At 66.9% G+C, this 57,671-nt stretch carries 51 protein-coding genes and 1 pseudogene (1 of these 52 running past the window's edge); 32 read left to right on the forward strand and 20 right to left on the reverse strand.

Features of this window, described 5'->3' with window-relative positions:
- The 9 genes from VF168_13410 to VF168_13450 all read left to right on the forward strand — a co-directional run.
- A partial coding sequence (locus tag VF168_13410; protein HEX7005176.1) for a family 1 glycosylhydrolase occupies positions 1 to 957 on the forward strand: 957 nt, incomplete at its 5' end.
- 127 nt (positions 958 to 1,084) lie between these two features.
- Entirely contained in the window at positions 1,085 to 3,118 is a 2,034-nt protein-coding gene (locus VF168_13415) for a PAS domain S-box protein (GenBank protein ID HEX7005177.1), read from the forward strand.
- Positions 3,119 to 3,192: 74 nt separating this feature from the next.
- A complete protein-coding gene (locus VF168_13420; protein HEX7005178.1) occupies positions 3,193 to 3,513 on the forward strand; it encodes a hypothetical protein in 321 nt (106 codons plus the stop codon).
- Positions 3,514 to 3,773: 260 nt separating this feature from the next.
- Positions 3,774 to 4,763, forward strand: a complete 990-nt coding sequence (locus VF168_13425) for an ABC transporter substrate-binding protein (protein ID HEX7005179.1) — start codon at positions 3,774 to 3,776, stop codon at positions 4,761 to 4,763.
- Positions 4,756 to 5,535 carry an ABC transporter ATP-binding protein gene (locus tag VF168_13430; GenBank protein HEX7005180.1) on the forward strand — a complete coding sequence of 260 codons (780 nt, stop codon included), beginning with the start codon at positions 4,756 to 4,758 and terminating at the stop codon, positions 5,533 to 5,535. The genes VF168_13425 and VF168_13430 overlap by 8 nt, the downstream gene beginning before the upstream one ends.
- Positions 5,532 to 6,311 (forward strand): ABC transporter permease, encoded by a 780-nt coding sequence (locus VF168_13435; protein HEX7005181.1) that lies wholly within the window; start codon positions 5,532 to 5,534, stop codon positions 6,309 to 6,311. The genes VF168_13430 and VF168_13435 overlap by 4 nt, the downstream gene beginning before the upstream one ends.
- The gene (locus tag VF168_13440) at positions 6,308 to 6,676 is read left to right on the forward strand and encodes a SaoD/DsrE family protein (GenBank protein ID HEX7005182.1); all 369 of its coding nucleotides are present in this window, start codon (positions 6,308 to 6,310) and stop codon (positions 6,674 to 6,676) included. Before VF168_13435 ends, VF168_13440 begins: the two co-directional genes overlap by 4 nt.
- Positions 6,677 to 6,759: 83 nt before the next feature.
- Positions 6,760 to 7,212, forward strand: coding sequence for a SprT-like domain-containing protein (locus tag VF168_13445; protein HEX7005183.1), 453 nt, complete (start codon positions 6,760 to 6,762; stop codon positions 7,210 to 7,212).
- A gap of 96 nt (positions 7,213 to 7,308) precedes the next feature.
- On the forward strand, positions 7,309 to 8,289 hold the full coding sequence (locus VF168_13450; protein HEX7005184.1) for a hypothetical protein: 981 nt from the start codon (positions 7,309 to 7,311) through the stop codon (positions 8,287 to 8,289).
- 55 nt (positions 8,290 to 8,344) lie between these two features.
- Here VF168_13450 and VF168_13455 read toward each other — a convergent pair whose 3' ends face one another.
- The gene (locus VF168_13455) at positions 8,345 to 8,791 is read right to left on the reverse strand and encodes a hypothetical protein (protein HEX7005185.1); all 447 of its coding nucleotides are present in this window, start codon (positions 8,789 to 8,791) and stop codon (positions 8,345 to 8,347) included.
- A gap of 205 nt (positions 8,792 to 8,996) precedes the next feature.
- Here VF168_13455 and rbsK point away from each other — a divergent pair, with 205 nt between their 5' ends.
- The gene (gene rbsK / locus VF168_13460; protein ID HEX7005186.1) at positions 8,997 to 9,938 is read left to right on the forward strand and encodes a ribokinase; all 942 of its coding nucleotides are present in this window, start codon (positions 8,997 to 8,999) and stop codon (positions 9,936 to 9,938) included.
- On the opposite strand, the gene VF168_13465 is transcribed toward rbsK, so the two are convergent.
- Positions 9,935 to 11,716 (reverse strand): S8 family serine peptidase, encoded by a 1,782-nt coding sequence (locus VF168_13465; protein HEX7005187.1) that lies wholly within the window; start codon positions 11,714 to 11,716, stop codon positions 9,935 to 9,937. The two genes, rbsK and VF168_13465, sit on opposite strands and share 4 nt — an antisense overlap.
- 216 nt (positions 11,717 to 11,932) lie before the next feature.
- On the opposite strand from VF168_13465, the gene VF168_13470 reads away from it, so the two are divergent.
- Positions 11,933 to 13,396 carry a hypothetical protein gene (locus tag VF168_13470; protein HEX7005188.1) on the forward strand — a complete coding sequence of 488 codons (1,464 nt, stop codon included), beginning with the start codon at positions 11,933 to 11,935 and terminating at the stop codon, positions 13,394 to 13,396.
- Positions 13,397 to 13,747 carry a cytochrome c gene (locus VF168_13475; protein HEX7005189.1) on the forward strand — a complete coding sequence of 117 codons (351 nt, stop codon included), beginning with the start codon at positions 13,397 to 13,399 and terminating at the stop codon, positions 13,745 to 13,747. It abuts the gene before it with no gap.
- 3 nt (positions 13,748 to 13,750) lie between these two features.
- On the opposite strand, the gene VF168_13480 is transcribed toward VF168_13475, so the two are convergent.
- Both VF168_13480 and VF168_13485 read right to left on the reverse strand, forming a co-directional pair.
- The gene (locus VF168_13480; GenBank protein HEX7005190.1) at positions 13,751 to 14,230 is read right to left on the reverse strand and encodes a hypothetical protein; all 480 of its coding nucleotides are present in this window, start codon (positions 14,228 to 14,230) and stop codon (positions 13,751 to 13,753) included.
- A gap of 20 nt (positions 14,231 to 14,250) precedes the next feature.
- Positions 14,251 to 15,171 (reverse strand): leishmanolysin-related zinc metalloendopeptidase, encoded by a 921-nt coding sequence (locus VF168_13485; GenBank protein HEX7005191.1) that lies wholly within the window; start codon positions 15,169 to 15,171, stop codon positions 14,251 to 14,253.
- 178 nt (positions 15,172 to 15,349) lie between these two features.
- On the opposite strand from VF168_13485, the gene VF168_13490 reads away from it, so the two are divergent.
- Positions 15,350 to 16,702 (forward strand): AI-2E family transporter, encoded by a 1,353-nt coding sequence (locus VF168_13490; GenBank protein ID HEX7005192.1) that lies wholly within the window; start codon positions 15,350 to 15,352, stop codon positions 16,700 to 16,702.
- A 58-nt stretch (positions 16,703 to 16,760) separates the two neighbouring features.
- Here VF168_13490 and VF168_13495 read toward each other — a convergent pair whose 3' ends face one another.
- Genes VF168_13495 through VF168_13505 form a run of 3 tightly spaced genes read right to left on the reverse strand, consistent with a single transcriptional unit; the run spans position 16,761 to position 19,032 of the window.
- Positions 16,761 to 17,342, reverse strand: coding sequence for a DUF4126 domain-containing protein (locus VF168_13495; GenBank protein ID HEX7005193.1), 582 nt, complete (start codon positions 17,340 to 17,342; stop codon positions 16,761 to 16,763).
- A gap of 2 nt (positions 17,343 to 17,344) precedes the next feature.
- Positions 17,345 to 18,133 (reverse strand): SDR family oxidoreductase, encoded by a 789-nt coding sequence (locus VF168_13500; GenBank protein HEX7005194.1) that lies wholly within the window; start codon positions 18,131 to 18,133, stop codon positions 17,345 to 17,347.
- Positions 18,130 to 19,032, reverse strand: a complete 903-nt coding sequence (locus VF168_13505; GenBank protein ID HEX7005195.1) for a dihydrodipicolinate synthase family protein — start codon at positions 19,030 to 19,032, stop codon at positions 18,130 to 18,132. The genes VF168_13500 and VF168_13505 overlap by 4 nt, the downstream gene beginning before the upstream one ends.
- Before the next feature lie 272 nt (positions 19,033 to 19,304).
- Between VF168_13505 and rpoD the strand changes: the two genes are divergently transcribed.
- The gene (gene rpoD, locus VF168_13510) at positions 19,305 to 20,588 is read left to right on the forward strand and encodes an RNA polymerase sigma factor RpoD (protein ID HEX7005196.1); all 1,284 of its coding nucleotides are present in this window, start codon (positions 19,305 to 19,307) and stop codon (positions 20,586 to 20,588) included.
- Between the two features lie 10 nt (positions 20,589 to 20,598).
- Complete coding sequence (locus tag VF168_13515; GenBank protein ID HEX7005197.1) at positions 20,599 to 21,519, forward strand: glycerophosphodiester phosphodiesterase; 921 nt, start codon at positions 20,599 to 20,601, stop codon at positions 21,517 to 21,519.
- Between the two features lie 10 nt (positions 21,520 to 21,529).
- Here VF168_13515 and VF168_13520 read toward each other — a convergent pair whose 3' ends face one another.
- The 3 genes from VF168_13520 to VF168_13530 are packed head-to-tail and all read right to left on the reverse strand — an operon-like array spanning position 21,530 to position 25,056.
- Positions 21,530 to 23,605, reverse strand: coding sequence for a TRAP transporter permease (locus VF168_13520; protein HEX7005198.1), 2,076 nt, complete (start codon positions 23,603 to 23,605; stop codon positions 21,530 to 21,532).
- Positions 23,602 to 24,054, reverse strand: coding sequence for a DUF1850 domain-containing protein (locus VF168_13525; protein HEX7005199.1), 453 nt, complete (start codon positions 24,052 to 24,054; stop codon positions 23,602 to 23,604). Before VF168_13525 ends, VF168_13520 begins: the two co-directional genes overlap by 4 nt.
- A 33-nt stretch (positions 24,055 to 24,087) precedes the next feature.
- On the reverse strand, positions 24,088 to 25,056 hold the full coding sequence (locus VF168_13530; GenBank protein ID HEX7005200.1) for a TAXI family TRAP transporter solute-binding subunit: 969 nt from the start codon (positions 25,054 to 25,056) through the stop codon (positions 24,088 to 24,090).
- 155 nt (positions 25,057 to 25,211) lie between these two features.
- Between VF168_13530 and VF168_13535 the strand changes: the two genes are divergently transcribed.
- Positions 25,212 to 26,402, forward strand: a complete 1,191-nt coding sequence (locus VF168_13535; GenBank protein ID HEX7005201.1) for a CoA transferase — start codon at positions 25,212 to 25,214, stop codon at positions 26,400 to 26,402.
- A 6-nt stretch (positions 26,403 to 26,408) separates the two neighbouring features.
- On the opposite strand, the gene VF168_13540 is transcribed toward VF168_13535, so the two are convergent.
- From VF168_13540 to VF168_13555, 4 genes are all read right to left on the reverse strand, one after another.
- Entirely contained in the window at positions 26,409 to 26,867 is a 459-nt protein-coding gene (locus tag VF168_13540; GenBank protein HEX7005202.1) for a hypothetical protein, read from the reverse strand.
- Between the two features lie 261 nt (positions 26,868 to 27,128).
- The gene (gene galK / locus VF168_13545) at positions 27,129 to 28,268 is read right to left on the reverse strand and encodes a galactokinase (protein HEX7005203.1); all 1,140 of its coding nucleotides are present in this window, start codon (positions 28,266 to 28,268) and stop codon (positions 27,129 to 27,131) included.
- Positions 28,265 to 29,296: a UDP-glucose--hexose-1-phosphate uridylyltransferase gene (locus tag VF168_13550; GenBank protein ID HEX7005204.1), complete on the reverse strand. Its 1,032-nt coding sequence runs from the start codon at positions 29,294 to 29,296 to the stop codon at positions 28,265 to 28,267. The genes galK and VF168_13550 overlap by 4 nt, the downstream gene beginning before the upstream one ends.
- 74 nt (positions 29,297 to 29,370) lie before the next feature.
- Positions 29,371 to 30,036 (reverse strand): S24 family peptidase, encoded by a 666-nt coding sequence (locus VF168_13555; GenBank protein ID HEX7005205.1) that lies wholly within the window; start codon positions 30,034 to 30,036, stop codon positions 29,371 to 29,373.
- Positions 30,037 to 30,357: 321 nt separating this feature from the next.
- On the opposite strand from VF168_13555, the gene VF168_13560 reads away from it, so the two are divergent.
- Positions 30,358 to 30,993 carry a Crp/Fnr family transcriptional regulator gene (locus tag VF168_13560; protein HEX7005206.1) on the forward strand — a complete coding sequence of 212 codons (636 nt, stop codon included), beginning with the start codon at positions 30,358 to 30,360 and terminating at the stop codon, positions 30,991 to 30,993.
- 126 nt (positions 30,994 to 31,119) lie between these two features.
- Positions 31,120 to 31,704, forward strand: a complete 585-nt coding sequence (locus VF168_13565) for a NifU family protein (GenBank protein HEX7005207.1) — start codon at positions 31,120 to 31,122, stop codon at positions 31,702 to 31,704.
- Here the strand turns inward: VF168_13565 and VF168_13570 are convergent.
- Complete coding sequence (locus VF168_13570) at positions 31,662 to 32,114, reverse strand: response regulator (GenBank protein ID HEX7005208.1); 453 nt, start codon at positions 32,112 to 32,114, stop codon at positions 31,662 to 31,664. The two genes, VF168_13565 and VF168_13570, sit on opposite strands and share 43 nt — an antisense overlap.
- A gap of 146 nt (positions 32,115 to 32,260) precedes the next feature.
- Here VF168_13570 and VF168_13575 point away from each other — a divergent pair, with 146 nt between their 5' ends.
- The 4 genes from VF168_13575 (at position 32,261) to VF168_13590 (ending at position 37,167) form a co-directional block, all read left to right on the forward strand.
- Positions 32,261 to 33,817: an ABC transporter ATP-binding protein gene (locus tag VF168_13575; GenBank protein ID HEX7005209.1), complete on the forward strand. Its 1,557-nt coding sequence runs from the start codon at positions 32,261 to 32,263 to the stop codon at positions 33,815 to 33,817.
- 19 nt (positions 33,818 to 33,836) lie between these two features.
- Positions 33,837 to 34,934, forward strand: coding sequence for an ABC transporter permease (locus VF168_13580; GenBank protein HEX7005210.1), 1,098 nt, complete (start codon positions 33,837 to 33,839; stop codon positions 34,932 to 34,934).
- Positions 34,934 to 35,860, forward strand: coding sequence for an ABC transporter permease (locus tag VF168_13585; protein HEX7005211.1), 927 nt, complete (start codon positions 34,934 to 34,936; stop codon positions 35,858 to 35,860). Before VF168_13580 ends, VF168_13585 begins: the two co-directional genes overlap by 1 nt.
- A 167-nt stretch (positions 35,861 to 36,027) precedes the next feature.
- A complete protein-coding gene (locus tag VF168_13590) occupies positions 36,028 to 37,167 on the forward strand; it encodes a BMP family ABC transporter substrate-binding protein (GenBank protein HEX7005212.1) in 1,140 nt (379 codons plus the stop codon).
- A gap of 141 nt (positions 37,168 to 37,308) precedes the next feature.
- Here VF168_13590 and VF168_13595 read toward each other — a convergent pair whose 3' ends face one another.
- Positions 37,309 to 38,460, reverse strand: a complete 1,152-nt coding sequence (locus tag VF168_13595) for an SDR family oxidoreductase (protein ID HEX7005213.1) — start codon at positions 38,458 to 38,460, stop codon at positions 37,309 to 37,311.
- A 167-nt stretch (positions 38,461 to 38,627) separates the two neighbouring features.
- On the opposite strand from VF168_13595, the gene guaD reads away from it, so the two are divergent.
- Both guaD and VF168_13605 read left to right on the forward strand, forming a co-directional pair.
- Entirely contained in the window at positions 38,628 to 39,920 is a 1,293-nt protein-coding gene (gene guaD, locus VF168_13600; protein ID HEX7005214.1) for a guanine deaminase, read from the forward strand.
- Between the two features lie 49 nt (positions 39,921 to 39,969).
- Positions 39,970 to 40,761: a hypothetical protein gene (locus VF168_13605; protein ID HEX7005215.1), complete on the forward strand. Its 792-nt coding sequence runs from the start codon at positions 39,970 to 39,972 to the stop codon at positions 40,759 to 40,761.
- Between the two features lie 3 nt (positions 40,762 to 40,764).
- Here the strand turns inward: VF168_13605 and VF168_13610 are convergent, their stop codons facing one another.
- Positions 40,765 to 42,279 (reverse strand): PAS domain S-box protein, encoded by a 1,515-nt coding sequence (locus VF168_13610; protein ID HEX7005216.1) that lies wholly within the window; start codon positions 42,277 to 42,279, stop codon positions 40,765 to 40,767.
- A 590-nt stretch (positions 42,280 to 42,869) separates the two neighbouring features.
- Here VF168_13610 and dnaK point away from each other — a divergent pair.
- The 4 genes and pseudogenes from dnaK (at position 42,870) to VF168_13630 (ending at position 47,731) form a co-directional block, all read left to right on the forward strand.
- Positions 42,870 to 44,756: pseudogene (dnaK, locus tag VF168_13615) on the forward strand (molecular chaperone DnaK).
- Positions 44,757 to 44,861: 105 nt separating this feature from the next.
- Complete coding sequence (locus VF168_13620) at positions 44,862 to 45,491, forward strand: nucleotide exchange factor GrpE (GenBank protein HEX7005217.1); 630 nt, start codon at positions 44,862 to 44,864, stop codon at positions 45,489 to 45,491.
- 9 nt (positions 45,492 to 45,500) lie between these two features.
- Entirely contained in the window at positions 45,501 to 46,463 is a 963-nt protein-coding gene (locus tag VF168_13625; protein HEX7005218.1) for a DnaJ C-terminal domain-containing protein, read from the forward strand.
- 80 nt (positions 46,464 to 46,543) lie between these two features.
- Positions 46,544 to 47,731 (forward strand): peptidylprolyl isomerase, encoded by a 1,188-nt coding sequence (locus VF168_13630; GenBank protein ID HEX7005219.1) that lies wholly within the window; start codon positions 46,544 to 46,546, stop codon positions 47,729 to 47,731.
- A 37-nt stretch (positions 47,732 to 47,768) separates the two neighbouring features.
- Here VF168_13630 and VF168_13635 read toward each other — a convergent pair whose 3' ends face one another.
- Together VF168_13635 and pdxH are read right to left on the reverse strand one after the other, a co-directional pair.
- Positions 47,769 to 48,326, reverse strand: coding sequence for a DinB family protein (locus tag VF168_13635; GenBank protein HEX7005220.1), 558 nt, complete (start codon positions 48,324 to 48,326; stop codon positions 47,769 to 47,771).
- 15 nt (positions 48,327 to 48,341) lie between these two features.
- Positions 48,342 to 48,977 carry a pyridoxamine 5'-phosphate oxidase gene (gene pdxH / locus VF168_13640; protein ID HEX7005221.1) on the reverse strand — a complete coding sequence of 212 codons (636 nt, stop codon included), beginning with the start codon at positions 48,975 to 48,977 and terminating at the stop codon, positions 48,342 to 48,344.
- A gap of 109 nt (positions 48,978 to 49,086) precedes the next feature.
- Here pdxH and VF168_13645 point away from each other — a divergent pair, with 109 nt between their 5' ends.
- The 4 genes from VF168_13645 (at position 49,087) to VF168_13660 (ending at position 57,097) form a co-directional block, all read left to right on the forward strand.
- On the forward strand, positions 49,087 to 51,126 hold the full coding sequence (locus tag VF168_13645) for a thioredoxin domain-containing protein (GenBank protein ID HEX7005222.1): 2,040 nt from the start codon (positions 49,087 to 49,089) through the stop codon (positions 51,124 to 51,126).
- Between the two features lie 47 nt (positions 51,127 to 51,173).
- Positions 51,174 to 53,615: a hypothetical protein gene (locus VF168_13650; protein HEX7005223.1), complete on the forward strand. Its 2,442-nt coding sequence runs from the start codon at positions 51,174 to 51,176 to the stop codon at positions 53,613 to 53,615.
- A gap of 64 nt (positions 53,616 to 53,679) precedes the next feature.
- A complete protein-coding gene (locus VF168_13655) occupies positions 53,680 to 56,607 on the forward strand; it encodes a UvrD-helicase domain-containing protein (GenBank protein HEX7005224.1) in 2,928 nt (975 codons plus the stop codon).
- A gap of 103 nt (positions 56,608 to 56,710) precedes the next feature.
- A complete protein-coding gene (locus VF168_13660) occupies positions 56,711 to 57,097 on the forward strand; it encodes an acyl-CoA thioesterase (GenBank protein ID HEX7005225.1) in 387 nt (128 codons plus the stop codon).
- Positions 57,098 to 57,142: 45 nt separating this feature from the next.
- Here the strand turns inward: VF168_13660 and VF168_13665 are convergent, their stop codons facing one another.
- On the reverse strand, positions 57,143 to 57,671 hold the 3' portion of the coding sequence (locus tag VF168_13665; GenBank protein HEX7005226.1) for a GNAT family N-acetyltransferase. Its footprint extends 35 nt past the window's final position; only the last 529 of its 564 coding nucleotides appear in the window; its start codon lies off the right edge, out of view; its stop codon occupies positions 57,143 to 57,145.

The following is a 57,671-nucleotide window of genomic DNA, read 5'->3' on the forward strand; positions in this document are numbered from 1 at the left end:
GAGGATGAGGGCGGCTGGGTCGAGCGCGAAACCGCGCTAGCCTTCGCCAACTACGCCGACCTCGTCACCGCCCGGCTTGGCGACCGGGTCCAGGCCTGGGCCACGCTGAACGAACCGTGGTGCAGCGCTTACCTCGGCTACACCAGTGGCGAGCATGCTCCGGGCAGACGCGACCGCAGGGCCGGTCTCCAGGCCTCCCACAATCTGCTGCTCGCTCACGGCCTTGCTCTGCCCCTGATGCGCCGCAATGCCCCTTCTGCCCAGCACGGCATCGTCCTCAACCTCAATCCGGCCTACCCGGCAAGCGACAGCGAGGCCGACAGAGCGGCGGCGAAGCGTTACGACGGTTTCTTCAACCGCTGGTACCTGGACCCGCTTCTGCGGGGCCGCTATCCGGCGGACGTCTGGGAGGGCTACGGCAGCGACGTACCGAAGGTCGAGGAGGACGATCTGAAGACGGTCTCGGCGCCGCTCGACTTCCTCGGGGTGAACTTCTACAGCCGCTCGCTACTCGCGAAGGGGAGCGGTGACTGGCCAGCGGTCGAGTTCCGCCCACCCGGCAATCCGGTTACCGCGATGGGCTGGGAGGTCTACCCGGCGGCGCTGACCGAACTGCTCCTCCGCCTCCAACGCGACTACAGCGTGCCGGAACTCTACATAACCGAGAATGGGGCCGCCTACCCGGACCGGCTCGTAGGCGGGAAGGTCGATGACCGGGAGCGGATCGCCTACCTCGACGGGCACATCCGTGCCGTCGAGCAGGCGCTTGCAGCCGGAGTCCCGGTGAAGGGGTACTTCGCCTGGAGCCTGCTCGACAACTTCGAGTGGGCCCACGGCTTCGAGAAGCGCTTCGGCCTCGTGCATGTCGATTACGTATCGCAGGAGCGAACCCTGAAGGAGAGCGCGAAGTGGTACGGGCGGAGGGTCAGCAGCGGGGCCCCGGAACCTGTCGGCTAGCTGGAGCGGGAGCGGCCGTCCGAAACCGGTCACGGTCAGGCACCTCGAGCCGGTCCCGCCCCCGGTCCGGCCCCGACCGTAGTCGCCGGCCTTGCCCCGGCTCCAACCCGCCGCGTTACCATCGGGCATGCTGACAGGCGGGGGCGAGGGCGAGACAGGTGTGACAGAACGCCAGGAACGACTTGAAGCGCTACTGGCGGCGGTCTGTCACAACACCAGTTCAGCACTGTTCGTCCAGGACGAGAACAAGGTCTGCATCTACATGAACCCGGCCGCTGAAAGGCTTACCGGGTACTCGCTGGAGGAGGTCCGCGACCGGCCCCTCCACTACCTGCTGCACCACAGTAGACCGGACGGCACTCCATATCCGATCGAGGAGTGTCCCATCGACCGCGCCCTGACGGAGAACAGGCGAACCGAGGGCGAGGAGGTGTTCGTCCGCAAGGACGGCAGCTTCTACCACGTCGAGTTCGCCACCAGTCCGCTGCGTGGCGACGGAGGCGTCGGCGGGAACCTCGTGGAGGTGCACGACATCTCGCGGCGGAAGCAGAACGAGGTGCGTGAGCGGTTCCTGGTCGAACTCAATTCGGCTCTGCAGACGATCGACGATCCCGACAGCACGGTGGCCACCGCGGCGCGGATGCTCGGTAAATTCCTCAGAGCCGACCGCTGCACCTATGTCGAGGTCGAGGAGGACGAGGACCAGTTCAGGGTGCTGGGTGACTACGTGCGGGGCGACACGCCTCACATGGTGGGACGCTACGCCATCAGCGACTTCGGGGAGGCGGCGCTGAAGCTGCTGCGGAGCAACATGCCGTTCGTAGTAGAGGACGTGCGAGCCGACGAGCGCGTGACCAGGGACGACCAGGAGGTGTACGAGAAGATCGGGGCCAGGTCGCTCATCTTCGTCCCCATGCACAAGGAGGGCCGGTTGGTGGCGGGCTTGTCGGTCCAGCAGAGGTCGGCCCGTCAGTGGCGAGACCGCGACGCCGAACTCGTCCTTACCGTTGCCAACCGGTGCTGGGAGGCGCTCGAGCGAAGCCGGGTGGCGCGGGACCTGCGCGAGAGCGAGGAGCGGCTTCGCGGAGCGCTGAGCATCGACACGGTGGGCGTCATCTTCTGGGGCGAGGATGGCGAGATCCGCGATACCAACGAGGCGTTCCAGAGGATGAGCGGACGCAGCCGGGACGAAGTGCTGGGGCTCACCTGGCGCGAACTCACCCCGCCGGAGTTCGCAGAGGTTTCGCTCAGGGCCTGGCGCCAGGTGAACGAGGTCGGCGAGATGACCCCGTACGAGAAGCGCTACTACCGGAAGGACGGTTCCACCTGGTGGGGCCTGTTCGCCGCCCGGAAACTGAACGAGTCCGAGGTGGTCGAGTACGTCCTCGACGTGTCCGAACGCAAGGAGGCCGAAGAGGAGGTGAAGCAGCTCAACGCTCAGCTCGAGCAGCGCGTGGCCGAGCGTACCGCCAAGCTGGAGGAGGCGAACCGGGAGCTGGAGGCGTTCAGCTACTCGGTCTCGCACGACCTGCGGGCGCCGCTGCGTGGCATCAGCGGCTTCAGCAAGGCGCTGCTCGAGGATTACGGCGAACAGCTCGACGATGGGGCGCGCGCCTTCGCCAGGCGGATAAAGTCTGGCGCCGAGCGCATGAACATGCTGATAGACGACATGCTCGCCTTCTCGCGGACCTCGAGGATGGACGTGCGGAGGAGCCGTGTCGACATGAGCGGTCTCGCCATCCAGGTAGCCGACGAGCTGCGCAGGGCCAGGCCGGAGCAGCAAGTGGAGCTCGACATCGAGCCCGGTCTGGTCGCTCAGGGCGACAGGAGGCAGCTGAGGATCGTCCTCGACAACCTGCTGGGCAACGCCTGGAAGTTCACTCGGGGCCGGCAACCGTCCCACATCGAGTTCGGCGCCCTAGAAGCGGAGGATGGCGCCGCGACCTTCTTCGTACGGGACAACGGCACCGGCTTCTCGATGAATTACGCGGAGAAGCTCTTCGTACCGTTCCAGCGACTACACGGTAGCGAGTTCGAAGGCAGCGGAGTTGGCCTGGCGACCGTCCAGCATGTCGTGCAGAAGCATGGCGGACGCGTCTGGGCTCAGTCGGAACCGGGCCAGGGAGCCACCTTCTACTTCACCCTTCCCCACAGCGCCTGAACAGGCGAACCTCGTCCGTCGCCCCACCCGGGTAAGAATCCCGTGAGGGAGAGGAAGATAACCTCCTCGCCGGCATGATCAAGGCACGAGAGAAGTTGTTCGAAGAGTGGGCGGCACTGGAACCGGCAAGGTGCTCGTGTGACCGGCAGGGCGGGTTCCTCGTAGGCAGCACCTACTTCCGCGCCTTCGAGGGGATCGCCAGCGACGCCATGCTCCGCCGCGAGGTCCAGCGCGCGCTGCACGAACGGGGTTGGCAGTGGCAGATCGATCTGGGCGACCCGGTCCTCGCCACCGTTCAGCCGGTCGAGACGATCGCGCCTTTCCGCGGGGCCGCTCCCGAGTACCCGGGAGAGGCTCTGCTCACCGCCTACCTGGGCGCGCTGAAGCGTAACTAGCCCGACGTCTCCGGAGGGGCGGTCGGCGCCGCAGAGGTAGCCACGTCGCCTTTCCCCTTCCCTGCGGTCCAGAAAACTGATAAGTTCTATCCACTAAAGGCGCGCCCGGTCTGGCTGGAAAGGCTCGGTGCGTCTATCCAGTGAGCAGGAGTGCGGCTGAGGCCGCGGAAGGGGACGGAATGGGCTGCTGCGACCCGAGCGAAGGCGTCAGAGCGCACAGAACCGAAACGTCGAGCGCGGGCTCGATAGACAGGCGAACGGTGCTCAAGGGGATGGCCGCGACCTTCGCAGGCATCATCCTGGGCGGAACGAACGTCGGCTTCGCGCAGAACAGGCGGATAAGGCTGGCCTTCTGCAGCCAACTCCTCTGCGTGGTTCCATACGAATTCACTCAGGCCAAGGGGTTCTTCGCCGACGAGGGCCTCGACGTCGAGCTCGTATACACCCGCGGTGGAAGCGCAGCGCTCCAGGCCCTCGTGGGCGGAGCCGTCGAATACGCCGCCACATCGTTCGACGCGGCGCTGCAGGCGTACAGCAACGGGGCCGAGATCCGCAGGTTCGCGACGACCGGCAGGCTGCCCCTGTTCGCACTGGCCACGGCACCCGACCAGGCGCAAGCGATAAACGAGATCGAAGACCTGGCCGGTAAGACCGTGGGCGTCTCGGCCCTCGGCAACGGCGACCATGTGCTGATGCTCTACCTGCTGGAGCGGGCTGGCGTCGACCCCTCCTCGATCCGCTTCGCCACCCTGGGCGTCAACCTCTACGACGCCCTCCGGCTCGGTCAGGTGGACGCCGGCTGGGTGCAGGAACCCTCGCTCACGCTCATCCGCGAAGCCGGCGGGGAAGTCCTCTTCAACGCCATGAACATCGAGCAGGCTCAGGAGTTCCTGGGCGGCGCCTACGCCTTCATGGGAGTGTCGGTCAGGGCAGAAGATATGGAGGAGCGGCTGGCAGAGATGCAGGCCCTGGGACGCGCCCTCGGCAACGGGCTGCGTGCCCTCAAGGAGGCGCGGCCGGAGGAGATCGTCGCTTCCCTGCCCACCGAGCTCATCGCCGGTGGTGACACCGCGCAGCTCGAACAGATCCTCGCCGAGCATGTCGACTCCCTCTACCCCGACAACGTCGCCATCGACGTGGAGGCGGCGGCCCGGGTGGTCGAGTCGCAGCGGACGGCGGGAGTGCTGGAGCAGGAGATAGACCTCGATCGCCTGCTGGCGACGGAAGTGTTGAGTGGCACCGGTGGCTGAAGCGATGTTGGAAGTTCGTGATCTCGAACTGGGCTACGGCGGGGAGCCCGTCCTCGAGGGCGTCGACCTGACGATCGGCACCGGCGAGTTCGCAAGCCTCGTGGGCCCGTCGGGCTCGGGCAAGAGCTCCGTGCTCCGCGCCATCACCGGACTGCAGCGGCCCGAGGCCGGGGAGATCGACCTGGGCGTCGACCGTGAACACCTGGGCATCCTGTTCCAGGACGATGCGCTGCTGCCTTGGCGCACCGTTCGCCAGAACGTGGCTCTGGGACTGAAGATGAGGGGCGCCTCGAGAACCGCCGCCGCCGAGCGGGCCGATACCTGGCTCGAGCGCCTCGGCCTGGCCGGTCTGGGCGACAGGTTCCCGCGTCAGCTCTCGGGCGGTCAGCGCAAGCGCGTCGCGCTTGCTCAGGTGCTGGCTCTCCAGCCCCGGCTGCTGTTGATGGACGAGCCGTTCGCTTCGCTCGACGCGATCGTCAGGCGCCGCATCACCCAGGACCTGCTCGAGTGGGTCGAACGCGAGCGACTCACGGTGCTGCTCGTCACCCACGACCTCGAAGAGGCCGTGAGCCTCTCCGACACCGTGCACCTGCTCTCGCGCGGCCCTCGCGCTCAGATCCGCGACAGCATCGACGTACCGATCCCGCGGCCGAGGGACCTGGTCGAAGTGCGCACCCACCCCGCCTACGCTCCCCTCCTGCGCAGACTCTGGAACGGTTTGGCGGACGAGGTCGAACCGGGGACCCAGAAGACCGGACTGGTGGAAGCATGAGGGCCGGCACCATCACGGGAACCAGCAAGCGAACCAAGCTGGCCCGGCGCCTCGGCGCCACCCTCCTGCTGCTCGCCATCTGGGAAGTGCTCTCACGCACCGGCGTATTCGATCCGTTCTACATGCCGGCGCCCACGCGTGTCTTCGCCACACTCGGCGAACTCTTCGCCGACGGCAGCATCTGGTCACACCTGCAGGCGACCTTCACGGCCGCGCTGGGCGGACTCCTCGTGGGACTGATAGTGGGGGCGTTGTTGGGATTCCTGGCGGCGCTGGTGCCGATCCTCTCCGAACTGCTCGAGCCGGTGATGATCCTGCTCAACGCGATCCCCAGGGTGATCCTCGCCCCGCTCTTCATCATCTGGCTGGGCATCGGGATCGGGTCGAAGATCGCTCTTGCCTTCGTGCTGGTCGCCGTGCTCACCTTCTTCGCCGTCTACAACGGAATCCGCGAGGTGGATGTGCGGCTCGTCGAGCGGGTACGGACGCTGGGCGGCAACTGGTGGGACCTGGTGCGGGAGGTCTATCTTCCCTCGGTCACCTCCTGGGTGCTGGGCAACCTGCGGGTAGCGGTCGGTCTCGCCTTCACAGGCGCCGTGGTGGGTGAGTTCGTGGCCTCGTTCCGAGGCCTCGGCTACCTGCTCTCCTTCGCCCAGAGCCAGTTCAACGCGCCCCTCACGATCGCCCTGATCGTGCTCATCATGACGTTCGTCCTGATACTGTTCGCTCTTGCCGGTCTCATCGAACGACGACTGCTCGCCTGGAGGTATAGATGAAGGTCGCCTACGTATTCAGCACGTCCGGACATACCGCCAGCTACAAACTGGGCAAGATGATCCTGCCTCAACTCGAGGAGGATCGTCATGGCGCCGAGGTGGTGGGGATGTTCTTCTTCGACGACAACACATTCGTGCTTCGTGAGGGCGACCCGTTGGGCGAGCGGCTCGCGGAAGTCGCTCGCGACAAGGGAATCATGCTGATGATGTGCGACCAGTGTGCCGAGGAACGCGGCTTCGCCAAGCGCAACTCCGACGGCAGCTGGCAGGTCACCGGGGCGGTTGACGGCGTGAGAGTCGGCTGCTTCCCGGATCTCTACGGCGCGCTCGCCGGCAACCCCCCGGACCAGGTGATAACCCTCTAGGGCCGGCAACCCCCCGGACCAGGTGATAACCCTCTAGCGAAGATCGGCGCAGAAGCCTGCGCTAGCTCCGGTTAGAGTGGCCCGTGCACCTCGCCGCCGCCAGCGATCTGGCCCGGGAGCTGATGGACGTGAACGGTCTCTCGGCCTGGGATTTCGCCTTCGATAGAGCCAGGAGGCGCCTTGGCGCCTGTTGGCCCACCCGTCAACGGATCACCCTTTCCCGGCAATTCGTCGAGCTCAACGACGAAGCGCTGGTGCGGGACGTGATCCTCCACGAGATAGCCCACGCCCTCACTCCCGGGGACGGTCACGGGCCCCGCTTCAAGCGGAAGGCCCGGGAGCTGGGTTGCAATCCCGCCGCCTGCGTCTCGGAAGCGGCGTTCAACGCCGCTCCGCCCCGCTTCATCCTCGAGTGCCCCCACTGCGGCCGGACCTGGCCTCGCTACAGGCGGCCCTCGGCCCGCCTCGTTTGCCGTTCCTGCCAGCTGGAGTTGCGGGACCGGGTCGGTGAACTCAGGGTCGGAAGAGCGGCCTGAAGCGGGTGACGTCTACCCACGACCAACGCCGTAGCTTCTGCATCATGAAGTAGGCGCCCGGGCCTCGTGCCGGTCGCGGGTTCGAGCGGGGGGACCATGAAGAAGCTACTTGCGATCGCCGGCATAGTCGTGCTCGGCGGCTTGATCGCACTGCAGATCGTCACGTTACGGGAGCGCAGAGTCGCAGCGCCGGTCGATGAGCACTCCACCTGGCAGGAGCAGGTGCTGGCATCGGCGGAAGAGATGGGGATAGAACCCACTTTCCCCGACGGCTCGGTCATCTCGGACCAGGGGGCCACCGGCTATCAGGTCGCCTACCTCATCGACAAGATGCTCACCGCGGCCGACGAGCGCACCAGCTGCAGCGACCCCGACCTGGGCTACGCCGATCCCAGCTACGCCTTCATCGACGTGCCCGAGGACCACTGGGCGCAGTCGGCGGCGCAGCGGGCCGCGAAGCTGGGCGTCCGTGAGGCGTTCCCCGAGGGGCGGTTCGAAGGCGGAGAGTACCTGACCGGCTTCCAGGCGCTGCTGCTGGTCACCAGAGCGATGGAGACGGTGGAGGCGAGGATCGACTGCGTCGCGATCGCCGGCGGAGGCTTCGCCCGGGTCGACCAGGAGAGCGCTCCTGCCGGCCTGAACGAGCTGGCAGCGCGCCTCGAGGAGAGCCTGTTGGCGGGCCTCGAGCAGAGGCTCGCGCGACTGAGGCCCGAGCTGGTAGCTCAGATTACGGCCGTTCTGGCGGAGGAGCTTGAAGGGATGGTAGCGAGCGCCGTCGGCGACAGTGCCGTCGTCGGGCCGCCCGGTCCGCCCGGTCCGCCGGGTCCGCCGGGACCCCAGGGGCCGCCCGGACCGGCGGGACCGCCGGGGCCGGCAGGTGAGGAGGGCGAGCGTGGACCGCCCGGCCCACAGGGGCCTCAGGGTCCACAGGGCCCTCCTGGTCCGCAGGGACCGCAGGGCCCGCCGGGCGAAGATGGCCGTGATGGAGGAGGTGGCGGCGCTGGCGGAGGTGGCGGCGGTGGCGATCGCGACGACGGGGGTCGCGGTCGCGGCAGAGGTCGGGGAGAGCACGACTAGTTCGCTGAGACCCGGATCGGGTCGACCGGCGTTCTGCTGTCGGTTCTGGTCCCGATCAGGCTGCTTCGAGCACTGCCCGCAGCCGGCTGCCCTTGCGGGGCGGGAACTTCAGGTGCTCGAGGATCGCCTTCAGGTCGGTCCGGTCGAAGCTCAGGATCCGCTCCTCGTCGACCAGGCGGTTGTGGATCAGGTCTTGCAGCAGGTGCTTGATCCCGCGCAGCAGTTCGTAGACGCTAACGGAAGCGTGCTGGTACATGTCCGCGAGCGCCTGCTGCAGGTAGGAGCGGGCCTGCGAAACCACCTGACGGAAACGCTCCTGCTCGCTGCGCGACTGAACCTTCACCGCGTTCACGAGGCGCTTCACGCACCCCAGGGTGCTCTCGATCGCGGGCCGGAGGGCGCTGAAGTAGCTGGCAGCGTCAGGACCGACCGACGGAAGCAGCTTCGTGGCAGACTCGTAACCATCTATCAGTTGCAGTAGTTCGCGCTTCGGATCGTTCATAGGGGCAAGGCCGGCTCCTCGCCAGCGACTGACAGTCTACCCAACCTGCTGATCGACGCTGTGAAGGATTTCGACTTCGGGCCCGGACGCGGGATCCCGGCGGGCGAGCGCCTTGCGGTCCCTCTGCCGGCCCCCGGAGCGCGTTCCGTGAGGCGCGCGCCTCCGCTTCTTCGCCGCGATCCCCGTGCGGATATCATGGCCACTCATGGAGGAACCGGATACCAGCCGGCGAACGCCGAGGGTTTGCGTGGTCGGGTCGGCCAATACCGACCTCATCGCGCGGATCGAGCGTGTGCCCGAGCCGGGTGAGACGATCATGGGCACGGAGTTCCGGATCGGATTCGGCGGCAAGGGCGCGAATCAGGCGGTGATGGCGGCGAGGCTGGGGGCACACGTCGTCGCCGTCGTGAAACTCGGCCGCGACCAGTTCGGCGATAGCACGGTTCGCAACTTCGAGGAGCAGGGGATCGACATCTCCCACGTCAGCCTCGTGGATGGAGTGTCGTCGGGCGTGGCGCCGATCATGGTCGAGGAGGAGAGCGGCCAGAACCGGATCGTCGTCATACCCGGAGCCAACGCCACGCTCTCGCCGGCCGATGTTCGAGCCGCGGCTGAAGACGTCAGGAACTGTGACGTCCTCATCTGCCAGCTGGAGACGCCGCTGGCCGCCACCGTCGAGGCGTTCAGGATCGCGCGCGAGGGCGGTGCGATGACAGTCCTGAATCCCGCACCGGCCGCTCCGCTGGGCGAAGAGGTCCTTGCTCTGACCGACGTGCTCGTGCCGAACGAGTCGGAAGCCGAGGCCCTCACCGGCATGCCCGTAGGTAGCGTCGCGGAGGCGCTATCAGCAGCGCGCTCTCTGCGGGAGAAGGGACCGATCAACGTGGTCGTGACCCTGGGCGAACGGGGAGCGGTAGGGATCGACCGTGACGGCGAGGAGCTCCGCGTCGAGGCCGAGCCTGTCCGGGCCGTGGACAGCACCGGTGCGGGAGACGCCTTCGTCGGGTCGCTCGCCTACTTCCTCGCCACCGGGTTCGGCTTGCGCGCGGCCACCGAGCGTGCCTGCCGCATCGCTACTCGGACCGTCCTGGCGCATGGGACGCAGAGTTCATTCCCGAGCCGGGAGGAGCTGGACGACTTCTCCTAAGGCTGCTGCTCGACGTAGAACTCTGCGACGTAATACTCGCTTCCGAACGGGTCTTGGACCATCAAGCTGTCGTAATACTCACCGGAGTCCCGGAGATCGCCGTTACCGTTGTCGTCAGACCCCACTTCGAGCAGCATCCCCGGTGCGACGTAGCCGGCTACGAACTGTTCCTCGGCAGGAACCGGGAAATCGCCTGACGGGGACCTGAGCTTGAACCAGCGGGGATAGGCGGAGGGGTCGGCCGCAGCTCGGACGGCGGCAGCAGCGTCGATGCGTCCATAGCCGAACTCGTCATCGCGCCCGGGAGAGCCGAGGTCGACGCTGGTTTCGGCGAGGATCGCGCTCACCTGGAACGGCGACAGTGTGCGGTCGACGGAGAGTACCAGCGCGGCGGCCGCCGCGACCGCCGGACTGGCCATGCTCGTCCCGCTCATCTGCTGGTAGCCGTAGGAGGTGCCGTCGTGAGCTGTGCTCCAGATCTGAGCGTAACCGTCGCCCCCTGGGGCGCTGACGAATATCTCAGGACCGTAGGCGCTGTACGACGCGCGGTCGTCGTAGACGTTGGTCGCCGAGACAGCGATCACCTCGGGGTGAGCGGCCGGGTAGAGCACCGGCCCGGCCGGATCGTTGCCTGCCGAAGCCACCATGGTGATGCCCGCGGCGTAGGCCCTTTCGATGGCGTCCTCGAGAGTCGTGCTGGTGTAGGGACCGCCGAAACTCATGTTGATCACTTCGGCCTCGGAGCTGGCCACGATCAGGTCGATCGCCTCCGCCGCCGTGAAGGTGCTCACCACGCACGCCCCGTTGCTCTCGAACCCGACGTTGTAGAGCACCAGACCTGCTGCTGGGGCGATCCCGGCGACGCCGGTACCGTTGTCGGTCTCCGCTGCTGCGATGCCTGCGACGTGGGTTCCGTGAGTGCCGCAGTTGCTGGTCGGGTCGTCGACGAGGTTCCGGAAGCTGACGACCTTGCCGTCGAGGTCCGGATGCCCAGGGTAGAGCCCGTTGTCGAGGATGGCGATGCGGATATCTGTACCGTCGGCGGTCGTCCAGGCCTCCTCTGCGTTCAACTTCTGCGGGGCCCATTGACTATCCCAGAGCGGATCGCTGGTGAGGAGCTCGAGTTCCTGGTCCGGCTCCACATAGCTGACGCGCGGGTCTCTCGCCAGCCTCTCCGCAGCTCCTCGCATGTTCGAGGCTTCGACGAGAGCCACGTTGCCCAGAGGCAAGATCGATCGCAACCGAGCGCCTCCCTGGGCGGCGATGTCTGCGGCCATGGCGCGGCGTTCACTGGCGCTGGCGGTACCGGCTCCGTTCTGTGTGGGCTGCAGGCCCACCAGGAGCCGGCCCGCTCCTGTAGGGATCGCAGCGGTCGAGAGGGTAGAGAGGTTCCGGCTGGCGGGCGCCGGACCCGGCACGATCGATCCCCGGAGCCTTGGAAACGAGAAGATGACTCGCAGGTACTCCCTGGAACCACCGTACGGGGTTACGGAAAGCATGGCAGAGTACGACCCCGGCTCGAGGGCCGAGGGGTCTACCGAAAGATGAACGGTCGCATCGCCGAATCCACTGGTGGGCGTGGCCCGCAGCCAGGGCGCGTCGCTCTCGAGCTGCCAGTAACCGGTGGCTCGCAGCTGCACCTGCTCGTCCAGTTCGCCTGGCATGTCGACCGTCCCGACGATCAGCCCGGGCCTGTCGGTGTCGGGGATGAGTAACTGGCAGCCCGTCAGGGCCACAGAGATGACGACGAGGGCAAGCAGGGGCTTCATCAGTTTCATTCGAGACTCCGGAACCGCCGTGCAAGCGCTGTCGCAGAGCGGACGGCACAAGGGTAGCTAGGCGCGGGGGCGTGCCGTGGTCGAAGAATCCACACCGGGGGCCAGGGGTGAAGGTTCGATTAAGGGAACGGCGGCGAGTGTAGCCTTCCATCCGGTTCCATCAGCCGGTCGCTTCTACCTTTGCGCTGAATAGCGTGATCCGGATCGGAGGATCCGTTGCCTCGAGTTGTAGGCCACTGGCCGTTCCTGACGGCGCTCGTGCTGCCCCTCCTGCTCGCCTCGTGCTTCCCCTTGCTGCCCTCGCAAGGCGGCGGACAAACCGAGTTCGAGGCGCCCAGGCGACTCCAGCCGGCCGATGTGCGGTTGCCGGACGGCTACGAGATCGAGGTGGTGGCGACCGGCCTCGACCTGCCAACCGGCGTGGCGTTCGACGATCAGGGACGAATCTATGTGCTCGAAGCCGGTTACTCGTACGGCGAGCTCTTCAGCGAGCCGCGACTGCTGCGCCTCGAACCGGAGGGCCCGCCCACCGTGGTCGCTACCGGTGACAACCCTCCCTGGAACGGGGTCGTCTTCGCCGATGGCGCCTTCTACGTCGCCGGCGGTCATGTGGACGGTGGCGAGATCCTCCGGATCGGGCTCGACGGAACGGTCGAAACGGTTGTCGGCGGTCTGCCCAGCTACGGCGATCATCACACCAACGGTCCGCTGGTGAGCGAGGATGGCTGGATCTACTTCGGTCAGGGGACCGCCACCAACTCAGGTGTAGTGGGCCCTGACAATTTCGATTTCGGCTGGCTGCCGCGGAACCCCGACTTCCACGACGTGCCCTGTGAGGAGATCACCCTTGCGGGGCGCAACTTCCGGAGCGGCGATCCGCTCACCGAGGCGGAGGAGCAGGTCTTCACCGGCGCCTACCTGCCGTTCGGCGAAGCCAGCAGCGAAGGCCAGGTGATCCCCGGCGAGGTGCCGTGCAACGGTGCGATCATGCGGGTCCGGACCGATGGGAGCGGACTCGAAGTCATCGCCTGGGGCCTGCGCAATCCGTTCGGACTGGCTTGGGACGGGAGCGGCGACCTCCTCGTGACCGAGAACAGCTTCGACGAACGGGGCAGCCGCCCTGTATTCGGGACCGGTGACCTGCTGTGGCGGATCGAACCCGGTAGCTGGTACGGGTGGCCCGATTTCTGGGCGGGTCGTCCGCTTACGGACGAGGAGTGGTTCTCTTCTCCCGGCGATGAAGCGCCCGGCTTCCTCCTCGCGGAACACCCTCAGGACCCGCCCGAACCGCTCGCCTTCCTGGGCGTGCACTCCTCCTCCAACGGGTTGGACGTCTCCCGCTCCAGGGAGTTCGGCTACCTGGGCGACGCCTTCATTGCCCAGTTCGGCGACATGTCACCCAACGTAGGGAAGGTGCTCGAGCCGGTTGGCTTCAAGGTCATCCGCGTCGACGAGCAGGGCCGAGTGTTCGACTTCGCCATGAACCGGGGCGCGCAGAACGGGCCGGCGTCGAGGCTCGGCACCGGGGGGCTGGAGCGGCCGGTTGCGGCCCGCTTCGACCCGCGCGGCCGATCGCTCTACATAGTCGACTTCGGGGTCATGACCATAGCCAACGGAGAGGCGCAACCGCGCCCTGGCACGGGAGTCGTGTGGCAGGTCACGCGAGAGGGTGCCGACTAGGTGAAGCGCCTCGTCCTCGTCTCGAGTCTGACCGCACTACTGGTCTCGTGCGGGCCGGCGTTCGAGCGTCCGATGGTCACCGGTCCGCTGGCGGCCAGCGACTCGCGCGTGGCCCAGGGCGAAAGAGTCTTCTACGAGAACTGCCACGCCTGTCACCCTCACGGTGGCCGCGGCATCGGTAAGGGCGTGGCCGACAGGCCGCTCCCGGCGTTCGCCGTACGCCTGCAGGTCCGTCACGGCCTGGGCGAGATGCCGGCCTTCAGCGAGGAGGAGATCGACGCGGAAGAGATGGACGCCCTGCTCGCCTACCTGAGCGAACTGCGCATGGTCTGGGCCGCCGAAACGCCCTGAGGCTCAACGATTCGCGCCCACTCCCACCTCGCCGCAAGCCAGCGGTTCGCCCTCGCCCCCTTCCGGGTAGATGTAGAGGAAGAAGTCGCCCTCGGCCACCTGCTCGAACGACATCGAAACCTCGCTGATGCTCACGAACGGATCTTCCGGCACGTTACCCACCGGAGCGAGTTCGGCCACCCGTTCACGGTCGGGTCCGCAGTCACCGGCGAAGAGTACGGGCTGGTAGAAGACGCCCGGGTTTATGCCCACCGCCGTCACCACGAAGGTCGTACCTCCACCCACCTCTTCGGTGACGTTGAGCGTTCCGCTGATGCCACTTGCCTCGACCGGGAAGAGCTGGTAGCTAACGCTCCTGAGTCCCCTCTGCGCTTCCGGAGGAGGCGCCTCCTCCTGGGCCGAAGCGACGGCTGCAAGGAGCAGGACCGCTCCCACCACTGTCCGAAGGGTACGGTCGAGTCTCGTTTGGGACTTCGCCATCATCTCTCCACCTCCATCTACGGCTAGGGCTCGCCGAGTTCGTCCAGGGTCACCGGAGGCGGGAGCAGCCGTTCGTTCACGGGCCGACCGACGCTCAGCGGCCGCACGGCATCTGGATCCAGCGAGTAGGAGTCGGCAGCGCTCATGTCGACCTGGTATCCCATGTCGGCGAGGGCCCCGACAGTGAGCCGACTCAGTCTCGCGTCGCTGGTGAGGTAGCCGGTCATCAGTTCGTTGTGGAAGGTCTCGAAGTCCCAGTGGCTGCAGGCGGTGCCCGGCACCGCGTTGTTCTCGACCGGGACCGGGCCACTGCCTCCCAGTCTCGAATACTGCTCGTTGGCTGAGTCACCGGTGAACTCGACGGTGAAGCTCTCCATGCACTCGGCTCGGTCGTAGTCGAGCAGATCGCGTCGCTGCCAGCCTGCCTGGCTCAGGTCGAGAACGTGCCCCAGTTCGTGGAGTACGACGGTGTACATGTCGCCGGTGCTCGAGAGGTTGTCGACGTCGCTGGAGTCGATGAGTACCATGCCCACGAGCGGGAAGCCGTCGGCACGGAGTATGCAGGCTCCCGCCATGCCCACGACTCCGCCCGGTCCGTCGAGGTCCTCGATGCCGGCGAAGAGCAGCAGGTCGTCGATCACGCCCCCGTAGCTGTAGCCGTTGCAGTACCGCTCGACGTGGTTCGCCTCCACGAACGTATCGTGGAGGTCGCCCACCACCACCTGTGACCAACGTTGGGCGGCCCGCTCGAACTCCGCCTGCTGCTCAGGGCTCATCTCCCCGGTATAGCGCACCCGCATCTCGAAGCCCACACCGCTCGAAGGCATCGGCAACACCGGCTGGCTACCGCAGCCGACGAGCAGCAACAGCAGCGTGAGCAGGGATAGATGGCGAAGCCGAGCGGCACTCGGCGATATCGGTCGTTGCGGCGACAGGATGTTCAACGTTTTGCCCCCCGGCTTGACGCCTCCTTCAGTCTGGGACACGACCGGGAGCGAGGACCCGGCATCGGTCACGCCGCGGTTGCTGCTCCTGCGCGGAAGTAGCGGCTGGAATCGTGGCTGTACCAGCGGAATCCGGCCGTGAGCCCCGTACCATGCGGGTCAGTACGGGGGAGGCCTAGTGGACCAGGAAACGCGACAGCAACGACGATTCGACCTGAGGTTCGCGCTCAGCTGGCTCGGCCTGATCCTCCTCGGCCTGGCGATCGTGGCACTCCTCTGGTACGGAGGCAAGGTGTTCCTGCTCGTGTTCGCGGGAATCCTGGTCGCGGTCGTGATCAGGGCGCCGACCGGCTTCCTCGTCAGGGTTACGGGGATGCCCGACAAACTCGCCTACGCGCTGGTCCTGCTTCTGCTTCTGGCGGTCCTTGTGGGCTTCGGCATGCTCGTGGGTCCGAAGGTGCTCAACCAGGCCGGCCAGTTCAGTGAAAGGGTCCCCACGATCGTCGATAACGCTCGCGACTACCTCGAGTCACGCTCCTGGGGTCGCTGGATAGTCGATCAGCTGGGGCTCGCCGGGGGCGGAGGAGACGCCGGTGGGCAAGCTGCCGGGGGCGGCCAGGAACTCGGTGCGGCCGCCGGTGCGCCGGATCGTGGTGCTGCAGATGCGGGTGCGGCGGACGCGGGTGCGGCGGATGGGGGCGCGGCGGACGCGGGCGCGGCGGCCGAGCGGGCCCTGCCCCCGAGCCAACCGGGCGCCAACGGTGGACCCGGCGCCGGTGCCGGTGCCGGGCAAGGCGGCCAGGAGCAGGCTGCCGCTGCTCAGCCGCAAGCTGGCGGGCCGGCGGGTGGCGACAACGGCGGGGGCATGGCGGTGGCCAGCGTGGCCTCCAGGGTCACCGGGATAACCAGTGCGATCATGACCACCCTCGCCCACCTCGCACTGGTCGTGGTCCTCGGCCTTTTCCTCGCGGTGAATCCGGGCCTCTACCGACGCGGCCTGGTGAGGCTCTTCCCTGCGGAAGCGCAGCAACGGGCCGGTGAAGTGGTGGACGAGCTGGGCCGTACCCTCACGTACTGGTTGATGGGTCAGCTCGCGCTCATGTTCATCACCGGCCTGTTGACCGGAATCGGCCTGCTGATCCTCGGCATCCCGCTGGCCCTCGCGCTGGCCTTCTTCGTATTCCTGATGGAGTTCATCCCGTTCGTGGGACCGATAATCGGTTTCATCCCGATCCTCATCATGGCGGCTACGAAGGGCGGCTCGACGGTCCTGTGGGCGCTCGTGCTCTACCTGGCCGTTCAGCAGATCGAAGGCAATATCCTCACGCCGCTCATCCAGCAGAGGGCGGTCGCGCTACCGCCGGCGCTCACGGTCTCGGCGGTATTCCTGGGCGGCGCCCTGTTCGGACCGATCGGCGTCATCCTGGCGACACCGCTGATCGCGGTGGTCTACGTGCTCGTCAAGATGCTCTACGTCCACGACTCCCTCGGCCAACGAGTCGATGTGCCGGGCAAGACCGAAGCGGTCTAGGCAAAGGCCTTAGGCCCTTCGGCGGCAACGAGACCGTCATCGGCGGCCGTGGGTCGGGTCAGCGGCCCTGTACGCCGCCGACACCGCGGCCTTTTCGCCTGCGGCTCAGGAGGCGTACGCCGAACACGATGAGCGCGAGCACGGCCACTCCAGCGAGCACCGGGGCGATGAACGACAGGACCGTCAGCAGAACCGCGCTCACCCACTCGCCCGTGGCGACTATCGGGTTCCCCAGGCCGGCCGTCGTTCCTGTCGAGGTGGCTCGGGTAAGGGAGGTGAACATCTGGACGGTGCCGGCTGCGCCCCCGCCCACGATCGCCGCGGCGGTCCAGTCGAGCCAGGGAGCCACGTCGGGGAAAACGGTTCCGGCAACCAGGGTGCCTGCCACCAGGGCAGCGGGAGTAGCGACGGCGTCGAGCAGGTTATCGACGAACGGCACGTAGAAGGCGATCAGCTCGGCGAAGGTTGCCACCCCGAGGAGGGCCAGCGCAGTAGGATTCTCCAGCCAGCCGGCCTCACCCGGCAGGTCGATCCAGCCGAGCTGGTGGCCAAGCGCCATCATGAGCGGCGGAACGAACACCCGGAAACCGGTGGCGGCCGCCAGGCCGATGCCCAGCAGGATGAGCGCGATCGGCTCCATCGCTACAGGCAGCTCACCATTCCACCGTCCACGATCACCGAACTCCCGGTCATGTAGGAAGCGGCATCTGACAGTAGGAAGGCGGCGACTCTGCCGAACTCCTCGGGCCGACCCAGCCTGCCCAGCGGAATCGCAGCCAGCGACGCTTTCTTGACCTCGTCCAACGGCTTCCCTTCGTTCTCGGCGCGAGCCCTATCGAGCTGCATTATCCGCTCCGTCTCGACCCGGCCGGGTGAGAGGAGGTTGACGCGGATGCCTTCGCCAGCGAGTTCGACCGACAGCGACTTGCAGAGTCCGTGCACCGCGGGCCTGAACACGTTCGACAGCAGCAGGTTGGGTATCGGGCTCTTGACGCTGGATGACCCCAGCGCCAGGATCGAACCGCCGCCCGCCTGACGCATGTGGGGCACGGCCAGGCGGACACTGCGGACGACGCTCTGGAGGGTCAGCTGGTAGGCCCTGTCCCACTCCTCCTCGCCCAGCCTGGCGAAGCCGCCGGGTGGCGGACCGCCGGCGTTGCACACCATGATGTCGAGCCCGCCGAGGGCCGAAACGGCGCTCCCGAACAGTTCCTCGAGGGAGCCCGCGTCGCTCACGTCGGCAGCGTACGAGTGGACCTCGGCCCCGGTGTCGTCGCCGATCTTCCCGGCTGCTGCGGCCGCCCGACCTTCGTCTCGAGAGCAGATCGCCAGTTTGGCGCCCTCTTGGGCGAGGGCTCGGGCAGTTGCGAAACCGAGCCCGCCACTGGCTGCGGTGACGAGCGCCCGCTTCCCTTCCAATCCCAGGTTCACGCGGCCACCGACAGCGACCCGCTCAGGCCGCAATAGTCGATCACGTTGTCGAGTTCGGCCCTGAGCGAGTCGTCGATCTGGGTTCCTGGATGACGGACGAACGCCGAGGCGATCGCTCCGCGCCTCCGGTAGATCTCCTTGCGAAGCGCCAGGCCGATACCCGGCTGGAACTCCCAGCGGAGCAGGGGGCAGGCATCGTAGAAGAGGCGCCTGCACTCCACCCTGTTCCCCTGCACGTAAGCGCGGAAGATCGAGGCAAGCAGCTCGGGGAACGAGAAGCCGGTCATCATGCCGTCGCTGCCGCGCTCGAGCTCCTCGAGGAAGAACATCCCGCCCAACCCGCCCACTATCGAGATGGGGGAGCCAAGCTTCCTGATGGCAGACACCTTCGGCCCCGACGGAAGCTCTTCCAGTTTGATCACCTCGACCTCGGCTACCTCCTGATGCAGGCGGGCCACCAGTTCGGGGGACATCGTTATTCCGGTCGCCGCCGGGTAATCGTGAAGGATCAAGGGTCGCTCGGCGGCGGCGCCAACACGTCGGTAGTACTCGAGTATGACGGCGTCGTTCTGCACCGGAGGTGGGGCGACCAGCAGGCCGGCGGCGCCAAGTTCGATAGCGCGGCGGCTCTTGCGTATCGCCAGCTCGGTGCCGGCGGCCCCGCTGCCGGCGAAGACCGGGATGCGCCCGGCCGCTGCCGCCACCGTCGTTCGGATCACTTGCGCCTGCTCCTCTTCGCCCAGTTTGGGGGCTTCGCCCATCACTCCCAACACCACGACTCCATCGACGCCGAGGCCCACGAGGAAGTCGGTCAGACGTTCGAGGCTGGGGAGGTCCAACTCCCCGTCGTCCCTGAACGGGGTGGGCATTATCGTGTATACGCCTGTGAAGCGGGTCATCCTCTCATGTCCTCTCCTCGAGCAGTTCCAGCTTCGGTCCGCCGCGCGCTCGCTGTGCCGGCGGACGGTTCCCATCACCCGCCCAGACTACCGCGGCGGGGGCCCCCGAAGGGGCCAGGAGCGGCTTGCTGCACGCGATCGAGTACACCCTGGACTACTGTGACGTGGTATTCTCTATGTTCGGACCGTTGGATTCCCCAACCGGTCCGGAAGTGTCGTGCCTTTACGACGTGCACGTAGTCGCCGGGCCTCTGCCCGGTGAAGGAGGACGGATGGCGAAGACCAAGGTGAAGGAGGCGACCGCGACGGAAGCGCCGGCGGTGCCGGCCTGGCTGTCGGCGGAACCGATCGTCGGGCTGGTCCAACACGGTCAGGAGGCTGGATCGCTCGACACCGAGGAGATCAGCGCCGCCTTCAACAAGACCATCGAGGCCGTCGGAGCCGACAGCGAAGAGCTGAACTTCGAAGACCTCATGGAACACCTCGAATCCAAGGGGATCGCCATCTCGGACCTGGCCGAGGACGAAGTCATCGAGGACGACCTCGACGAGGAGCTCGGTGACGACGAGGAGAGCGAAGACATCGACCGGGAGGAGCTCGAGGCGCGGGCCGAGGCGATGGCCGACTCGCGTGTCAAGACGAACGATCCGGTCCGCCAGTACCTCCAGGAGATCGGTCGGGTCAAGCTCCTCACCCTGGAAGAGGAGATCAGCCTCGCCCGCCGCATCGAGGAGGGTGAAGAGGCACGCCGCCGGCTCGACGAGGAGGCCTCTGCCCTGAGCGATCGTGAGCAGCGCCAGCTGCGGCGGATCGTGGAGGATGGCGACCTCGCCAGGCAGCATCTCATCGAGGCGAACCTGAGGCTGGTCGTATCGATCGCCAAGAAGTACAACGGCCGTGGCATGAGCTTCCTCGACCTCATCCAGGAGGGGAACCAGGGTCTCATACGTGCGGTCGAGAAGTTCGAGTACCGCCGCCGCTACAAGTTCTCCACCTACGCGACCTGGTGGATCAGGCAGGCTATCAACCGCGCCATCGCCGACCAGTCGCGCACCATCCGCATCCCTGTGCACATGGTCGAGACGATCAACAAGCTCACCCGCGCTTCCAGGCGTCTGCAGCAGGAGCTCTCCCGCGAACCGACCTACGAGGAGATCGCCGACGCCATGGGGCCCGAGTGGAACGCCGAGAAGGTCGAGGAGGCGTTCAAGCTCACCCGCGAGCCGTTCTCGCTGGAGACACCGATCGGCGACGAGGAGGATTCCTTCTACGGCGACTTCATCCCGGACGAGAACGTCGAGTCGCCGGTCGATCAGGCTTCGAAGATCATCCTCTCGGAGGAACTCGACGAGGCTCTGGGCAAGCTGAACGAGCGTGAAGCGATGGTGCTCAAGCTGCGCAAGGGTCTGGTCGACGGCCGCGAGCACACTCTGGAGGAGGTGGGCAGCCACTTCGGAGTGACCCGCGAGCGGATCCGTCAGATCGAGAACAAGGCGCTGCGCAAGCTCAAGTACCACGAGAGCAGGACCCGCAAGCTGCGCGACTTCCTCGAGTAGTCCCCGCCCGGTGAGCCGCCCCCTTCGGATCGTCTCCGCCCTGCTGCTCCTGGCGGCGCTGGGTTACGCGGTGCTGTCGCTCATCGCCCGGCCCCGTCCTGCGACGCCCTTCCTGGAGTCCCTGGAGAGGCCGATAGTCTTCGCCCACCAGGGCGGTGACGGGCTCTGGCCCTCCAACACCATCTACGCCTTCGAACGTGCCCTGGAACTGGGCGCAGACGTACTCGAGATGGACGTCCACTCCTCCAGTGACGGCACACTGGTCGTGATCCACGACGACACCGTCGACAGGACCACGAACGGCAGCGGTCGGGTCAACTCTCTCACGGTAGAGGAGCTACAGGCGCTCGACGCCGGCTACGACTGGTCTCCAGGGCGGAAGGGCGAAACCTTCCCCTACCGCGGCCTGGGCCTGCAGATCCCCACGCTGGCACAGGTGTTCGATTCGTTCCCGAAGGCGCCGCTCAATCTCGAGATCAAGCAGGTCGAACCCTCCATCGCGGAGCTGCTCTGCGACCGCATCCGCGCCTATGGCCGCGAGGATAGCGTGATGGTGGGCTCCTTCCACGACACGGCGCTGCGTGAGTTCCGCCGGGCCTGCCCCGAGGTCGCCACGTCGGCGGGTCCCGGAGAGGTCCGGCTCCTCTTCGTGCTCAGCAAGCTCTTCCTGGGGGGACTCTACCGGCCCGCTGCCGACGCGCTCCAGGTCCCCGAGACCCAGGGATCGCTGCGGGTGGTGACCCCCGGATTCGTGGAGGCGGCGCACGCCAAGAACGTGCAGGTTCACGTCTGGACTCCCAACGAGACCGAGGAGATGGAGCGGCTGCTGGCATCGGGGGTCGACGGGATTATCAGCGACAGGCCCGACCGGTTGCTGAGGGTCCTCGACCGCGATGTTGCGGTCGAGCTTCCCGCTGGTGTTGCGCGCTAGCGGGCTCTCTCTACTCCGCTGCCTCCGCCGTTTCGAAGCTGTTCTCGATTCCTCGGCCGCCATCCTCCCGCTGCTCCCGCCGATTCTTGAACCAGTTGATCGCCAGGACCAGCAGGATCAAGGTGAAGCCGGCGATCTCGACCCGTAGATCGGGCCAGAAGATCCCCACGGTGCCCGCTGCCGCCAGCAACCGTGAGACCAGGTACATGCGGGTGAAGAGGTAGCCCTCGAGCGTCGCCGCGAACGCCCACAGGGCAGCGAACGAGGTGAGTACGGTCCAGGCGATGACAACGAACGGAACCCCTTCCCACAGAACCAGCTCCTGGTTGTAGACCATGAAGAGCGGGATCAGATAGAGCCCCTTCGCGAACTTCCACGCCTGCATCGCGGTCCGCATCGGGTCCGCGCCTGCGATGCCGGCTCCGGCGTAGGCGGCGAGGGCCACGGGAGGCGTGACGTTGGAATCCTGGGAGTACCAGAACACGACCAGGTGGGCGATGAGGAGCGGTACGCCGAAGTCCTGGGTCAGCGCCGGCGCGACCAGGATCACCAGCACGATGTAGGAGGCGGTAACGGGCAGGCCCATGCCCAGCACCAGCGAGGCGATGATGATCAAGATCAGCGCCAGGAGCAGGTTGCCTTGGGAGAAGGAGATCATCAGCGATGAGAACTTGAGCCCCAGGCCGGTGAGGCCCACGATGCCCACGACTATCCCAGCCGTGGCGCAGGCGAGGCTCACTGGCACCGAGTTGCGTGCTCCGGCCTCGAGCGCGCTCAGCAGTTGGCCCAGGCCGTGCACGCCCAGAGCGAGCAGGCCGCGCGGCGTGCTCGCTGGCGCCTCGGCTGATCGCGCCCCCCTGCTCACCTCCCACGATTCGGTGGTTGCCGGTTCCGACGAGCGCATGAGTAACCGCCCGACCAACCAGCGGAGGACGGCGACGCCGAGGATGGCCAGTACCGCGATGAAGCCGACCCGTTCGGGCGAGATGTTCCTGAACAGGAAGTAGACGAGCACTACCAGCGGGATGAGGTAGTGCCAACCCTGCCGCATGACCGTCCCGGCCTTTGGTAGCTGGTCGGCGGGGATGCCCATCATCCCGCGCTTCGCCGCGATGATGTCGACGAAGAGGTAGACCACCGAGAAGTAGAGGATCGCCGGGATGAAGCTGATCATCACGATGTCGACGTAGGGCGTGCGGGTGAACTCGGCGATGAGGAAGGCGCCGGCGCCCATGATCGGCGGCATTATCTGCCCGCCGGTCGAGGCGGCCGCTTCGACCCCTCCAGCCTCCTCCGGCTTGTACCCCAGCCTCTTCATGAGCGGGATGGTGAAGGCGCCGGTGGTGACGGTGTTCGCGATGGCGCTGCCCGAGATCGAGCCCATGAAGCCCGAGGAGACGACCGCGGCCTTGGCCGGTCCGCCGCGTTGACGGCCGGTGAGCGCGTAGGCGAGGTCTATGAAGAACTGACCGGCGCCGGTCACCTCGAGGACCGCGCCGAAGAGGATGAAGATGTACACGAAGGTGGCGGCGACGCCGAGTGCGATGCCGTAGATGCCCTCCTGGCCCAGGTAGAGCTGCGCGATGATGCGATCGAGCGAGTAGCCGCGGTGACCGAGGATGCCGGGCAGGAAGTCGCCCAGGAACGGAAGGGCGCCCCGGGGTCCCGCCATCGAGTAGAGGATGAACACGAGGCCGATGAGGGGCATCACCAGACCTATGGCGCGGCGCCCTGCCTCCAGCAGAGTGACTATCAGGACGCCGCCTATGATGATGTCGGTGGTGGTCCAGAAGCCGGCTCGCATGATGATGGCGTCGAGGTTGAGGGTGATGTAGAGGCCGGTGAGGAGCGAACCGCCGATGAAGAGGAGGTCGACCAGCCAGCCTACCAGTCGACGCTCCTTGCCCAACGGGAACATCAGGAACGTCAGGATCATGATGAGCATCAGGTGGATCGGGCGCTGGTAGAAGAGGCTCAGCGGCCTGATCCCGGCCGTGTAGAGTTGGAAGAGCGAGAGCAGGATACCCGTCAGCGCTATCAGAACGGTCGCTATCCGCGAGTAGTTGGGCAGTTTCTCTGTCGTCACTCGATAACCTCCACCACCACTCGCTGCCCCGCCGCGCGCTCGCTAAGTGAGTAGGCGATGCCGCCGTGCACCACCCGGTGATCAACCCGCGTGCTCGCTACCCGTAACAGGTAGCGGTTGCCCGGCACCGGCTCGTCGATGTCGCGGATCCAGTAGCCGTGGTCGCCGTCACTCTCGAGCCGGCCACGTCCGGGGATGTGTCCCAGTCCGGCGTCGAAGGTGGGAGTGTGGGTCTGGGTCAGCAGCATCTGGCCGTTCTCGTAGCGGTAATAGTCCTTCACCAAGATACCGGTCACCGAGTGGTTCCATGCGATGTACCAGCTCGGATCGTCTGCCAGTGGGATATCGAGGATCACGTCACCGCTCTGGGTGGTGACCCGCAGATGAGGTACCGCGCCCCCGCTGCCTAGCAGCAGGAGCGCGGTGAACAGAGCCAGGAGAGGGCGCAATGTAAGCCCCCTACCGTTCTCCGGATTCAACGGCTACTGGGGCGGACGGACGTCGTCCGGCACCTCGAGACCCTGATCTTCGTAGTAAGCGACGGCTCCCGGGTGGAGCGGGATGGGCGTCGATTCGATCGAGTTCTGCGGGGTCGTCTGGTTGCCCGAAGGGTGGATGGCGATGATCTCGTCGATGTGCGAGTAGAGCACGTCGAGGAAGTCGTACGCCAACTGATCGTCCATCTCGGCCGATACCACGATGACATTGGGGGTCCCGACGGTGACGACGTCCTCCTCCTGGCCCGGGTAGGTCTCGGCCGGGATGACGGTGCGGGCGAAGGTGGGCTCGGCCTCGAGCGCGTTCTGGATCTCCTCGTCGCTCAGAGAGAGGATCTTGATGTCGCGGGTGGTGGCGAGGTCGAGGATCGATGAGGTGGGTGGGCCCACGCTCCAGAAGCCGGCCTCGATCTGACCGTCGCGCAAAGCGGCCGCGGTCTCGTTGAAGTTGAGGCGGCGCTCGTCGATCTGGTCGTAGGTGATCCCGTTGGCGTTGAGCAATGTCTGTGCCGAGACCTCGGTGCCCGACCCAGGGGCGCCCACCGACACGACCTTGCCCTCGAGATCCGAGATGCTCTCGATACCTGAGTCGGCGAGGGTGACGATGTGGACGGTGTTGGCGTAGGCGACGCCGAGGGAGCGCAGGTTCTCGAGCTGGCGGCCCTCAAGCTGGCCGGTGCCAGTGTAGGCCTGGTAGACGGTGTCGGCGAGGGCGAGCGCGATGTCCGAGTCGCCGCGCGAGATGAGGCCGACGTTCTCCACCGAGGCGCCGGTGACTTCGGCGACAGCCTGGTAGCCATCGAGGTAATCGTTGATCAGCTCTGCGTAGCCGCCGCCTACCGGATAGTAGGTGCCGCCGGTGCCGCCTGTGGCTATCGACAGTTGAGTCTGCGCGAAAGTCGCGCTGATGAACAAAGCGACGAGAGACGCCAGTAATGTTCGTGCCAAACGCATCAGAACCTCCCTTGTGAAGTTTGTCATAGGGAGTATAGCAGTCGTTCATAGCCGTCCCCGGCATGAATTAAGGGAGCCGATACAACGTATGGGCAATTATTTCCGGCTCTCGGTACTTCCGGCCGCTTCCTGCGGCGGGCGTTAGACTCGGGCCCATGCTCGATGGAATCAAGGTCCTCGACCTCTCCCGTGTGCTCGCCGGTCCCTACTGCACGCAGCTGCTGGCAGATCTGGGCGCGACCGTCTGGAAGGTCGAACCGCCCGGAGGCGACGAGACGCGCTCCTGGGGACCGCCGTACGCGCAAGGGGAGAGCGCCTACTACCTCTCGGTCAATCGGAACAAGCAGGGCCTGTCGGTGAACCTGAAGGATCCGAGGGGAGCTGAGTTGGTGGCGCGGCTCGCGGACGCGGCCGATGTGCTGGTCGAGAACCTCAAGACCGGAGACTCCGCCCGCTACGGGCTCGACTATCCCACGATCAGTAGGCGCAATCAGAGGATCGTCTACGCCTCGATAACCGGCTACGGGCAGACTGGGCCGCGGGCTCACGAGCCCGGCTATGACGCGGCCATCCAGGCGGCGAGCGGACTGATGGCGATGACCGGGGAACCGGGCGGTGGCCCGGTGAAGCTAGGCGTGGCGTGGGTCGATGTTCTGGCCGGCGTCCACGCCGCCACCGCCATCACCGCAGCGCTTTTCGAGCGGGGGCGGACCGGCCGCGGCCGTTACCTGGACATCGCGCTGCTGGACGTGGCGATGGCCGCCATGGTCAACCAGGCACAGAGTTCGCTCCTCACCGGCGAGGCGCCTCGGCGGCTTGGCAGCGCTCACCCGAGCATCGTGCCGTATCAGGCGTTCGCTACGGCCGACGGTGAGCTGACCCTGGCAGTCGGTAACGACAGGCAGTTCCGCAGGCTATGCGAACTGATCGGTCAGCCGGAACTCGCCATCGATGAACGGTTCGCTGCCAACAGCGCCCGGGTGGAGAACCGCGACGAGCTCCTGCCCCGTATATCAGCCGCACTTCTCGAACGCCCCCGCGGTGAGTGGCTGGCCGCCTTCGGCCGGGCGGGCATACCTGCTGCCCCCGTGAACTCCCTCCCCGAGGCCCTCTCCGACGTGCAGGTCAGGGCCAGAGGGATGGTCGCCCCGGTGCCCCACCCGCTGGCCGGCGAGATCCCGATGGTGATGAGCCCCTTCGCTCGCGGGGATGCCGACCGGGCAGCGCCGCCGCTGCTGGCCCAGCACAATCGTGAGGTGCTCTCGGCGGAACTCGGCTTGACGGACGCCGAACTCGACGAACTCGAGTCGGCTGGGGTGTTGACGCGATTCGGCCCGGTCCCCTAACGGCTCTCAGGTGCTGCTGGCCGCTCCCAGCTGGTGCGGCAACTGGTTGAGGCGTAGCCAGTACCTCGTCAGCCGTTCGATCATCGCCTGGAACTCCTCATATGAAGCGGGCTTGGAGAGACAGGAGTTGATCCCGGCCGCGTAAGCATTGCCGACCAGCTCGCGGCTCGCGCCCGGATCGAGGGCGACGATGGGCATGCAGCGGGTACGAGGGCATGCCCTCAGTTTGGTGATCAGCTCGATCGGCCCGGGATCGTCCAGCTCCAGGTCGAGGAGGAGCACAGACGGCATGGGCCGCATGCCAGGTTTGCCGGAGTTCTGGAGCACTTCGATGACCTCGCTGCCGGTCCGGCTGTGAGTGACCAGCAGGTGTCCGCCGCCCCCGATCGCCGAGATGATCGAGTGAAGGTCTTCCGGGCGCGGCTCTGCGACTAGTACGTGCTGGGCTCGTCTGAGTGAGGACATCGATCCTCCGGCGGCAGCGGGTGTCGGGGGAACTCGAGCCCGGGGCCGGCCAGGGGCGCGAGTTATGCCGGTAACTACCAGGGTCGGTGAGAGGGCGCAAGAGGCCGTGCGGAGCGGTGGCGCAAGGGGGAGCCGCGCCATTTTGAATGTAGTACTACCATACTCTATCGACCCCTCCTCCGCAAGCATGCGCGGATGAACGTCACCTGAAGTCGCACGCTTAGCCGTGAGGGGAGTCGGCCGCTATCCGCCGGGTGAACCCTAGATAAGTCCGGCTCCCGCCGCCGCCCGGCATAGATAGATCTGTGGTTCCCGGCCGCTGGCCGTCCGATAGCAGTCGCCCACTGCGGCAGCGACGGCAGAGGCGGCTTCCGCGGTTACCAGCGCAACGGCGCAGCCGGCGAACCCGGCACCGGTGAGGCGCGCGCCCAGGCAGCCCGGTTGCGAACGGGCACAGCTGACCATGGCGTCCAACGCCTTGCTCGACACCTCGAAGTCGTCACGCAGGCTGATGTGGCTCTCGTTCATCAGCTCGCCCAGGCGCGATGCGTCGCCCGCCCTCATCGCAGCGGCGGCCGCCAGGGTGCGATCGTTCTCCGCCACTACGTGGCGCACCCTACGTAGCAGCAGGGGAGTGAGCAGGTGCGCTTGGGCCTCGAGGCGTTCTCTGGTGAGTTCTCTGAGGGAGGCGACGCTCAGGCGCCTGGCTGCTTCCTCGCACTGCTCGCGCCGTTCGTTGTAGTCGCTTCCCACGAGGGCCCGCCTCGTCGAGGTGTCTAGAACCAGCACGGCCGAGCCGGACGGCAGCGGCACGGGATCGACGGCGAGCGACCGGCAGTCGATGAGCAGCGCGTGCCCTTCCTGGCCCGCGGCACTCGCCAGCTGATCCATGATCCCGCTCCTGACGCCCAACCACTCGTTCTCTGCCCGCTGGCAGATCCGGGCGATCCGTTCCGGCTCCCACTCGAAGCTCGAAGATACGTGGAACGCCCGAGCCACCGCGAGCTCCAGCGCAGCCGAGGAGGAGAGGCCCGAGCCGCGCGGCACGTTACCGCTGAAGGCGGCTTCGAAGCCTCGGAGCTCGATTCCTGCCCAAGCAAGCGACCAGGCTACCCCCTTGAGGTACTCCGACCAGCCCCTTCCCTTCGTCGGAGCGTCGACCTCGAACTCGGCTTCCTCGCCTACGTCCAAGGCCCGGACCACGACCCGGCCGTCCGTTCGTGGCCGCACGGCCATCCTCACCTCGCGGTCTATCGCCATGGGAAGGACGAAGCCTTCGTTGTAGTCGGTGTGTTCCCCGATCAGGTTGACCCGGCCGGGTGCTCGGACGACCGCCTGGGCAGGGGCGCCGAAGCGCTCCCTGAACGCCGCCGCGACGTCGGCAGGCTCCGCTCCCGTCACGATTCCTCGGACAGCTTACGCAGACGGTCGGCCGCCTGCTCCGGCGTGAGGTCGCGCTGGGCCTCCCCCAGCAGCTCGAAACCGACCATGAATTTCCTGACCGTGGCGCTGCGCAGCAGCGGGGGGTAGAAGTGGGCGTGGAGCTGCCAGTGGGCTGTGTCCCCCATGCCGAAGGGCGCGCCGTGCCAGCCCATGGAGTAGGGGAAGGGCGTCTCGAAGAGGCGGTCGAAGCGGGCGAGGAGGCTGCCGAGTATGGCGGCCAGAGCAGACTGCTGGTCGTCGTCCAAAAGGTCGATGCGGGTTACCGGTTCCAGCGGCAGCAGTAGCGTCTCGAACGGCCATACCGCCCAGTAGGGCACGACCGCCAGCCAGTGCCGGTTCGAAAGCACCACTCGTTCCTGCCTGGCCAGCTCCTCTTCGGCGTATTCGAGCAGCAGCGGCCGCCCCTGTGCGGCCAGATAGGCGCGCTGACGCTCGTCCTCGCGGCCAGCCTCGGTAGGCAGGCTGTCGAGCGCCCAGATCTGACCATGCGGGTGTGGGTTCGATGCGCCCATCTGCTCCCCCCGGTTCTCGAATATCTGAACCCAGCTCCACGACTCCCCGAGCTCGGCCGTCTGGCTGGCCCAGAGCCGAACGACCCGGTGCCGCTCCTCGGGCGACATCCTGGCCAAGGTGAGGTCGTGCCTGGGGGAGAAGCAGATGACGCGGCACTCGCCGCGGACGCCGTCGTCCCTCAGCAGGGTCGAACCGGCAGGGGCCGGCGATGGTGCGTCGGGAAGCAGCGCTGCGAAGTCGTTGCGGAAGACGAAGGTGTGCTCGTACTCGGGATTCCGGACGCCCCCCGCTCGTTCGTTGCCTGGACAGAGGTAGCACTCCGGGTCGTAGGGGGGAAGATCGCGGGGCGAGGTCTTCTCCACTTGGCCCTGCCAGGGACGCTTCATCCGCTGCGGCGAAACGAGCACCCAGTCGCCGGTGAGCGGGTTGAAGCGACGGTGGGGGTGACTGGTGGGGTCGAAGTTCAGGTCCATGGTGGCAGCAGTCTGCTGCCGATGATAACGGCTGCCCGTGCGGCTCGGTCGAGTGCTCGCGGGTGCGCTCCGGCTCAGTCGGCGGGATCGAGCAGCACGTCGAGGACGTCGCCCCGCAACAGTCCCAGGTAAACGCCTTCGACGGAGATCTCCCTGGCGTGGGCCTGCACGACCGGATAGTCGTCGTTGTGGGGCCGAAGGGCGTAGTGGCTGGGGCTGAGTCTGTCGAGGTACTTGAGGGTGACCTCGCTCTCGCTCACGCGCACGGCGCAGATCTCACCGGATCGGTACGGCTCGCGCTTCTCGAAGACGACCACGTCGCCGTCCTGGATGAGGTCGGCCATCGACTCCCCGTGCACCCGCAGGGCGAAGCGCGCCCTGGTGAGGCCGGCCAGCGGCAGGTACGACTCGGCATGGGCGATGGCCTCGCTCAGGGGACCGGCGGGGATGTCGCCGAGGACCGGCACGCCCGTCGCCTGGGCGGGAAGCGTGAGGAGGGGGGACCTTCCGCGCCCACGGCTTTCGAAGTTGATGAAGCCCTTACGGTCGAGCGCTTCCAGGTGCTGCTTGAGCGACACGTAGTGGAGGCCCAGTTCGCGCGCGAAGTCCGAGAGTTCGGGCATCTCTCCGTATCGACGGAAGTGCTCGGTCAGCCTTTCGTAGACCTTCTGCTGCCTGGGCGTGAGCGAGTTCGCGTCGAGAGCGGTCGCATCGAGAGATCTGGCGGAGAAACCTTTCATGTGCTACCTTAAATCGTAAGGTATCGGGGAGGGGGTGTCAACCGTAGGGGACGGGCGATGGCGAGCGGCTCCGCAAGCTTCTGTGAATAATATGAGAAGCCATGTTCTGCACAATACAAACCCTCTAGACAAGGTCGGCTATGTCTGCTATATTATCTGTAGTTGTTTCGACTCTTCCTGCGCTCAGCGCGCAGATTTCCCCGAGCATGTTCACAGATTGCAGGGGGGCACCCGAATCCCACGAGTAGAGAACGAAATAGCCGAAAGGACAGTTCGATGCTGAACACATTCGATACTCTTCGCAGGCCAGAGCACTGCGATGTGCCAGACATTGTGCCGAACGCCCTCGCCCTCCCGACGCGCACGCTCGATCCGGGCGGCACGCTCTACGAATCCGGACGCGAGGCCTCCTCGCTCTACGTCGTCAACTACGGCGTTCTCAAGGCGGTCGTCCCCACCTCGCTGGGCCGCGATCGGATAGCCGACCTCTACGGCCCGGGCGACGTCCTCGGCTTGGCGGCTCTCGACGGCGGACAGCATGCCGAGACCGTGATAGCGGTTCATGACGCCTGCCTCACGCCCATCGATCCCGCCCAGGCGATGAATGACCGCAAGTTGCGCGACTACATCATGCAGTCGATGGCGAGGCAGGTCCGCCGCAGTCGCGAGATGATCGACGAAGCCGAGCTCCCGGTGGGCGCCCGCGTCACCCGTGCTTTCCTGCGCCTCGCCGAGCGCTTCGGCCAGACCGCCGACGACGCCGAAGGGATCAAGCTCCCGCTGGCGCTCACCCACGAAGACCTGGCCGACCTCACAGGCTCCTCGCGCGTCACCATCACCAGGATCCTGGGCGAGCTGCGCAACGAGGGGGCGCTGTCCGGAACCCGCGGCGTCTACGTCGCCGATCCCGAAGGGCTCGAGCAGGCCACCGACCACTACGTGATGCAGGTCCTCTGACCCGGTTCGAAGCTAGCTGACGCCGCCGCCCGCGAGGGCGGCGGTTTTCGTTCCCAACCGGTCGGCTACCGCCGACGTAGCTCGGCGCCACCAGGGGCGGCCGGGCGACGCCTATACTCGAAGGCGATGCTGAGTTTCACCGAGACGGCCAAGGAGCGAGTCCTTCACTTCCTGGAGGTGCAGAAAGGGCAAGGCGTGACCGCCCTGCGCGTCGCCGGGAACCGCGCCGAGCAGAAGCTGTGGCTGGTCAAGCCCGACGACCGCCGCGACGACGACGCGGTCTTCGACGGGGGCGGATTCGAGGTTTTCCTCGACCCGCTGTCCCGGAACAACCTCGAGGGCGCCCGCGTCGACTTCGTCGAGGGTGTGATGCAGAGCGGCTTCCGGGTCTTCTATCCCAGTCCCACCTGGGACGATCCGGTGGCCCAGAAGGTTCAGGATGTGCTCGACCGCCAGATCAATCCGGGCGTTGCGAGCCACGGCGGTACCGTCTCGCTGGAGCGGGTCGAGGAGGGCGTCGCTTACATCTCACTGGGTGGCGGCTGCCAGGGCTGCGGCGCGGCGGATATCACGCTGCGCCAGGGGATCGAGAGGATGATCCTGGAACAGGTGCCCGAGGTAACCAGGGTCGCCGACGTGACCGACCACGCCAGCGGAACCAACCCCTACTACAAGAGGGAAGAAGACGGCGCGGACTCGCCGCTGGCCTGATCCATCCGCTGCACTCGTTGCGCGGCGGCGTCCACCGCCTGCTTGATCAGTTGCGGGAGGCTCTTGCCGGCAAGCGGCTTGTGGACCAGCAGGTCGGCGCCTGCCTCCTGAGCTGCAGCCTCGGTCTCGGCGTCCGCGAGTGAGGTCATGATGATCATCGGCAAGCCGCGGAGGCGCGAGATTCGCTTGACCCGCTTGCACACCTCGATACCGGTCATGAACGGCATGTTCACGTCGAGGATGCTCACCTCAGGGGTGTTCGCCTGGAGGTAGGTCAGGGCCTCGTGACCGTCGGCCACTGCCACCACATCGTAGTTGTGTGCCGAGAGAAGTAGCTCGACCACCTTGCGGTGCCCGTCGCTGTCGTCCGCAACCAGGATCGTGGCCCTGTTGGTGCTCGACTCCGCCATGGCGGCACCTTAGCCGGCGAACCCTTACGAATTTCTGACTCGTTAGGCCGAACGCCCCGATGTGCGTGCCTCACGGCGTTCGGCGGCTGCCAGTCCGACTCCCGGCGGCTGTTGCGCGGCCGCCTGCGGCGGCTTATAGTTGGCAGGTGGTCGAGGCCTCGAGGCGCCCCCCGGTGAGACCGAAGGCAGCAATCCCGATACTCAGCATGCGCGGCATAGTCAAACGCTTCCCGGGCGTGGTGGCGAACGACGACGTGAGCTTCGACGTGCTGCCCGGCGAGGTACACGCGCTCCTGGGCGAGAACGGTGCCGGCAAGACCACGCTCATAAGCATCCTCTACGGATTGCAGCAACCCGACGGGGGTGAGATCCGGCTCGACGGCCAGCCGGTCAGGCTGGGCAGCCCCCGCCAGGCGATGGCCCGGGGTATCGGCCTGGTCGCTCAGCACTTCCACCTCGCCCGCCGGCACACGGTCGCCGAGAACATCGCCATCGGTCTGCCCGGCACCCCGTTCTTCCGCCCCACCGGTCGTCTCGAGCGGCGCATCGAGCAGCTCGGGCGCCACTACGGTCTCGACATCGACCCCACTGCCAGGATCTGGCAGCTCTCCCCGGGTGAACAGCAACGGGTAGAGATCGTGAAAGCGCTTCTGCAGGGCGCCCGGCTACTCATCCTCGACGAGCCAACCAGCGTCCTCACTCCTCAGGAGGCCGACAAGCTGTTCGAGGTGCTCGAGCAGATGACCGCCGAGGGGAAGGGGATCGTCTTCATCAGCCACAAGCTGGGCGAGGTGATGCGGGTCTCGAAGCGGATCACGGTATTGCGCAAGGGCCGGGTGGTAGGCAGGCTCGACACTCGTGAAGCAACGGCGGCCGGGCTCGCCAGCCTGATGGTGGGACAGGTGACCTCGCCACGGGGCAAAGACACTCCTGCCGGAGAGCGCAGCATCGCGCGGCTCGAGGGTGTCTCGGCCCGGAACGAGCGGGGCTTGCCCGCCCTGAGGGGGGTCTCCTTCGACATCAGGGGAGGCGAGATCCTGGGCGTGGCGGGAGTGGCCGGCAACGGTCAGGCTGAACTCGTCGAAGTGGTCTCGGGCCTCCGCCGGCCGGATTCCGGCCGCTTCTCGATACTGGAGCGCGATGTGACCGAGTTGGGCGTGCGTGAGCTGCTGGAAAGCGGAGTAGCGCTCATCCCCGAGGACCGGAACCGGATGGGAACGGTGCCCGCGATGTCGGTGGCCGAGAACCTGGTGTTGCGCCAGTACCGGCGTGCTCCCTACGCGCGCAAGGGCCTAATCGACTGGGACGCCGTCTCGGGCTTCGCAAGGGAGTCTATCTCCCGTTACCAGATCGCCACCCCGAACCACTCCACTCGCGCCCGGCTCCTGTCGGGCGGGAACGTCCAGAAGCTGATACTCGCCCGAGAACTGGCGGGTGAGCCCCGGCTGGTGGTCGCCGCTCATCCCACCTACGGCCTCGACGTCGGAGCCACGGCGCTCACCCACGACCTGCTGCTGAGGCAGCGCGAGCGGGGCGCCGGAGTCTTGCTGGTTTCCGAAGATCTGGATGAGCTGTTGCAACTGGCCGACCGGATCCTGGTGCTCTCACAAGGGGAGGTCGCCGGGATCGTCGATGCCCGTGAGGCGGACCGCGAGGGGTTGGGCCTCCTCATGACCCGGGGCCAGGAGCGATCGGTCGCGTGAAGCGGGAGGAAAGCCTAGCTTGCTAGGAGTTCGCTTCGAGCGACGGCCCGATCCGTCGCCGCTGCTCGTGTTCGCCGTCTCGCTTGCCGCCATCCTCGCGGCCCTGCTGGTTACGGGCGTCCTCTTCGCTCTTCAAGGGGTCGATCCGGTGGCCGGCTTCGCCACCATCCTCCAGCGGACGATCCTCGACCCGCGAGGCTCGAGCGAGGTAGTGCGCAAGTCGATCCCGCTGCTGTTGGCCGGGGTAGGGATCGTACTCGCTCTGCGGGCGCGCTTCTGGAATATCGGTGCCGAGGGGCAGATCCTGGCGGGAGCCGTCGCCGCTTCCGGCGTGGCTCTCTTCCTGCCGGTGCCGCCGGCACTGATGGTGCCGACGATGTTCCTCGCCGGGTTCATCGCGGGCGCCGCCTGGGGGTTCCTGCCGGCGATCCTCAAGGTGCGCCTAGGCGTCAACGAGATAATCACGACGCTGATGCTCAACTACGTTGCCCTCTACATCGTCCGCTGGCTCATCAACGGACCGTGGCGGGGCGACAGCGTCACCGGCTTCTCCTACAGCGACCGCTTCCCCGAGTACGCCTGGCTGCCCACGATCGGCACGACTCGACTCCATTGGCCGACCCTCCTGATCGGCCTGGTTCTGGCGCTACTGCTCGCCTTCGTACTCTTCCGCACCCGGCTCGGGTTCGAGATCAGGATGATGGGCGAGAGCCCTGAGGCGGCTCGGTACGCCGGCGTCGACTTCTTCTGGACCACCATCGCCCTGGTCTGCGTGGCGGCCGGAGCAGCCGGGATCGCCGGCGTCGGAGAGGTGGCGGGCATCCACCAGCGTCTGCTCGAGCCCACCAGCATCTCGCTCGGCTACGGCTATACCGCGATAATCGTCGCGCTGCTGGCGCGCGGCAATCCGCTCGCTACGATCGTGACAGCTCTGTTCATGGGCCTCGTATTCGCCTCCGGCGACATCATGAAGGTCTCGCTGCGACTCCCTTCGCAGATGCCCAGCGTCATCAACGGCCTGGTCCTGCTCTTCCTGGTCTGCTCCGAACCGCTCCTGCGTTACCGCCTGGTGAGGCGCGGGGGAGGGCCGAAACGCAGGGTGGCGAAGGCGAACTGATGGAGATCGAGCTCCTTACCGGAACTACCGCGCGCGCCCTCGCCTTCAGCACTCCACTGATCTGGGCGGCGATGGGGGAGATATTCGCGGAGCGGTCGGGGGTAGTGAACCTGGGCGTAGAGGGGATGATGATCCTGGGAGCGGTCACCGGGTTCATCGCCGCCCAGAGCAGCGGCGATCCGTGGCTCGGACTCTTGGCCGCTGCCATGACGGGTGGAGTTGTCGGACTCTTCCACGCCTTCGCCGCCGTTACGCTGCGCGCGAACCAGTACGTTTCGGGTCTGGCGATAACGATCTTCGGCTTGGGGCTATCGGGACTGCTGGGCCGCAAGTGGGTCGGCAGGCCGCTGTTCGATTCGATGGAGCCGTTCGACCTGCCCCTGCTGTCCGACATCCCGATCATCGGTCCCGCCCTCTTCACCGACCAGCACGCCTTGGCCTATCTCGCCTTGCTGGTCTCTGTGCTCCTCTGGTTCGTCCTCCATCACACCCGAGCCGGGCTGGTGATAAGGACCGTGGGCGAGTCGCCGGCTGCCGCCGACACGGCCGGCCGCAGCGTTACGCTCACCCGCTACCTGAGCGTCGGCTTCGGGGGCGTGATGGCGGGGATAGGGGGCGCCTACCTGTCCCTCGCCTACCGGCCGTCGTGGGGCGAGGGGATGACCAACGGCATGGGCTGGATCGCGCTGGCGCTGGCCATCTTCGCGCTCTGGGACCCGCTCCGAGCGGTGGGCGCCGGGCTGCTCTTCGGCGCCTTCTTCACCCTCTCCTTCCGACTCCAGGACCGCTTCCCGCCCGAACTGCTGACCCTTCTGCCCTACGTGTTCACTATCCTCGCGCTCATCCTCACCGCCCTGGGCAGGGGGAAGCGAGCGTTCGGCGCTCCAGAAGCCCTGGGCCAGGCGTACAGCCGGGGGGAACGGTGAACGGCCGGCCGCCACGACGCGCGGGCGGCCTCCTTCGTTCGACGTCACGCCGCGAACGCGGCTCTGACGATGTTAATGCGGATCCGAGAGTCCGCAACTCGTTCGCGGACGCTGCGTCCGCACCTAGCAGTCGGTGCGGACCGTCGGTCCGACCGTGGAGGTACGGCATGTCGAGGTGGTTACCCGTCCTGGTCCTGTTCATCGGAGTGGCGTTCGCACAGAACGACTCGCTCAAGGTGGCGTTCATCTACGTCGGGCCGGTAGGCGATTACGGCTTCTCCTACGCTCACGACCTGGGGCGCCAGGCGCTCGAGGAGGCGGTGCCCGAGGTCGAGACGGTCTACGTCGAGTCGGTGCCGGAGGCCGAGGTCGAACCGTTCATCGACCAGCTCGTTGCCGACGGCGCCGACGTGGTCATCGCAACCTCGTTCGGCTACGGCGACGGTGTGCTGGCGGCCGCTCGCCGTTACCCGGACGTGATCTTCGGTCATGCCACCGGGGTCAAGCGGGCTCCCAACGTCATGACCTTCATGGCCGACATCTACCAGGTCTACTATCTCAACGGTCTCATCGCCGGCGCGCTCAGCGACTCGGATCGCATCGGCTACGTCGGGGCCTTCCCCATCCCCGAGGTGAAGCGCCACATCAACGCCTTCGCCATCGGCGCCAAGGAGGCGAACCCGGAAGCTGTGGTCGAAGTACGCTGGCTCTACTCCTGGTTCGACCCGGCCGGCGCCAAGGAGGCGACCGAGGCGCTGATGGCCGAAGGCGCAGACGTCTTCGGCTTCACCGAGGATACCCCCACCGTAATCCAGACCGCCGCAGAGGAAGGTTACCCCTCGTTCTCCCACTACGCCTCGATGCTGGAGTTCTCTCCCGATACAGTCGCTTCGGGCCAGCTGGTGCACTGGGAGACCATCCTGATCGACTTCATCGAGGGCGTACTGGCGGGCGAGTACACGACCGGGAACCTCCAGGACCTCGACTACTTCTGGCTGCTTGCCGAAGGAGCCGTAGAGCTGGGCGCCGAGCCCGGGATGCCCATCAACCCTGTCTACGAGGAGGAGTTGCGGGCTTACACGATCGAGCATCCCGAGTTCGGGCAGATAAGCGCGTGGGACCTCGTGTTCGAGCGTCTCGAGCAGATGTCTTCCTCGCCGGTCGAGTTCGACCCGTTCCAGGGGCCAACGCTCGACCGCAACGGCAACGTGGTCTACGAAGAGGGCGAGATGCCAACCGTCCCGGAGTTGCTCTCCATCCAGTGGGCGGCGGAGAACGTCGTGGGTCCGTGGGAGGGCGAGCCCTGATCGACCGCTGAGGAAACTCCGGCAGGAGGCCGGTCGCCGGACACAGGGCGACCGGCCTCCTCGCTACGAGGACCGATCGGACCATGAGCTGTCGACACCTTCCGCCTACTCGCGCAGGGAGGACCTATCGGCTCGTGCCGCCTACTCGCGCAGCGAGGTTCGCCTCCCCGTTGCCGGTTCCAGCCTGCCGCTGCGCTCCTCTGGCTCTTCGTACAGGTACGGGTTGACGTACTCGTACCCGCCCCTCGCGCGTCCCAGCCTCCACTGGCGCCCGCTGTTCTCGCGTCTGCGGTTGGAGACCGCCCGCGCGGCCAGAAGGCCGACTCCCAGGACCAGTGCTGCCGTTGCCGGGCGGCTCCAGGGGCTCAAGGTCCAGGTGGAGTAGAGGCTCCACCGCCTGCCTCTGGATTCAGGGCCCGCGGCGACGCTGTGGCCCGCGTCAATCGGCCGGCTCAGGTTGTCGGCCGCTCCGGAAGACTTGGGGACGCGAGTGCGCTGGCCACGGAAGCCGGCCATGGTGAGGAACCCGTCGACCACGCCGGGTACGATCCCTTCGAGGGCCGCAAGGAGGCGCCCGCCGCCACCGACTACGAGTCGTCGGGTGGGATGCTCGGCGGCCCAAACGATGGCGCGGGCGACCAGCCTCGCATCGTAGACCGGCGGCATCCCCTTGGGGCGAACGCCGATCCGGGTGCGCGCGTGTTCGAAGAGTGGCGTGTCGATGGAGGACGGGAGGATCTCGGTGATCTGCACGGGCACCCGTTCGCGCTTCAACTCCACCCGCAACGCTTCGATCATCCCGTCCACCCCGTGCTTGGCGGCGGCGTAAGCGCTCTGGTAGGGGAGAGCGCGAACCGCTTCGATCGAGGAAACGCTGATGAAGGCGCCGCGCCCGTTCCTTCGCAGGTGGGGCAGGGCGGCCAGGGCGCCATTCGCCTGACCCAGAAGGTTCGTTCTGACCACCTGCTCGAACTCCGACGGTCTGGTCGCTTCGAACCGCGCGTAGAGCGACACCGCGGCGAGGTGGACCCAGGTGTCGAGCCGCCCGTACCGCTCGACCGCCTTCTCGGCGACGTCGCGCATCTGCTCGGGATCGGTGACATCGCCCGGGATCACCGTGACTTCACCGAAACCCCGAATCGCCTCGGCCAACGAGTCGAGTCCCTCCTCGCCCCTGGCCGAGACCACCACCTTCGCTCCGCGCGACGCGAACTCGATCGCCGTTTCCCGTCCGATGCCGCTCGAGGCGCCCATCACGACTACGACTTGATCCTCCACCGGACGTAGCCTCATCGCATCCCCCTTCGTCCGGGCGCTTCGTCCGCCCGGTCCCGCATGTCGCGATGGTAGCCAGGCACGACGGCGTCCCTAGAGTGGTACGGCCACAGTCGCGCTCCCCACTGCCCGGCGCTTCGGCCTGCTCGGCAGGGCGACGGGCTCCCCCGCGGTATCCTCCCCTCGTGCCGGTGAAACTCTTCCGTGCTCAGCTGTTCCATACGCCCCGGAACCCGTTCGAAGCAGAGGACGCCCTCGAGGTCCTCTCGGACGGCTGCGTCGCCGTAGCTGGCGGAGTGGTCGAGGCGGTGGGTGACTTCGTAGCGGTGAGCGGCCGCTACCCCGATGCCGAGACCGTGGACGGCCGGGGCGGGATGCTCGTTCCCGGTTTCGTAGACACGCACGTGCACTATCCGCAGCTCCCCGTGATGGGCGCGATGGGATTGCACCTCCTCGACTGGCTGGAGCAGCGGACATTGCCCGAGGAGGCTCGCTTCGCCAGCGAACCGTATGCCCGGGAACGGGCCCGTGCCTTCCTCGCGGCACTAGCGCGCAACGGCACCACCAGCGCGCTCGTTTTCGGCGCGCACTTCGCTGGCGCCATGCAGGTCTTCTTCGAGGAAGCCGAGGCATCCAAGCTCAGGATCACCTCCGGCCTGGTCGTCAGCGACAGAGAGCTAAGGGCCGACATGCACACCGATCCGGAGACGGCCTACCAGCAGAGTCGCGAGCTGGCTCTGCGCTGGCACGGCCGCGGCCGGCTGCGCTACGCGATCACCCCACGCTTCTCGCTCTCTTGCAGCGACGATCTGCTGGCTGCCTGCGGCATCCTGGCCCGCGAGCTGCCCGACCTGTTCGTCACCTCCCACCTCAACGAGACCATCGAGGAGATCAGGGCGGTCGCCGAACACTTCCCGCGGGCGCTCGACTACCTCGCGACCTACGAGCGGCACGATCTGGTCCACGGTCGCTCGCTCTTCGCCCACAACGTCCATCCAACCGAGAGTGAGCTGGAGCGGCTAGCTGCTGCCGGTTCCAAGGTATGCCACTGCCCTTCGAGCAACGCCTTCATAGGCAGTGGTCTCTTTCCGATGCGAGGTCACCTCGAGAAGGGCGTGGAGTTCGCCTTGGGCACCGACGTGGGCGCCGGGACCGGGCCGAGCCTGCTGCGCGAGGGCCTGGCGGCGTACAACGCTCAGATGATGCACGAGCGGGGGGTCACGTTGGGACCGGAGCATCTCCTCTACCTGGCGACGGCGGGGGGCGCGAGGGCGCTCGACCTGCCCCAGGTCGGGTGGTTCGCGCCGGGCATGGAGTTCGATGCGGTCCTGCTCCGGCCGCCCGCCGGTGGCACGCTGGTTGAGGTGTTGCGCCACGTGCCGTCGGCGCACGCAGCCCTGGCGGCGACCTTCACCCTCGGCGGCGAGGACTGCGTGAACCAGGTCTACGTGGCGGGACAGGCGCTCCTCGGCGACTGACGCTCCCGGGCGAGCGCAGGCCCTCGGTGTGAGGGATAGACTTGAGCGCATGCTCGTTCACGTCGTTGCCGACTACGGCCAGGGCGACCTGGCATTCGCGGAGGTAGCCCAGCGCCTGCTCCTGCAACTGCCGAAGGCGCAACTCGTCTACACGGCAGTCCCGCCCTTCGCCACCCTGGCCGCCGGATTCTGCGTCGCCCAACTCGCTCTCAACGAAAGCCCCTCGCAGATGGCGGTTTTCCAGAACGTCGCGCCGCGAGGCGACGACCGAAGCGCCCGCCGCGACAACGACGGCGAGAGGCTCGTCTGCGCCCGCCTCGCGGACGGCAAGCTGGTGGTCGGCCCCAACTCCGGCTTCGCTTTCTCCTTCGTCCGGGAGGCGGCCAGCGAACTCCACTTCGTGAAGGTCTCGTCCGGAGGGTCGCAGTTCCGGTCCCGTGACATCTTCGCCTGGGCGTTCGGTCGGATCGTCGCCGGCGACCGCACCCTGCTCGGCGACCCGGTGCCCGACGCCGCCGTGCCACCGGTCCCCAGGGATTCGATCGCTTACGTCGACGGCTACGGGAATCTCAAGACCACCCTCGGGCATGCCGGCCTTCAGCCCGGCGAAACCGTGCCGGTCCGGATCGGCGAGGTCGAACGGACCGCCCTGGTCGCCGGAGGCGGCTTCGACGTCCCGGATGGCGAGCTCGCCTTCGCCCCCGGCTCGAGCGGTTGGCCTCTGCCCGATGGAAGCTCTGTCAGGTTCCGCGAACTCTTCCTGCGCGGAGGCAACGCCTGGGCGGCCTTCGGTCGACCACCGGTCGGAAGCAGGATCGCCTTGGGCGTCGTGTCCAGCTAACGCTCAGGCACAACCCTTGTCCGGCAGGGTGAAGTAGAAGGTGGCGCCTTGGCCCACGGCGCCCTTGGCCCAGATCCGACCCTGGTGCCGGTGCACGATCCGCTGCGCGGTCGCCAGCCCCACCCCGCGCCCCTCGAACTGCTTGGGGCTGTGAAGGCGCTGGAACGGGACGAAGAGCTTATCGGCATAACGCTCGTCGAAGCCGGCGCCGTTGTCGCTCACGTAGTAGACTCTCTCGCTCCCCTGCAGGTCGCAACCGACTCTCACCGAAGCGTCCGAGCGGTCCCGAGTGAACTTCCAGGCGTTGTCGAGGAGCGTCCTCAGGAGGATGCGCAACAGCGACTCGTCGGCGCACACCTCCAGACCCTCCTCGACCTCGACCGTCACTTCGCGGTCCTGCAGTTCCTGCCTGATCGCGCTCACCGTCTCGCGGGCGATCCCGCTCAGGCTCACCCTCCGCTCGTTCAGGCCGCCCCGCGTCATGCGGGAGAGGGTCAGCAGGGCATCGAGCAGCTGTCCCATGCGGGTAGCGCTGGCACGGACCCGCTCGAGGTAGCCGCGCGCCTCCTCGGGAATCGTCTCCCCGTACTCCTCTTCCAGTAGGCTCGAGAAACCGTCTATGCCTCGTAGTGGCGCCCTCAGGTCGTGGCTGACGCTGTAGTTGAAGGCGTCCAGCTCCTCGTTCAGCGCCGAGAGTTCGGCGGTGCGCCGCTCGATGCGTTGCTCGAGGGTGAGGTTCAGCTTCCGCACCTCCTCCTCGGCCCGCTTGCGAGCGGTTATGTCGCTGACGATCCCCACCGCATAGAGCGGTTGGCCCTCTCCGTCGCGGATGCACGATACCGTCAGGCTGGCCCATATCACGGTGCCGTCCTTGCGGCGGTAGCGCTTCTCGAGGTCGAACTGGTCTCGTTCGCCCGCGTAGAGCTCCCCCAGCAGTCGGAGATCCTCGGCGAGGTCGTCCGGGTGCGTGACCTGCTTGAGATTTAGTGCGAGGACCTCCTCGCGGTCGTAGCCCAACATGGTGCAGAAGCGGTCGTTGACCTCGAGCCATTCGCCATCGGGCCCGGCCCGCACGATCCCCACCGCGGCGTTCTCGAACACCGCCCGATACTTCCGGTCGCTCTCCTGCTGGGCTTCTTCGAGTCGGCGCTGCTCGGTGATGTCCAGTCCGTAGGCGAAGAACCCCGACACGGTTCCACCGACGAGGTGAGGGGTGTAGATCGTGTTGACGAAGCGCAGCCCTAAGCGAGGAAGTTTCACCCACTGGCGATAGGAGGCCGTTTCTCCGCGCAGAGCCTCGGTCACATGGGGGGCGATAGACGAATACAGCTCCTCGCCCAGGACATCACGCACGTGCCGACCGAGCATCTCTTCGGGCCTGAACCCGAGCAGATCCGCGTAGCGCTGATTGACGTAGCGATAGCAGACCAGATCGTCGATGTAGGCGACGAACATGGGGGCATGGCGGAGGAACAACTCGGGCGCGATCTCAGGCGCCGACTGAAGGTGGTCGTTCAAATGCACTCCTGCCCGACAGGTTGGGTACCAGGGACTTCGAAGTTCCGCATGGTGCTGATGTCGATTATTGCAGGTCGGCCGGACCTTCCGGTGTGGCGTAAGGCCGGGTCCGGCCTTCGATTAACTGAACGGTCGTTAATGCCCTCCTCAGCCTCGACCAGCGCGCGACGGATAATCTCGGGATGTGGCGGCCCTGTCCCTCCGCATCCCGGAAAGCCGCCATATGTAAGGTCTCGCCGGCCTCCCCTCATGCCGGCGAGACTCATTGGTGGGCCGCTGTCCCCCGTGGCCGAGCCCCCCGAACCCAGCGAATCGACTGGGCCCGTCCCGCCACCAGGGTGCGCGTCTGACTGGTCCGAAGAGCGCAGCCAGGTCGGCCAGGCCTTTTCTGAGAACCGGCCTTCTGCGTGGGGATCTCATCCGCCTCAAACTTGACATACAGACACTCATATCTGTTGACATTGTCCGTCCAACGCTGCTATACTCCCTCCCAGTGAGAGTCCTGCGCGATGCGCGTTCATCAAAGTTGAATGCGCTGCCGCGGGCCGCGCTCCTGAAGTGAGCCCCCATACCCGAACCAGAGGAGACAGCAGATGGCCAAAGCAGTCGGTATCGACTTAGGAACCACCAACAGCGTGATCGCTGTGATGGAGGGCGGCGAACCGACCGTCCTCGTCAACAGCGAAGGAAACCGCACGACCCCATCGGTCGTCGCCTTCAAGGACGACCAGCGCCTGGTAGGCCAGGTTGCGAAGCGTCAGGCAGTGCTCAATGCGAAGGGCACGCTCTTCGAAGTCAAGCGCTTCATGGGGCGGACCTGGGACGAGGTCAAGGACGAAGCCGAGAGGTCCCCGTACGAGGTCGTGCGCGGGGAGGACGGCGGCGTCCGCTTCCTGGTGGGCGACAAGAAGTACACGCCCGAGGAGATCTCGGCCATGGTCCTCCGCAAGATGGTCGACGATGCCAGCTCCACTCTCGGTGAGAAGATCACCAAGGCGGTCATCACCGTTCCCGCCTACTTCAACAACTCTCAGCGTGAGGCCACGCAGAACGCCGGCAAGATCGCCGGCCTCGAAGTCCTCCGGATCGTGAACGAGCCGACAGCCGCCGCTCTCGCCTACGGCATGGACAAGAAGGGCAACGAGACCATCCTGGTCTTCGACCTCGGTGGAGGCACCTTCGACGTGTCGGTGCTCGAGGTGGGGGATGGCGTCTTCGAAGTGCGCTCGACCGCCGGCGACACCCACCTCGGCGGATCCGACATGGACTACGCCATCGTCAATTGGCTGAGTGAGGAGTTCAAGAAGGAGTACAACGTCGACCTGCGCAAGGACAAGCAGGCCCTCCAGCGGCTGATCGAGGCCGCCGAGAAGGCAAAGGTGGAACTCTCGGGAATCCCCGAGACGACCATCAGCCTGCCTTTCATCGCCATGGACCCGGCCTCGAATGCGCCGCTCTACCTCGAGAAGAAGCTCACCCGCGCCAAGTTCGAGGAACTCATCGATCCCTTGATCAAGCGGCTGCGCGCTCCTGTGGAGCAGGCCCTGAAGGACGCCAAGCTCAACAAGGGCGACATCGACGAGGTCATCCTGGTGGGCGGTTCCACCCGCGTTCCTGCCGTGAAGCGGCTGGTCAAGGAGATGTTGGGCAAGGACCCCAACCAGTCGGTCAACCCCGACGAGGTAGTCGCCCTCGGCGCCGCCATCCAGGCCGGCGTGCTCACCGGTGACGTGGAGGACATCGTCCTCCTCGACGTGACCCCGCTGTCCCTGGGGGTAGAGACCAAGGGCGGCGTCTTCACCAAGCTGATCGACCGCAACACTACCGTTCCAGTGCGCAAGACCGAGGTGTTCTCGACCGCCGACAACAACCAGACCGGCGTCGAAGTGCACGTGCTGCAGGGCGAGCGGACCATGGCGTCGGACAACAAGTCGCTGGGCCGTTTCAAGCTCGAGGGGATCCCGCCCATGCCTGCCGGCATGCCGCAGATCGAGATCACCTACGACATCGACGCCAACGGCATCCTGCACGTAACTGCCAAGGAGAAGTCGACCGGCAAGGAAGCTTCGATCACCATCCAGAACACCACCACCCTCTCGGAGGACGAGGTCAACAAGATGGTCGAGGACGCCAAGGCTCACTCGGAGGAGGATCGCGTCGCCCGTGAAGCGGCCGAGGCGCGCAACCAGCTCGACTCGCTTCGGGGCCAGGCTCAACGCGCCCTCGATGAGGCAGAAGGCGTGAGCGATGAGCAGAAGCAGCCGGTACAGGCCGCCATCCGCGAAGCGGACGAAGCGCTCGCTGGGCCGAACGATAAGGAGAAGTTCGAGCGTCTCGCTCAGGAGCTCGCCCAGAAACTGCAGGAGTTCCAGCAGCAGACGGCGACTCCGGCCCAGGGCTCGAACGGCGAGGCGGAACAGAGCGGAGCAGCCGAGGAAGACGACGTTATCGACGCCGACTTCAAGCCGGCGGGCTGATAGCCGAGGTGGACGGGGCGGTGGCGCCCTGCCCAGGAACGACCGCGAGGGCAGGGTGGCGCCGCCGCCCTGCCCCTCCGCTTACTTCGAGATCAGGATGATGATATGAGCGAGATAACCGACCACGACAAGGAGATGCGCGAGAACGCCGAAGCGGGCGTTGAGCGCCAGGAGCCGCAGAACGGGCTGCAGGGAGACGGTGAAGCGGCGCCCGCCGGCAGCGAGCCGCGCAGCGCCGACGAACAGGAGGTCGAGGTGCTCCGCAGCGAACTCGTCCGCCTGCAGGAGGAGCTTCACGAGGCCGGCAGCCGCGCCGATGAGATGAAAGACCGCTACCTTCGCGCCCGGGCCGAGCTGGACAACTACCGGAAGCGCGCCGCGATGGAGGCGGAGCGCGCGCGGGAGGCGGGCCTCGACAGCGCCGTCCTGCCGGTCCTGTCCGTGTACGACGACCTCAAGCGGGCCCTGGAGGCGGCCGAGGGAACCGATCCCGCCGGCATCGTTCCGGGCGTCCAGGGGGTACTTACCACTCTCGAGCGCAACCTCGGCAACCTGGGCATCGAGCCGGTTGGCCGAGTGGGCGAGAGCTTCGACCCGGACCTCCACGAGGCGTTGACGACCGTTCCTACCGACGAAGCCGACAAGTCCGAGACCATCGCCGAAGTCTTCCAACTGGGCTTCCGCAGGGGCGACCGGCTCATCCGGCCCGCCCGGGTGGTCGTCTACCAGAGCTGAGGTCGAGTCATGGCCGCGTACAAGGACTACTACCAGATCCTCGATCTTCCCCGCAGTGCCTCCCAGAAGGAGATCCGCGCCGCGTTCAGGAAGCTGGCGGCCAAGTATCACCCGGACAGGAACAAGGATGACCCCGGAGCCGAGGAGCGGTTCAAGGAGATCAACGAGGCCTACACCGTCCTGAGCGACGAGGAGAAGCGGAAGTTCTACGACCAGTACGGGAGCAACGGGGGACCGCCTCCCTACGCGCAAGGTTCCGACGGACGGGGCTACACGACCGTGAACGCCGAGGAGTTCGCCGGTTTCAGCGACTTCTTCCAGAGTCTCTTCGGCGGCGGCTTCGGCGGCTTCCAGGGGAGCTACCAGACGAGCTTCGGCCCCGAGTCGTTCGGCGGCTACCAGGAGGGGAGCTTCAGCAACCGCCCCGTCCAGCAGCGGGCCACGGAAGCGGAACTGGTAATCGACCTGCCCCTCGCCTTCCGTGGGGGCGTGACGACCGTGAGCATCGACGGTCGCAGGGTCGAGATCAACATCCCGGCGGGGACCCGCGACGGGGCCCGTCTCCGGCTCCGCGGCCAGGCACCGGGCGGCGGCGATCTCATCCTCAGGATCCGCCTGCAGGAGCACCCGGTCTTCACCCTGGACGGCGACAACGTGAAGGTGAAGGTCCAGGTGCCCGACTATCGGGCGGTCCTGGGCGGCGCCGTGCGAGTGCCCACGCTCGACGGTGAGGTCGAGATGAAGCTGCCAGCCGGGACCAGAACGGGCAGGGTACTCAGGTTGCGGGGGCAGGGCTGGCCCCGCTCGAGGAGATCGAGCGGGGAGAAGGCCGAACGTGGTGATGAACTCGCCGAGATCGTCGTGACGATCCCGACGTCGCCCACCGCCGAGCAGCGCAAGCTTTACGAGCAACTCGAAGCGGCAGCCGGGAGTGCCGGCGACGAGAAGGCGAAGTCGAAGGCGACGGCCTGACGCTTGGCGCCCAGGGCCCGGATGCCAGGGACGTCGTCACGAGCGCAGGGTTCTCACCAACCGGGTGCTACCGTGACGGGGTGAATCCGAACATAACCTCAAGCAACCGGCTCTGCATCGCGGTATTGGCGCTCCTCATCCTGCTGCTCACCGCCGCGTGGGCCCAGTCCGACGAGCCGACGAACGAACCGGCCGATTCGAGCGACGAGGTCGTCCTCAAGGCGGGTGAGTACGAAGAAACCGAGAGCGAGTTCGAATCTCGCTTCGAGATCGCCATCCGCGGTCTGGCCGCCAGCCAGGGGCTGCAGCTTACCGACGAGGTGCGCTCGCAGCTAGCGCGCTTCAAGCCCAGCTACCTCGAACAGCGGGCCGCCGAAGTGGCCCTGCTGCAGGAGGCCGAGGAGCGTGGCATCGTCGTCAGCGAAGAAGAGGTCGAAGGGCGCCTCGCGGAAGTCCGGGGGAACCTGGCCGAGGGGCAGGATTTCGGCGAGGTGCTGGAACAAGCCGGCTTCCGCGACGAAAGCCAGCTTCGCCAGTTGGTGAAGGAGACCGAGACTATCCAGCGGACGGTAGACGCGATCGAAGCCGAGATAGAGGTCTCGGATGAAGAGGTCATGGAGTTCTACGAGGCCAACCAGCAGATGTTCGAGCAGCCCGAGCAGGTGTGCGCCCGGCACATCCTCGTCGAGACCGTCGAAGAAGCCGAACAGACGCTGGCCGATCTCGAGGCCGGCGCGGAGTTCGCCGAGCTGGCGGCGGAACGCAGTATCGACCCGGGGTCACCCGACGGCGACCTGGGCTGCTTCGGGCGCGGGCGGATGGTCCCACCCTTCGAGGAGGCTGCTTTCTCGGCCGAGGTGGGGGAGCCTGTGGGCCCGGTGGAGAGCCAGTTCGGTCAGCACATCATCCTCGTCTACGACCGGCAGGAGGCCACGGTGGCCGATCTCGAGGAGGTCCGCCCCAGTATCGAGCAGCAGTTGCGGAGCCAGCAGTTGGCCGCTGCTATCGAGGAGGTACGCCAAGCTTCGAACGTGGAGATCTTCCCCGAACGCCTGGACGTGCCGGCGCCTGAGGAAGCCGCGCCGGAGGCCCCGGATGGAGCTGTTCCCGCTGCTCCGGAAGAGGCTGCTCCCGCCACTCCAGATGGTGAGGCCGCTCCTGCGGCACCCGAGGACGCTGCGCCCGAGGGTGAGGGCGAACAGCAGGAGCCGGCGCCCGCGTCGCCGGACGACGAGTCCGCCGGTAGCGAGGGAAACGACGGCCAGTAGCTGGATAGGTACCGGAAAGGTGGCGGGCTGAACTAGTTCAGTCCGCCGCTTCCGTCGTAGTCCGGCTCCCTACCCACCTGGTTCCGGCACCCGTGCTCGCCCGCAGCCTGTCAGCAAGCTGGGCGGTGTGGTGCTGGAGGTGCCTGAGGTTGACCAGCTGGTGCTCGAGCTTCGAGATGGGGTACCAGGAGAATCCGCTGTCGGGGCTGTTGAGGTCCATCGTGTCCACGGCATCGTCGACCAGCGAATCGCACAGTTGCAGATATTCGAGCGCCTCTTGCCGAGTGTAGGGTCGGGGGAGGAGCGGCAGGTCGCTTTGCGGGTCGGCCGGGCCGGCGATCCCGTCCTCGTGCTGAACATCCGACTGGTGTGCGGACCAGGGCACGAAGGCTGCTTCTTCGATCTGCAGATAGAGGTGGGTGAAGTAGAGCACGTGGTAGGCGATCTGCCAGTAGGCGTTGGTGTGCTGCCTGCTCGTCCACTCGGCCTCGGGACAGTTCTCGATCGTCTCGCGCAGCATCGCCAGTCCGGCGTGATACTGCCGCTTGAGCGCGTCGCTCAGGTGGTGCACGGGTAACTGTTCCTCGTCGGCCATCACATCTCCTCGCGTTCACGGGGCCAGGCGCTCCAGGCGCCAGCCCTCCTCCTCCCGACTGTAGCGGAACCGGTCGTGCAGGCGGTCGGGCCGGCCCTGCCACAGTTCCAGGGCCAACGGCCGCAGCCTGAATCCGCCCCAATGGTCGGGCAGGGGAACCTCACGACCCTCGAACCGCTGCCTGGCCTGCGCCTCACGCTCCAGTAGTTCGGCACGGCCGCTCAATGGCTTGCTCTGCGGCGAGGCCCAAGCGCCTATCTGAGAACCCCGAGGGCGGGAGCGGAAGTAGGCCTCCGACGCCTCGCGCGAGATCTTCTCGACCACGCCCTCGACCCGCACCTGCCGCTCGAGTCGATCCCAGTAGAGCACCAACGCCGCCTGCGGATTCGCTGCCAGGTCCTGAGCCTTCCTGCTCGTGTAGTTGCTGTAGAAGAGGAAGCCGTCAGGACCGTACCCCTTGAGGAGCACCATGCGAGCAGAAACGCGCCCGCTGAGGTCGGCCGTCGCCAGTGTCATCGCGGTGGGCTCCAGCAGATCGGCGCCCACCGCTTCCCGCATCCACTTGCCGAACTGAACCAGCGGGTCCGGTTCCAGGTCGCGTTTGCGGAGTTCCGCGCGACGGTAACCCCTTCTCAACTCCTCGATGCCCATCGTCACAGTCTATTGTCGCTCGCATCCGGCTGTGCCGCTGCGCGGAACGACTCGCTGCAACACCGCCGCGGCGACATTCCCGCCCGGGCGCCGGTGATAGCTTTTCCGCATGGCGAACCGGCTGGCCGGGGAATCGAGTCCCTATCTGAGGCAGCATCGCGACAACCCGGTCGACTGGTATCCATGGGGCCCTGAAGCGTTCGATCGAGCGCGGCGGGAGAACAAACCGGTGCTGCTCTCCGTCGGCTACTCCGCCTGCCACTGGTGCCACGTGATGGCGCACGAGAGCTTCGAGGACCCCGAAACCGCGCGCCTCATGAACGAGCACTTCGTCAATGTCAAGGTGGATCGTGAGGAGCGACCCGACGTCGACTCGGTCTACATGAACGCCGTACAGGCGATGACCGGAGCGGGGGGCTGGCCCATGACCGTGGCGCTTACGCCCGAGGGGGAACCGTTCTTCGGCGGCACCTACTTCCCTCCCGAAGACCGCTATGGGCGGCCCTCATTCCGCCGAGTGCTCGAGGGGCTGGCGTCCGCCTGGCGCGAACGGCACGACGAGGTAGCGTCCTCGGCGGCCGAGATGAGGGAGTACCTCACCAAGGTCGCTGCCGCAGGCGGCGGGAGGGGGAACCTCGATCCCTCGCTGCCGCGAGAGGCGGTCGAGACGCTCCACCGCCAGTTCGACCCACGGCACGGCGGCTTCGGCGCTGCTCCTAAGTTCCCACCCCACTCGGTGCTGCGCTTCCTGCTCGCCCGGCCCGGAGACTACGCCCGTGCGATGGCTCATCGAACTCTTCGCGAGATGGCGAAGGGCGGGATCTTCGATCAGCTCGGGGGAGGGTTCGCGCGCTACAGCGTCGACGAGCGCTGGCTGGTCCCGCACTTCGAGAAGATGCTCTACGACAACGCGCAGCTGCTATCGCGCTACAGCGAAGCGTACCGGCTCAACGCCGACCCGCTCTACGAGCGGACGATCGAGATGACCGTGGACTGGCTCCAGCGCGAGATGCAGAGTCCCGAGGGCGCCTACTACAGCGCCCTGGATGCCGACAGCGAAGGGGAGGAAGGGCGCTACTACCTGTGGGAAGAAGCTGAGTTCGACGGGCTTCTGGGGAGCGAGGCGCCCCTGGCGAAGGAGTGGTTCGGGGTCAGCGCGTCAGGGAACTTCGAGGGACGGAACATCCTCACTGCCGCCTTCGACGAGGAGGATTTCGCGGAACGTCACGACCTCGACCCCAATGAACTGGACGAGCGGATCGAAGGCTGGCGACGGAAGCTGCTGGCTGCGCGCGACAGGCGGGTACGGCCGGGCCTGGACGACAAGGTGATCACCTCCTGGAACGGCTTGGCGATAGCCGGCCTGGCCGATGCGGGACGCGTACTCCATCGACCCGGTTACGTAGACCTTGCCCGGCGCGCAGCCGGCTTCGCGCGGGATGAGTTGTGGAGAGACGGGCGCCTCATCCACGTTCACGGCGGGGCCCATGGACGCGTCCCCGGACTGCTCGAAGATTACGCCTTCCTGGGCCTGGGGCTCCTCGCCCTCTACCACGCCAGCTTCGAAGAGGAGTGGCTCCTCTGGGCTTTGGAGCTCGCGGAGGCGATGACGGATCATTTCGCTGCCGAGAGGGGCGGCTTCTACAGCACCCCTGACGACGGTGAGCAGTTGATCGTGAGGCCCCGTGGGGTATCCGACAGCGCCCTCCCGGCCGACAACGCGGCGGCCGCGGAGCTACTGGTGCACGTAGCCCGGCTCACCGGCGAGGGGGCGCTCGAACGCCAGGCCGAGGCGGCAGTCGCCGGCATGGCCGACCTCGCTCGGCAACATCCCGCCGGGATGGGAGCCAGCCTCACCACCATAGAGTTCCTGTTGCACCCGCCCCGTGAGGTGGCGGTCATCGGAGACCCGGCGGACGAGGCGACGAGGCAACTGCTGCGGATCGTGCAGCAACAGCCGCTCCCCTACGCTGTCGTCGCGCACGCCGACGGACCCGATCACCCCCTTGTCGGCCGGCTCCCGTTCCTCCAGGGCCGAGGGCCCATCGACGGCAAGCCCGCCGCATTCGTTTGCGAAGCGGGCGCCTGCCGGCTGCCCGTCACCGACCCGGCAGAGCTGGCGCGGGAGCTGGTCGAGCAGGCAGCCTAGGTTGCCACCGCTCAGGGGAAGGACCGACCTGGAGGCTAGAATCGAGCGTGGGATTCGACCTCCTCACGGGTCCGCCGGGCTCCGGGAAAACAAGTCTCCTGATCGAGCGGGCCGTCGAGTTGTCTGCCCGCGGGAGGCGGGTCTGGTGGGCCGGGCTCCCCAGCCAGAGGAGCGACGTCTACCGGCGCGCCACTCGTCAGGGCGCCCTGCTAGGGCTCGAGTTCCAGACGATGCAGCAGGTCTACTACCGCCTGCTAGCCCACGCCCGTAGGCTCAAGCCGTTGATCGTGGGCACCGGCCGCCTGGCACTGGTCGGTGAGGCACTGGCCTACGAACGCAAGCGGCTGCCCTCGCCTGGCGAAGCGCGCCTCTTCGCGGCCGCTGTAGCCGAGGCCAAACGGTACGCGGTTGGTCCGGCCGACCTGCCCGCCGGAGACAGCGAACTGGAACGTCTCCGGACCGTCTTCCGAACCTACGAGCGACTGAAAGGCGATGCCTGGGATTACGACGACTTCCGGATCGAAGCGTTGCGTCTCGCAGAGTCGGGCGCGGCCTCGCCGGAAGCCGACGCGCTCATCGTCGACGGTTTCAGGGAGTTGTCTCCCGTCGATCTGCACCTCCTCTCGCTGCTGGGCGAGCGTTGCGAGGTGAGACTAGCCCTGCCGCAGGCACCGGCGGGCCTCATCCCCGGCAAGGTCCTGGCGCCTCGTGACGCTGCCAGCCGTACGGTCTACCGGGCCCCGAACCCGGTGAGCGAGGCTCGCTGGGTGTTGAACTCGCTCAAACGCGACCTCGCCTGCGGGGTCGACCCGCTCGACCTCGCCGTGATCCTACCGGGCGGCGAGAGCGTCGCCTTCAGCGCCTTGGCGGACGAGTACGGAGTACCGGTGATGGATGAACGGCCTACCTCTTTGGCCGACACGGTGCCGGGCCGCCTGCTGGTCGAACTCCTCGAGCTGCCCGACTACCCCACCGCCTCCCGCCTGCTTCCCGTGCGCGAACTGGCGTCGCTCGCCGACGCTGCCATCGAAGAGGGCGTTGCCGGTCACGCCGCGTTCGAGCGGCTCGCCCGGCGATTGGGGGTAGGCGCCAGCTGGGAAAGCTGGCTCGCGCGGCTGCGAGTGCCGGAGGAGGGATCGGCGGCAAGGATCGACGCCTGGGCAACGAGCCTAGTAGATCTGGCCCTGTCGCTCGCCGACCTGGAGCTGGAGGTAGACGGGCCTCGCGGGGCGCTGCGGGTCGCTGATAGCGGCGGCACCGGCACAACCCGAAGGTCCGGCGCCGAGGTGTTGCCGGAGAGGTTCCGGGAGCAGGCGTTGCTACGAGCGAAAGAGGCGCAGCGTGTCGCAGCCGGGCAGGGATTCCGGGCCTGGTGGGCCGCCTTGCTGGCCGATACGCATACCTCCGTCAGACGCCCTGGAGGCGTGGCGCTGATGGACGAGCGTCAGGCGAGCGGCAGGCGGTTCCGTCGCGCCTACCTGATGCGAGCGAACGAAGGCGCGTACGGCGCCGGCGAACGGGAGGATTATTTCGTGCCCGAGGAGTGCCGCGAGCCGCTCGCCGCCCTGCTCGAAGGTGCGCGATCGGTCCTGCCCCGGCGCTTCGAAGGGCGAGAACGGCTGCTGTTCGAGGAACTCACCAGTCTCGCCGACGAGGTCGTCGTGACCTACCCCAGCGGCGACCAGGGAGGACCGTTACTGCCCGAAACGGGCCTGCTCGGCGACGCCGTCCCCCAACCTCTGCCCGCTCAGCAGCTGGGCAGCCGGATCGAGCTGGCGGTAGGGGAGAGCTACCTGGCCGACAGGAGCCGTACCGGAGAGCTCACCGTCGGCTGGCCGATCACCCTCGAGGACCTGCGACGTTTCGACCAGTGCGCCATGAGGCAGTGGCTGGAGGGGCTGCTGGGCGAACGGCGGGATGAGCCGGCCGCCCCCTGGTGGCGCTCGTTCCGTCAAGAGCTGCTGGCGCAGACGAGGCTCGATGCCGGGAGGCTGGAGCTGCTGTGCAGCCGCTACCCGAAGGCCGCTTCCTGGCTGGAGCGGCACCGGCAGCTACTGCTCGAACTCAGTTTCGGGGTCGCTCTGCCCGTTGTCCCGAACCATGTCTCGGCTCGTCTGGACGCTGCCGTGACGGCGCAGGGGGAAGCGAGGATCTACGCCTTCGCACCGCCCGCCGAAGTTGCCGACCGACCGTCGGCCGAACAGTTCATCGAGGGGCGCTGGACCGAACTGTGGGCCGCGGGCCATATGCTCGAGCGGTTCCCGCAACAGGTCGAGGGCGTGCGACTCTTCGCCTGGCCGTTCCTCGGCGATCCGATCGAGGCCTACGACGGCGCCATCGGCTACGAGTGGGGGCGTATCGCTTCGAGGCGAAGGCGAGCCCAGGAGGCGCTGGAGCGACTGCGGAACGGCTCCATCGAACCGGCTCCCGGCTTCCACTGCGGCAGCTGCTCCGTGCGCGACGTGTGCCGCGAAGGCGCCCAGAGTTGAGCGGGCGCGACCGGCCTGGGCGCGCCCGCAAAGGTAGGACGACCACTGGGCGGGGAGCGGCTGCGTGAGAGTTCGAGTGGCATCGGCCGGCACCGGCAAGACGACCAGTCTGGTGCTGCGTTATCTCGAGCTCATCGCAACCGGGACCCCGTTGCGGCGCATCGCCGGCGTAACCTTCACCCGCACCGCCGCCGCCGAACTCCGTCAGAGGGTAGGCGCCGGGCTCGAGGCGGTTCTCGAGTCGGGCGGGTACCTTCACCTCGCGCCGGGCCAGCAGAACCGGCAGGCGTTCGAGGAAGCCAGGCGCGAGCTGGACGGCGCCACACTCACCACCATCCACGGGTTCATGATCGGAGCGCTCCGTCTCGCCGCCCCCACGATGGGCCTGGATCCTGAGTTCAACCCCGTTGCCGAGTGGGAGGGCGAGGCACTCTTCGAGGAGGAGCTGAGGAGCCTGCTCCTGTTGGCCTCCGACCCGGGCCATCCGCTCCACCTGACCGCGGAGCGACTTGGGCGGTCGGCCGGCAGCGACCTGCTCGACCTGTTCCGCAAGCGGTCGCTCGTCGATCGGTTCGAGGCCGGAAGCGACGAGCGGAGTGAGGCGGCGGTCGAACTCTTCGAAGCGGCCTACGAGGCTTACGAGAAGCGGCTGGGTGCGACGATGCTGGCTCCCGGCGAGGTGGAGCGGCGGGCGCTGGCCATGACCCGCGTGCCGAGGGCGATGGAGCGCCTGCGGGACCGCTACCGGGTCGTGCTGGTAGACGAGTTCCAGGATGTGAACCCGGTCCAGGGTCGTTACTTCGAAGCGGTCGAGGCGTCCGGCATCGAGGTGGAAGTGGTCGGCGACCCCAAGCAGTCGATCTACGGGTTCCGCAACGCCGACGTGGGCGTGTTCCGGCGGGCGCTGGCCAACGGCGAGGAGCTTCCGCCCCTCGTCAGCAGCTACCGCCACGGTGAGCTCGTGAACCGCTTCCTGAACAAGCTCACCGCGACGCTGGGCGAACGGGAGATGGGCTTCTCGGCCCGGGAGGCGCCCTCAATCGGAGGCGCCGGCGAAGCGACGAGCGTTCGGGGGCGCATAGAGATGCACTGGGTGGTGGGCGACGAGCCGGTCGCGGAGCTGCGCTGCTCCGAAGCGAAGGTGCTGGCTGAACGCCTCTCTGCCCTTCACCACGACCTCGAGATCCCCTACCGGGAGATGGCCGTGCTCGCTCGTTCCCACCCCAGCCTCGCCGTCATCGAGGCGGCGCTGGAGGAGGCAGGCGTGCCCGCCATCCTGCTGCAGGGACGCGGCTACTTCGAGCGGCGCGAGATCAGGGACCTTTACAACGCGCTGCGCGCGGGCGTCGAACCGTCAGGGGTGCCGTTCGCCGCCTGGCTCCGCGGGCCGTTCGGAGGACTTTCGGCGAACGACTTCGAGGCCGTACTCGCCGCTCCCGAACCGCTCGCCCGGCTCCGTCTAGTGAATCCGGCAGCGGCCCAGAGGTACGACCGTCTGCGAGAGATAGTGCTGCTCCCACCACTGGAGGCGCTCAAGGCGCTCGTGCGCGAACCGCTGATCGACGGGCTCAGCCTCGTCAGTTTCCTGACGGAACGTCAGCGCGAGAACGTCGACGCTCTCCTCTTCACCGTTGCTGGCCAGCCGCCGGCCAGTCTCGAGGTCCTGCTCGAGCGGCTCGACCTGCTGGGGCGTCAGTCCGACGCCGGCGACGTTCCGCAGACGGGCGAAGGCATCGAGCTGCTTACCGTCCACGCCGCCAAGGGGCTCGAGTGGCGCGTCGCCGCCATCTTCGACCTGGGCAGGGGGGCGCCGCCGAACCGCGACAGCCTGCGGGTGGACCCGGAATCGGGCCGCGTCGCCCATCGCGGCAGCCCCGAATTCGACCTCGCCGGCAGCAAGATCGCTCGGCGCGAAGAGGCCGAGAGCTACCGGTTGCTGTACGTCGCGGCCAGCCGACCGCGGGAGATACTGCTTCTGACAGGCAGCGCCAGGGGTGGCCGTGCAAAGGGCTGGGCCAAGGTGCTCGAGTTGATGTCGCTGGGACCCGGGGCGAGGCCGCGAGAGACCGCCGGCTTCCGCCTCGGAGTGCACCGGGTGAGGGCCGAGGCGAGCAGGTCAACAGGGCGTCCCGGGAGCGGAAGCTCGGCACCGGTTCGGGAGAGCGCCCCGTGGCTCGACGATACCTTCCCCACCCATCCCTATCCCCCCGTCTTCAGTCCCTCCCGGCTCAAGACCGTTCAGCGCGGCAGCCCGCTCGCCTCAACGCGGCGCGGAGCTGGGCGCCCAGCGGACGAGCCGCTCGAGCCCGCCGACAGGCGCCGAGAAGGGGTGGTCGAGCCCGCCGAGATGCGCCTGCGCCGAGAAGGCGTGGTTGAGCACCCCCACGGAGGCGAAGGGCTGCCGAACGAGCCCGGCGAGCCGATCCGGCCCGGGGAGGCGGAGGAGTACCTGCCTGGCCGCGCCAGCGCGGTCGGCACCCTCGTTCACTACGCGATCAGCCAGTCGTGGCGGCCCGACGATCCGCAGCACCTGGAGAACCTCCTCGCTCAGGAGGTGATGTTCCCTTTCAGCCGGCCTGAGCAGGAGTCGATGCTGGGCGAGGTGGCGGAACTGCTCGCCAACTACTGGTCTCTCGTCGGCGCCGCTCTGCCGGAACTCGAGGCCAGGGAGGTGGACGAGGCCGAACTGCCGATCGCGCTCCCTCACGGCGCGACCGTCTGGCAGGGGGTGATCGACCGGCTCTACCGTATCGACGGACGATGGCATCTCGACGATTACAAGACCGACAGGATCGTCGATCCCGGCCTCTACCTGGCGCAACTTGCCATCTACAGGCGGGCGGTGAAGGAGGCCCGGGGCGTGGAACCTCTGGCCAGACTCGTCTACCTTCGTTCCGGTGAGGTGGTAGACATCGGCGCGGACCAGCTCGAATCGGCGTTCGAGGCCGCGATGTCACGCGACGATGAATCGGGGTCCCGGCCACGCGACTAACGGCCGAAGCCCGGCGGGCGCGGCACGCCTGACCTAGAGGCTGGTGCGCCAGGCGGTCCGCCTTCGACCGTAGGATCCGGGCTCGCTGCTACCATTCATCTCGATGGACGATCCGCTCGTCCACTCGATGGGGCTCACCGTAAGCCGCGAAGACACCGACGAACTGGGGCACGTGAACAACGCCGTCTATCTGATGTGGGTCGACGAGTGTTGCCGCGCCCACGTGGAACGCCTGGGCATGCCGCTGAAGTCGATGATGTCTTTCGGCGTGTTGCCGGTGGTGAGGCGGCATGTGGCCACCTATCGCTCCTCCGCCGTGCCGGGTGACCGGGTGGTCGTGTCGACCCGGGTGGTTCGCGCCCGCGGAGCTCTAGCCACCCGGCATAACGAGGTAAGGCGCGATGATGACGAGTTGCTCGTCGAGGTCGACACGATTGGGTGTGGATGGACACCCGGACCGGCAGGCCCCGAACGCAGACCGCCCAGGTGATGGCGGCGTTCGGCCTGAACCCCGGTGAGCGGGTCTGAAATTTGGCTACTTCAGGCCCGAGATGTCGGTGAGGGAGTAGATCCTCTCGTCTCTGACGGTGCCGTCGGTCCCTATGGTCCAGTTCCGCAGCACGCCGTCGAGAGTGAACCCGCAGCGTCTGGCCACCCGTCCGCTAGCCTCGTTGAGGTCGTCGCAGCGTATCTCTACCCGTCTGGCTCCGAGGCGTTCGAAAGCGACCGAAGCGAGTCCTCTTACCGCCTCGCTCACGTAGCCGCGGCCAGCCGCACTGGTCCTGATCCAGTACCCGATCTCGAACCGGGGGACGCGCCAGTCGATCCGGTGCAAGCCGCTGCTACCCAGCAGTTCGCCGCTCGCTCGATCGAAGTAGTGGAACCTCAGGTCCTCGAAGGTGATGAATCTGGCCATCGCCCTTCGGATACTCTCCTCGCAACCCTCGAGCGTGTACTCACCTCTCGCCCACGGCATCCACGGCTTCAGCTGGGCCAACGACTCATGAACCGCCTCGTGGAGCGGTCCGGCATCCTCCAGTCGCGGCATGACGATGCGAAGACGT

Source organism: Trueperaceae bacterium (genome assembly GCA_036381595.1).
Taxonomy (GTDB): Bacteria; Deinococcota; Deinococci; order Deinococcales; family Trueperaceae; genus DASVCN01.

Bases quoted from the DNA above. Each gene is read 5' to 3' on its own strand.
- VF168_13585 (HEX7005211.1), top strand. From the start codon at position 34,934: ATGGAGATCGAGCTCCTTACCGGAACTACCGCGCGCGCCCTCGCCTTC.
- VF168_13480 (HEX7005190.1), bottom strand. From the start codon at position 14,230: ATGATGGCGAAGTCCCAAACGAGACTCGACCGTACCCTTCGGACAGTG.
- VF168_13455 (HEX7005185.1), bottom strand. From the start codon at position 8,791: ATGAACGATCCGAAGCGCGAACTACTGCAACTGATAGATGGTTACGAG.
- VF168_13570 (HEX7005208.1), bottom strand. From the start codon at position 32,114: ATGGCGGAGTCGAGCACCAACAGGGCCACGATCCTGGTTGCGGACGAC.
- VF168_13535 (HEX7005201.1), top strand. From the start codon at position 25,212: ATGCTCGATGGAATCAAGGTCCTCGACCTCTCCCGTGTGCTCGCCGGT.
- VF168_13495 (HEX7005193.1), bottom strand. From the start codon at position 17,342: ATGGAGCCGATCGCGCTCATCCTGCTGGGCATCGGCCTGGCGGCCGCC.
- pdxH (HEX7005221.1), bottom strand. From the start codon at position 48,977: ATGGGCATCGAGGAGTTGAGAAGGGGTTACCGTCGCGCGGAACTCCGC.
- VF168_13415 (HEX7005177.1), top strand. From the start codon at position 1,085: ATGCTGACAGGCGGGGGCGAGGGCGAGACAGGTGTGACAGAACGCCAG.
- VF168_13440 (HEX7005182.1), top strand. From the start codon at position 6,308: ATGAAGGTCGCCTACGTATTCAGCACGTCCGGACATACCGCCAGCTAC.
- VF168_13635 (HEX7005220.1), bottom strand. From the start codon at position 48,326: ATGGCCGACGAGGAACAGTTACCCGTGCACCACCTGAGCGACGCGCTC.
- rbsK (HEX7005186.1), top strand. From the start codon at position 8,997: ATGGAGGAACCGGATACCAGCCGGCGAACGCCGAGGGTTTGCGTGGTC.
- VF168_13505 (HEX7005195.1), bottom strand. From the start codon at position 19,032: ATGACCCGCTTCACAGGCGTATACACGATAATGCCCACCCCGTTCAGG.
- VF168_13605 (HEX7005215.1), top strand. From the start codon at position 39,970: ATGCTCGTTCACGTCGTTGCCGACTACGGCCAGGGCGACCTGGCATTC.
- VF168_13435 (HEX7005181.1), top strand. From the start codon at position 5,532: ATGAGGGCCGGCACCATCACGGGAACCAGCAAGCGAACCAAGCTGGCC.
- VF168_13590 (HEX7005212.1), top strand. From the start codon at position 36,028: ATGTCGAGGTGGTTACCCGTCCTGGTCCTGTTCATCGGAGTGGCGTTC.
- VF168_13550 (HEX7005204.1), bottom strand. From the start codon at position 29,296: ATGGACCTGAACTTCGACCCCACCAGTCACCCCCACCGTCGCTTCAAC.
- VF168_13555 (HEX7005205.1), bottom strand. From the start codon at position 30,036: ATGAAAGGTTTCTCCGCCAGATCTCTCGATGCGACCGCTCTCGACGCG.
- rpoD (HEX7005196.1), top strand. From the start codon at position 19,305: ATGGCGAAGACCAAGGTGAAGGAGGCGACCGCGACGGAAGCGCCGGCG.
- VF168_13645 (HEX7005222.1), top strand. From the start codon at position 49,087: ATGGCGAACCGGCTGGCCGGGGAATCGAGTCCCTATCTGAGGCAGCAT.
- VF168_13595 (HEX7005213.1), bottom strand. From the start codon at position 38,460: ATGAGGCTACGTCCGGTGGAGGATCAAGTCGTAGTCGTGATGGGCGCC.
- VF168_13530 (HEX7005200.1), bottom strand. From the start codon at position 25,056: ATGCGTTTGGCACGAACATTACTGGCGTCTCTCGTCGCTTTGTTCATC.
- VF168_13420 (HEX7005178.1), top strand. From the start codon at position 3,193: ATGATCAAGGCACGAGAGAAGTTGTTCGAAGAGTGGGCGGCACTGGAA.
- VF168_13565 (HEX7005207.1), top strand. From the start codon at position 31,120: ATGCTGAGTTTCACCGAGACGGCCAAGGAGCGAGTCCTTCACTTCCTG.
- VF168_13450 (HEX7005184.1), top strand. From the start codon at position 7,309: ATGAAGAAGCTACTTGCGATCGCCGGCATAGTCGTGCTCGGCGGCTTG.
- VF168_13620 (HEX7005217.1), top strand. From the start codon at position 44,862: ATGAGCGAGATAACCGACCACGACAAGGAGATGCGCGAGAACGCCGAA.
- VF168_13540 (HEX7005202.1), bottom strand. From the start codon at position 26,867: ATGTCCTCACTCAGACGAGCCCAGCACGTACTAGTCGCAGAGCCGCGC.
- VF168_13660 (HEX7005225.1), top strand. From the start codon at position 56,711: ATGGACGATCCGCTCGTCCACTCGATGGGGCTCACCGTAAGCCGCGAA.
- VF168_13465 (HEX7005187.1), bottom strand. From the start codon at position 11,716: ATGAAACTGATGAAGCCCCTGCTTGCCCTCGTCGTCATCTCTGTGGCC.
- VF168_13625 (HEX7005218.1), top strand. From the start codon at position 45,501: ATGGCCGCGTACAAGGACTACTACCAGATCCTCGATCTTCCCCGCAGT.